This is a genomic window from Streptomyces sp. NPDC043680, from assembly GCF_056436685.1.
In genome coordinates this window covers 230,686-287,441 of the sequence record NZ_JBWKCE010000007.1, presented here as the reverse complement: position 1 = coordinate 287,441, position 56,756 = coordinate 230,686, and the positions used below count along the sequence as shown (strand labels likewise).

Sequence of the window (56,756 nt, the reverse complement as noted above, 5' to 3'; positions counted from 1 at the left end):
GCGGTCGGTGAAGCGCGCGAAGCCCTGGGCGGCGTCCATCTCCTGGGCGCCGTCGCCCTTGTCGGCCTTGGGGACGAAGCGCTTCTGGGCGGCCTGGCGGGTGACGCCCATGCTGCGGCCGATGTCCGTCCAGGAGGCGCCGGAACGGCGGGCCTGGTCGACGAAGTGCCCGATGAGGTGGTCGGCCACGTCGCCGAGGTGCTCGGCGGCGACGACGGCGCTGCTGAGCTGCTCCAGGGCGTCGGTGTGGGCCTTCTTGACGGCCTCGATGAGGTCGTCGAGGCGGACCGGATTGGTCATGCGAACGGGTTCCACGGAAGGGTTCGTCATGGAGGCAACCCTAGGTTGACAGTCGAGGTGCGTCAACCATGGGTTGTCAGTGAGGCGCGCTTGACAGGGAAATCGAACATCCATTCTGATGAGTTATCCACAGCCGAAACGGACGTGGAAGCGCATTGTCAGTGGCAGGCGTTAGCGTCAATGGCGTGAAGCGATCGACTCAAGCAAACCGGGTGGAACCCATGGCAGGCACCGACCGCGAGAAGGCCCTCGACGCCGCGCTCGCACAGATTGAACGGCAATTCGGCAAGGGTGCCGTGATGCGGCTCGGCGACAAGCCGAACGACCCCATCGACGTCATCCCCACCGGGTCGACCGCGCTGGACATCGCCCTCGGCGTCGGCGGGCTGCCGCGCGGCCGTGTCGTGGAGGTGTACGGGCCGGAGTCCTCCGGTAAGACGACCCTGACCCTGCACGCCGTGGCCAATGCGCAGAAGGCCGGCGGGACGGTGGCCTTCGTCGACGCCGAGCACGCCCTCGACCCCGAGTACGCCAAGGCCCTGGGCGTCGACACCGACAACCTCATCCTGTCCCAGCCGGACACCGGCGAGCAGGCGCTGGAGATCGTGGACATGCTGGTCCGCTCGGGTGCGCTCGACCTGATCGTCATCGACTCTGTGGCCGCGCTCGTGCCGCGTGCGGAGATCGAGGGTGAGATGGGCGACTCGCACGTGGGTCTCCAGGCGCGTCTGATGAGCCAGGCGCTGCGCAAGATCACCGGTGCGCTCAACCAGTCGAAGACCACCGCGATCTTCATCAACCAGCTCCGCGAGAAGATCGGTGTGATGTTCGGCTCGCCCGAGACCACCACCGGTGGCCGCGCGCTGAAGTTCTACGCCTCGGTGCGCATCGACATCCGCCGCATCGAAACCCTGAAGGACGGCACGGAGGCGGTCGGCAACCGCACCCGCTGCAAGGTCGTGAAGAACAAGGTCGCGCCGCCCTTCAAGCAGGCCGAGTTCGACATCCTCTACGGCCAGGGCATCAGCCGCGAGGGCGGCCTGATCGACATGGGCGTGGAGCACGGCTTCATCCGCAAGGCCGGCGCCTGGTACACGTACGAGGGCGACCAGCTCGGCCAGGGCAAGGAGAACGCCCGCAACTTCCTGAAGGACAACCCCGACCTCGCCAACGAGATCGAGCGGAAGATCAAGGAGAAGCTGGGCGTGGGCGTGCGCAAGGACGCCGGCGCCGAGGAGGCGGGCGCCGCCGCCCCCGCCGCCGCGGATGCCGCCGCCGTGCCCGTTCCCGCGTCGAAGGCCAAGACGACGGCCAAGGCCGCCGTGGCCAAGAGCTGACCCGTGCGGGAGCAGGAAAGGGGCGGCGCAGGCGGCCGTGAAGGCCGCCAGGACCTGCCGCCCCAGAGTCCCGAGGAGCAGGCGCGGGCGATCTGCCTGCGCCTGCTCACCGGGATGCCGCGGACCCGGCGCCAGCTCGCGGAGGCCCTGGCCAAACGGGGCATCCCCGAGGAGGTGTCGCAGGAGGTCCTCTCCCGGTTCGAGGAGGTGGGCCTGATCGACGACGCCGCCTTCGCCGGGGCCTGGGTCGAGTCCCGGCACCGCGGCCGGGGCCTCGCCCGCCGGGCACTCGCCCAGGAGCTGCGCACCAAGGGCGTGCACGCCACCCTCGTCGAGGAGGCGCTCGGACAGCTGGACTCCGAACAGGAGGAACAGACCGCCCGGGAGCTCGTCGAGCGAAAGCTCCGCACCACCCGGGGCCTGGAGCGGGACAAGCGCATCAGACGCCTCGCCGGGATGCTCGCCCGCAAGGGGTACCCGGAGGGCATGGCCCTGCGGGTGGTCCGGCGGGCGCTGGAAGCGGAAGGCGAGGACACGGAGGACCTCGGGTACCCGGGAGGCTGAGCGCCGACGGGTGACCCGGGGGCGGGGGGAGCCCCCGGGTGCGGAGACCGAGGTCAGACCAGGGTCGGGTGGCGGGGCCGACTCAGGTCGTGGGGAGGCCCGCCGACTTCCAGGCCTGGAATCCGCCGATCAGGTCCGTGGCCCGGTGGAGGCCCAGCGCATGGAGCGAGACCGCCGCCAGCGAGGACGCGTACCCCTCGTTGCAGATCACCACCACCCGCAGGTCGTGCGAGGTGGCCTCGGGGGCGCGGTGGGAGCCCTGGGGATCAAGGCGCCACTCCAGCTCGTTGCGCTCGATCACCAGCGCGCCCGGGATCAGCCCGTCGCGCTCGCGCAGCGCCTGGTAGCGGATGTCCACCAGCAGGGCGTCGTCCGCCAGGAACGCGGCATGGGCCTCGTCCGCGGTGAGGCGGGAGTACGTCGTACGGACCTGCTCCAGCAGGGCGTCGACGCCGGTCGGTGCGGTGCTCACTGCCAGTCCTCCGGGCGCTCGACGTGCTCCAGCGTCAGGACCTGCCCGGTCCGGCTGAAACGGCGGATCAGCGGCAGCGGCGGGTAGTACGCGTGGACCGAGACCGCATGCTCGTCCGGGGACTCGTTCAGCACCTCGTGGACGTGGTGCTCCCCGAACGCCCGGCCCCTGCCCGCGTCCAGGCTCCGGCTGCGGTCCACCTCCGGGGCCAGTTCCAGGCTCCGCCACCCCCCCGAAGGAAGCCGGACCGCGAGCGAGCGCTCGGTGAGGCGCCCCCGCGCGGTGGCGAACGCGCCCTGCGACTCGGCGTGGTCGTGCCAGCCGGTGCCGGTGCCCGGCGGCCAGCCGATCACCCAGGCCTCACTGCCCCCCGGCCCCTCCAGTCGGATCCACGTACGGCCCTGCGGGTCCAGGGGGAGCGAGTCGACGACCGCCGGGTCGGCAGCCGTGCGGAGCGCGAAATCGAGGAGTTCGGCGGCCGTCACGGGGACGGCGCGGGCGGGGGCAGGGATATGGGCCTGGGCGTGCGTGGACAAGGGCGTGGGCATGGAGATGACCGTCCTGGGGGTTCGCGAAGTACGCGCGGGGCGCGGGGGAGAAGGCGAATCAGCAGGAAGGGCGACACACGCAGCCCGCATAGCGGAGCAGGTCCATATGGACCCTCCGCCACAGGCGCACGTCGTTGCCGGTCATGGCCGCGAGTCAAGCACGAGGGCGCAAGGCCGGTCAATCGATCACGGCTGAAGTGTCGTCGAACTCTCCTGGAGCGAGGCGGGCGCGCCCATGCGCACTGCATCGGCCGCCTCGTACAGCTCCGCCGGCCGGACCCCCGCGAAGGTGGCCGCCAGATGGCCGTCGGGCCGGACCAACAGGACGGTGTGGGCCGCCGCCCCCGGGTAGCCGTCCGCGACCAGCAGCTCCGTCCGCACCGGAAGGGCGCTCACCGCCGCCGCCAGCCGGGGCATCAGCCCCGCACCCAGCCAGTGGCGCCGGTCCCAGACCCCGGTGCCGGGAGCGACCAGCACCACCAGCAGCCGGCCCCGCCCCAGCAGGTCCCGCAGCGGCACGGTCGCCCCGTCGGGAGCGGTCACCGCGACGTTCGCCACGGCGCCCCCCGGCTCGGTGGCGGTGGGGACCTCGCGTACGGCGACCGGCGGGGCGTACGTGGGCTCGGCGCCCAGCGGTCCCCGGCCCAGGTGGCCCTCGGTGAGCAGGAGTTCGCCGGCGCGGGCGGTGCCGGGCAGCAGGGTCCGCAGGCCGCCTCCGCCGCGCAGCACCGGCAACGACTGGTCGGCGGCGCGCAGCCGGGCCGCGACCGCCCGCCGCCGCTCGCCCTCGTAGCTGTCGAGCAGCGCCTCGGAGGCCCCCTGGTGCCAGGCCAGGGCGAGCTTCCAGGCCAGGTTCTCGGCGTCGCGGAGCCCCTCCTCGACCCCCTGGGTGCCGAGCGCGCCCAGCAGGTGGGCGGCGTCCCCGGCGAGGAAGGCGCGGCCGTCGCGCCAGCGCCGGGCGAGCCGGTGGTGCAGCGTGTGGACGCCGGTGTCGATGAGGTCGTACGGGGGAGTGGTGCCCCCGCACCAGGAGGCGAGGGTGTCCCGGACGAGGGTGACCAGCGTGTCGGGGGTGACGAGGTCCCCGCGGGCCGGGAGCAGCCAGTCCAGCCGCCACACCCCGTCGGGCAGGGGGCGGGCGATGGTCTCCCGGGGCGGGTCGCGGTGCAGCAGGGCCTCGCCGGGCCACGGGAGTTCGGTGCGCAGCGCGGCCACGGCGTGCCGTTCCACGGCGGTGCGGCCGGGGAAGCGGATGCCGAGCAGTTTGCGCACGGTGGAGCGGGCCCCGTCGCAGCCGACCAGGTGGCTGCCGCGCCACCACGTGGTCTCCGCGCCGCTGGTGTGCGCGGTGACCCCGCGGTCGTCCTGCTCCAGGGAGTCCAGTCGGCTGTCGGGGACCAGCTGGACCAGCGGGTGCGCGGTGGCGGCATGGCGCAGCCCGCGCGTGAGGGCGTGCTGCGGCACGTGCAGGGGGGCGGGGCCGTCCTCGAAGGTGGTGCGCCGGGTGTCCCGGCCGCGTCGCATGCGCCAGGCCGCGTAGTACGCACCCTCGTCGCGCAGGGTCGTACAGCCCAGCCGGTGCACCATCGACGCGGTGTCGCCGTGCAGGACGACCGTACGGGCCGGTCGTGGTTCGTCCTTTCCGGGCCCCTCGTCGAGCAGGACGGCGGGCACGCCCTGGCCGGCCAGGGCGAGGGACAGGGACAGTCCGACCGGGCCCGCGCCGACGACGATCACCGGGTCCATGATGCGGCTCCCGATGTCCGGTATGTGATCACAGAACGTATGCAACCCACTGGAGGTGCCTGCGTCAAGTGACACCGGTCCCGAGCATGCGTGTGGTGCGGCAGATGAGTTCTGCCGCACCACATGTGCCACACCAGTGTACTGACCGGGTGTCAGGGCCCCGCGTGCGGGGAGAGCCGCCTCAGGGGGCCTCGCCCACGCCGGCCGCGCCGCCCGCGTCGACCTCGGCCACGTCCCCGGCGACCACCGCGCCGGAGCCCTTGGTCGACTTCCGCAGCTGCCGCTCCAGCCGGGCGGCGAAGGTGGTGAGCGCGAAGTTCACGAGGATGAACAGCAATGCGATCACGACGAGCGTCGGGATGGTGTTGCTGTAGTTCGCCGAGATCTGCCGGTTCATCGACAGCAGCTCGCCCAGGCCCAGCACCGCACCGCCGATGGCGGTGTCCTTGAGGATCACCACGAGCTGGCTGACCAGGGCCGGCAGCATGGCCGTGACGGCCTGCGGGACCAGGACGTACGTCATGATCTGGCCCTTGCGCATGCCGATCGCCTTGGCCGCGTCGGTCTGGCCCCGCGGCAGCGACCGGATGCCCGCCACGACGATCTCGGCGATGACCGCGGAGTTGTACAGGACCAGGCCGGTGACCACCGAGTACAGCGGCCGCAGTTCGGAGCTGACGGTGCTGAAGCGCACGTACAGCGCGGAGCCGAACAGCATCAGCATCAGCACCGGGATGGCGCGGAAGAACTCGACCCAGGCGCCGACCGGGATCCGGACCCACCGGTGGTCGGAGAGCCGGCCGATGCCGAGGACGGCACCCAGCGGCAGCGCGATGACCATGGCGATGAGGCCGGCCTTCAGCGTCTCGCCGAGTCCCGGCAGCAGGAAGGTCGTCCAGACCTCGCTGTCGGTGACGAACGGGCTCCACTTGTCGGCGTCGAGCTGGTTCTTGTCGGCCATGGTGGCGAGGACCCACCACATGACCAGGCCGAACACGACCAGGAAGGCCGCCGTGTAGATCCAGTTGCGCGCCCTGGCCTTGGGGCCCGGGGTGTCGTACAGCACGGAGCTCATCGCTTCACCGCCACTCGCTTGGCCACCCAGCCCAGGAGCAGGCCGGTGGGCAGGGTCAGCACGACGAAGCCGAAGGCGAAGATGCCGAAGACCGCGAAGAGCGCCTGCGGCTCGTTCTCGATCATTTCCTTCATCAGCAGGGCCGCTTCGGCCACGCCGATGGCCGCCGCCACCGTGGTGTTCTTGGTGAGGGCGATCAGTACGTTGGTGAGCGGTGCGATGACCGCCCGGAAGGCCTGGGGGAGCACGATCAGCGTGAGCACCTGGAAGAAGCTCAGGCCCAGCGCGCGGGCGGCTTCGGCCTGGCCCACGGGCACCGTGTTGATGCCCGAGCGGATCGCCTCGCAGACGAAGGTGCCGGTGTAGGCGATGAAGCCCAGGACCGCGAGCCGGAAGCCGATCTCCTTGAACGTGCCGCCGCCGAGCGCGATGCCGAGGGTCTGGTTCAGACCCAGCGAGCAGCCGATGATGATGACGGTCAGCGGGGTGTTGCGCACGATGTTGACGTACGCCGCGCCGAAGGCCCGCATCAGCGGGACCGGGCTGACCCGCATTCCGGCCAGGACGGTCCCCCAGATCAGGGATCCGATCGCCGAGTAGAGGGTGAGCTGAACCGTCACCCAGAAGGCTCCGAGCACGTCGTACTGCCCGGAATTAAGAAAGTCGAACACGTTGCCCTGCGCTCTCCCCAGGATGGCCGGTGAGAGGGGCCGCCGCCCGTGGCAGGCGGGCGGCGACACCCCTCACCGAGGAATCAGCTGCCTTCGGTGATCTGCGGGGCCGGCTCGGCCTTGTAGTTGGCGGGGCCGAAGTTCTTCTCGACGGCCTTCTGCCAGGAACCGTCCGCGACCATCTTCTTGAGCGCGGCGTTGACCTTGGTCTGCAGCTCGGTGTCGCCCTTCTTCAGGCCGATGCCGTAGGGCTCGTCGCTCAGCTTCAGGCCGACGAGCTTGAACTTGCCCTTGTTCTTCTCCTGCGCGGCGTAGCCGGCCAGGATCGAGTCGTCCGTGGTCAGCGCGTCGAGGGCCTTGTTCTCCAGGCCGGTCAGGCACTCGGAGTAGCCGGGGTTCTGCTGGAGGTCCGCCTCGGGAGCCAGCTTGGTCTTGATGTTCTGGGCCGACGTGGAGCCGGTGACCGAGCAGAGCTTCTTCTTGTTGAGGTCCTCGGCCTTGGTGATCGAGGTGTCGTCAGCGCGGACCAGCAGGTCCTGGTGGGCCAGGAAGTACGGGCCCGCGAAGTCGACCTTCGCCTTGCGCTTGTCGTTGATCGTGTAGGTCGCGACGACCAGCTTCACGTCGCCGTTGGCGATCAGGTTCTCGCGCTCGGCGCTGACGGCCTGCTTGAACTCGATCTGGTCCGGCTGGTAGCCGAGCTCCTTGGCGACGTAGGTCGCCACGTCGACGTCGAAGCCCGAGAACTTGCCGTCGGGCGTCTTCAGGCCCAGACCCGGCTGGTCGAACTTGATGCCGATGACGATCTTGTCCTTGGCGCCGCCGGACGCACCACCGTCACTGCTCGCCTTGTCGCTGCCGCCGCCGCAGGCGGTCGCGGTCAGGGCGAGGACTGCGGCCACGGCTGCGGCCGCGCCGGCCTTGAAAACCTTCATGGTGAACTTCCCTCGGATGAGACGTTGTTGGACGACGAGCGACACGTAGCTCTGAGCCGCCACCGGATCACTACCAGACAAGAACGTCAGTGGTGCAGGATCTTCGAAAGGAAGTCCTTGGCGCGGTCACTGCGCGGGTTGCTGAAGAACTGCTCGGGCGCGGCCTCTTCGACGATTTTTCCGTCGGCCATGAAGACGACCCGATTGGCCGCAGAGCGGGCGAAGCCCATCTCGTGCGTGACGACGACCATCGTCATCCCCTCCCGGGCGAGCTGCTGCATGACCTCCAGCACCTCGTTGATCATTTCCGGGTCGAGCGCCGACGTCGGCTCGTCGAACAGCATCACCTTCGGGTCCATCGCCAGCGCGCGGGCGATCGCGACGCGCTGCTGCTGGCCGCCGGACAGCTGCGCCGGGTACTTGTCGGCCTGCGAGCCGACACCCACACGGTCCAGCAGGGACTTCGCCTTCTCCAGGGCGGCCGCCTGGTCCGTCTTGCGGACCTTCAGCTGACCCAGCATCACGTTCTGCAGCACGGTCTTGTGCGCGAACAGGTTGAAGGACTGGAAGACCATGCCGACATCGGCCCGAAGCCTCGCCAGCTCCCGCCCCTCCGACGGCAGTTCCTTGCCATCGACCGTGATGGAGCCGGAGTCGATCGTCTCCAGCCGGTTGATGGTCCGGCACAGCGTGGACTTGCCCGATCCCGAAGGACCGATCACCACGACGACCTCACCGCGGGCAATGCTCAGATTGACGTCCTGAAGCACGTGCAGCGCGCCGAAGTGCTTGTTGACGTTGCTCAGTACGACCAGGTCGTCCGCGGTGCCGGCCGCGTCCTGCACGTCCTTGGTCACTGATACTCCGCTCATCGGCCTCTTGCTCCGTCCTCCTCGGTTGGGAGGACAGTAGTGACGAGACGTGCACAGCGTCATCACATCTGAGGGAGAATTGAGCATAACGATAGGACCTCGCACCGATACGCTCCGTACGTGCGGCCGCAACGGCGGCACCGTACGCGTACCGGGTGCATAACGGAAGGCCCGCCGGGCCGGGACCCCTCTTGACGTGGGCCTCTTCTTCGGCGTGGATGCATGGTGGCCATGACCACGGCCACTGGTCAGAAGGAAAGCAGGAAAGGGGGACGCAATGAGACTGCTGCTCGTCGAGGACGACGACCACGTCGCCGCCGCCCTGTCCGCGATCCTCGCCCGGCACGGCTTCCAGGTGACCCACGCCCGCAGCGGCGAGGAGGCCCTGCAGGCGCTGCTGCCCGCCGGCGCCCCGCCCTTCGGTGTCGTCCTGCTCGACCTGGGCCTTCCCGACCAGGACGGATACGAGGTGTGCGGCAAGATCCGCAAGCGGACCTCGACGCCCGTGATCATGGTGACCGCCCGCTCCGACGTGCGCTCCCGCATCCACGGCCTCAACATGGGCGCCGACGACTACGTCGTCAAGCCCTACGACACCGGCGAGCTGCTGGCCCGCATCCACGCCGTCGCCCGGCGCACCGGCGCCTCCGACGACGCCACCACCGGGACCGGTGCACCCGCCGTGGTCCGGCTCGGCCCGGTCAGCATCGAACTGCCCACCCGCCGGGTCAGCGTGGACGGAGCCGACGTACCGCTGACCCGCAAGGAATTCGACCTGCTGGCCCTGCTCGCGCAGCGCCCCGGGGTGGTCTTCCGCCGCGAGCAGATCATCAGCGAGGTGTGGCGCACCAGCTGGGAGGGGACCGGGCGGACCCTGGAGGTCCACGTCGCCTCCCTGCGCTCCAAGCTGCGCATGCCCGCCCTGATCGAGACCGTCCGCGGGGTGGGCTACCGGCTCGTCACCCCCACCGCCCCCTAGCGGACCGCTGCCGTGCGCGCCCGACTGCTCCCGCTGCTCGTCGTCCTGATGGCGGGCGTCCTGCTCGCCCTCGGCTTCCCGCTCGCCGTGAGCCTGGCCGCCGGGCAGCAGCAGCGGGTGGTGGTCGACCGGATCGACGACAGCGCCCGCTTCGCCGCCCTCGCGCAGTTCGTCATCGACGCCCAGGGATCGGGATCCACCGGCGCCGCCGACCGCGTCGACACCCTCAAGCTGGAGCTCGCCCGCTACCAGGAGCTGTACGGGATCCGCGTCGGCATCTTCTACCGCGACGACAACGACATGGCGCGGGCGCCGGGCTGGTGGCAGGTTCCGGAGGCCGGCGAGGGACGGCGGGCCTTCGAGGAGGCGCTCGCCGGGCGGCGCAGCCACGACCCCGCCCAGGTGTGGCCCTGGCAGACCCACGGCAAACTCCTCGTCGCCTCACCGGTCGTCCTCGACGGCGACGTGGTCGCCGTCGTCCTCACGGAGTCGCCCACCGATCAGATGCGGGCCCGGATCCTCCGGGGCTGGCTGCTCATCCTCGGGGGGCTCGCCGCCGCCATGCTCCTCGCGTTCGGAGCCGCCCTGCGGCTCACCAGCTGGGTGCTCAAGCCCGTGCGCACCCTGGACGCCGCCGCCCACGGCATCGCCACCGGGCGGATGAACTCCCGTGTCGCCGCCTCCGGCGGGCCGCCGGAACTCCGACGCCTCGCCCGCTCGTTCAACGAGATGGCCGACAACGTGGAAGACGTGCTGGAGCAGCAGCGGGCGTTCGTCGCCGACGCCTCCCACCAGCTGCGCAATCCGCTCGCGGCGCTGCTCCTGCGGATCGAGCTGCTCGCCCTCGAACTGCCCGAGGGGAACGAGGAGATCGCCTCCGTGCGCATGGAGGGCAAGCGGCTCGCCCAGGTCCTCGACGACCTGCTGGACCTTGCGCTGGCCGAGCACACCTCCGCCGAGCTCAGCCTCACCGACATCGCGGAGCTGACCGCCGAACGGGTCGCCGCCTGGCGCCCCCTGGCGGAGGAGAAGGGGGTCCGGCTCACCGAGACGGGCCGGGCCGCCGTGACGGGCTGGGCCGACCCCATCGCCCTGTCGAGCGCGCTCGACGCCGTCATCGACAACGCCCTGAAGTTCACCCCCGAGGGTGAGGAGGTCGAGGTGTCGGTCGCCCCCGCCGGGTCCTTCGTGCACGTCGTCGTCGCCGACCGCGGTCCGGGCCTCACCGAGGAGGAGCTGCTCCGCGTCGGCGACCGGTTCTGGCGCAGCGGCCGCCACCAGAACGTCAAGGGCTCCGGGCTCGGCCTCTCGATCTCCCGGGCCCTGCTCGCCGCGGGCGGCGGATCCCTCTCCTACGAGAAGAACCCGCCGCACGGGCTCCGGGTGACGGTGGCCGTCCCCCGCAGCCACCCGCACAGCGGATGAGGCTCAGGACGCCCAGGTGAGGGTGGTGCGGGCCGGCCCGGAGACCGCGTAGAGCTCGTCGACGGCCCGCAGCTCGAAGGCCGCGGCCCGCTCCCGGCCGGCGCGTAGGAGGTCCGGCAGGTACAGGGCCGTGCCGCAGGTGCCGCCGAGGAAGCGGCGGGCGCCGTCGGGCAGCAGCCGGTACAGCTCGTAGTGCCGGACCGGGCCGGGGGCGTGGCGCCAGGACAGCCGGAGCGAGGCCCGGCCGGCGTCCTGGGCCGAGGCGTCCACGCTCAGTGCATGCGGGGAGGGCGGGCGGCGGCGGGGCGTGTCGTCGCGTACCGACAGGGCGCCGAGCCGCCAGGCAACCGCCTCCTTCCCGCGGGGCGTGAGCCGTACGGCCAGCCCGTACGCGGTCCGGCCCGCCAGTGCCGCGAGCCCGACTCGCGCCCTGCGCCAGCCCTGCCCGCAGGCCGGGGCCTGAGCCCTGAGCCAGGTGTACGGGACCGGCTCGCCCGCGGCGGCCGGCTCGCGCAGCGCCACACCGACCTCGACGGCGAACGACCCTGCTGCGCAGCCGTGCACCAGCTCCACGACGGTGGAGCGGGTCAGCGGCAGGCGGGTCGCGTGCAGGCCCACGGCGGCGGGGCGGTCCAGCCGGCCCGCGACGAGGAGGCTGGAGCCGCCGCGCCAGGCGTCCGCGAAGTCCAGCGTGACGGACGGGCGTTCGCCCGCGGTGTCCACCACCCAGCGGCGCCCGGGCAGGCGGTCCTGGAGCCCGAGGTGGTTCCACGGGGTCTCGGAGACGACCCGGCCCGCCTCGTACCAGCGCTCTCCGTGGCCGGTGTTGAAGGTGCACGCGAAGGGGAGGGCGGTGACGGTGGAGCGGTCGGCGACGGCGGTGGCGGGCGCACGCCAGCCGTCCTCGGGGCCCGGGCGCGCCGGATCGAGGGAGGCGCCCGTCCAGAACCGGTCGTCGGCGCGGTGGAAGGCGCCGGGGGAGCGGTCGGTGAGGTGGTTCAGGGTCCACTCGGGCCGGTAGAAGCCGTAGCTGACGACGTGGTCGCCGCCGCGCGGGACGATCGCGTCCCAGGGGACGGCGGAATCCCAGCCGTGCGACTCCGTGTCCACGGCAGCCCACAGCTCGTGGCGGGAGCGGCCCAGCCGGTCGGCGAGCGCCCCCGAGTCCGCCAGCGTGCGCGCCGTCCAGCGGAAGTCCACGAAGACCGTGTCCGCGACCCGGCCCGACCGGTCCTCGAAGAACTCCTGGTTGAGCGCGTTGAGCGCGCCCTGCCAGCCGACCCGGCCGGTGCTGTTCATGGCGTCGTACCAGGTGATCCGCAGGCCGTACGGGGCGCCCTCGGCCCGCAGTGCGCGCAGGAACTCCCGCATCCGGGACGCCAGCGCGCCGTCCCCGCCGTCGGTCTCGGCGTTGACGAACCAGCCGTCGAAGCCGTAGGTCCGCGCCACCTCGGCGAGTTTCCCGGCGAGCGGGAACCGGCCGTGGGCGTCGCGCTGCACCAGGTCCCGCGTCCAGCGCAGGTCGCCGCCGTACGGGACGGGCGGGAGGAAGACGTTGCCCAGCACCCGCACGCCGTTGCGGTGGGCGGCGTCGACGACGGGTGCGTTCGGGGCGAGCACGATCCCCTCGCCCGCGGAGCCGCCCCAGAAGACGAGCTCGTCCAGGTACGCCCAGTGCGTCAGCGCGTAGTAGTCGGCGCTCGCGGAGCCCTGGGCGGGATTGCGGGCGGTGGGCCCGAAGGAGACGAGCGAGGCGATCCGGGCCCGGCCCGCCCGGGCGTCCCGGTTCGGCGGCACGGGGGTGAAACGCGGGGCGAGCGGCACGGTTGCGGTGTTGAAGGCCAGGTCCGGATCGGACTGCGGGCTCCAGTCCTTGAGCGAGCGCCACACGATGCCCGGCCCGGGCTCGCCCTGCGGCAGCGAGTCGGGGAACCAGTAGGAGGCGTACGGGGCCAGGTCGGCCGCCGCGCGGGCGGCCGGCGGCGGGGGCGGGAAGGGGCTCCCGGCGGGGGCCGCCGGGGAGGCCGCCGCCCGGGCCGGGCCGCCCGGCAGGGCCGCTGCCCCCGCCCCGGCGGCCGCGGCAGCGAGTACCCGCCGCCGCGTCGGCCGGTGCGCGGGGGACGTACGGGGATCGACGCCGTTGTCGGTCTCGGACATGCAGGGCTCCTCGAATGCGGTGGGGGAGCATCGGTTGACGGCGGGTCAGCGGCGGTCGGCCGCCCCCGGCCTCAGCGCACATCGCGGACGCGCACCACCTCCCTGATCCCGCGGGCCTGCAGGTGCGCGGCGTCCTCGGCGAGTTCCGCCAGTACCACCGCGGGGCGCACCCCCTGGGCCGTCAGGGCGGCCCAGGCCTCGAAGAAGGCCCCGCCGGGCGCACACACGGAGCGTTTCGGCGCGTCCTCGGCCCCGCCGACGTCCACGACGAGCGCGGTGGACCGGACGGCCGGGCGGTGCTCGCGGCCCCGCCACTCCTGCGCGATCCGGGCGAGGGCCGCACCGGCCGGCTTGGTACGGCGGTCGTTGGTGAGCAGGCCGAGCCCGTACTCCAGCTCCGGGAAGTCCGCGAGGTCCCGGGACACGTCGTGGGAGCACCACCAGGTCACCCCCCACAGGTCCGGGCAGTCCAGCACACCCGCGAGCGTGGCCCGCGTGAACTCGGCCGCGTGCTCCGCCGGAACCAGCGGAGCGGGTGCGCCGACCTCCTGGAGCCACACCGGCCGGTGCGGGTCGCGCGCCCACGCCTTCGACAGCTCGACCAGGTACGCGGCGTGGTGCTCGGTCGCGGTCCCGGTCCGGCCGTGGCGCTGCGCGGTGCCGTTGAACACCCAGGAGTGCACGGCGGTCGCCGCACCCAGCCGGGCGGCCTGGGACGCCGTGAACGGATGGCCCTCCTGGTACCAGGCGGCGTCGTACTCGGCGTGCACGTGCAGCCGGCCGGGGGCGCCCTGCTCGCAGGCGGCGAGCATGCGCTCCAGCCAGCGGCCCGCCTGTTCGGGGGTGATCAGGTCGGGGTCGGGGTGGGGCGTGCCGGAGAACTGGTTGACCTCGTTGCCCACGGTCATGCCCAGGAAGTTCGGCCGGTCGGCGAGTGCGGCGGCCAGCGTGCGCAGGTACTCCTCCTGCCCGGCGACCACGTCCGGGTCGGTGAAGAGGTTCCGCCGGTGCCAGGTGCCGGTCCAGGCGGGCAGGAAGTCGAAACTCGACAGGTGCCCCTGCAGTCCGTCGACGGCGACGTCGAGCCCGCGCTCGGCGGCCGCGTCCGCGAGGGCCACGAGCTGTTCGACGGCGCGCGGCCGGATCAGCGACCGGTTCGGCTGGAACAGCGGCCACAGCGGGAAGACCCGTACGTGGTCCAGCCCGAGCGAGGCGATCGAGTCGAGGTCGGCCCTGAGCTCGTCGAGATCGAAGTCGAGCCAGTGGTGGAACCAGCCGCGCGCCGGTGTGTGGTTGACGCCGAAGCGGAGCGTGCGGTGCGGGCGGGGTGGGCGAGGAGCGGCTTCGCGGTCCATGAGGGTCCCGGAGTCTGCGGTCTGAGGTCCTGGAGTAGGTGGGCGTGGAGTCTGAGCTCGCGGGTCAGGGATGGGCGGTCGGGGGCTTGGGGGCTTGGGGGCTTGGGGGCTCTGTGCGGCGTGCGCCGGGCGGCCCAACAAACTGTCGCGCGCCGCGGCGGTACGTCAACAGGGCAGAACCGGGCACGGACCGCCGGGCCGAGCCCCGGGAATCCAAGCCCTCGCCGCCGCACGCATACTGGGTCCCGACCCCTCTCAGGAGCGCCCACGTGACCTCTCGCCCCTCCGCCTCCCCGGCCTCCCGGGCCGCCGATCCGGCCGCAGGCCTGACCGTGGCCATCGACATCGGCGGTACGAAGATCGCCGGGGCGTTGGTGCATCCCGACGGCACGATGACCGCCACCACCCGCCGCCCGACGCCCCGCGGTGTGGACGGGGACGGGGTGTTCGCCGCCGTGGCGGAGGTGGTCGCGGAACTGGCGAGCTCCCCGCTCTGGAATACGGCGGTCCGGTGCGGCATCGGCAGCGCGGGCCCAGTGGACGCCTCGCGCGGCACGGTGTCCCCGGTGAACATCGAGGCGTGGCGGGAGTTCCCGGTCCAAGCCCGCGTGGTGGCCGAACTGGCCCGCCACGGAGCGGAGCTGCCCACCGTGCTGGTCGGCGACGGCGTCGCCATGACCGCGGCCGAACACTGGCTGGGCGCGGCGCGGGGCCATGCCAACGCCCTGTGCATGGTGGTCTCCACCGGCGTCGGCGGCGGCCTCGTCCTGAACAACCGGCTTCACCCGGGGCCCACCGGCAACGCGGGCCACATCGGCCACATCAGCGTGGCCTTCGACGGTGAGCGGTGCGTCTGCGGGGCCCGTGGCTGCGTGGAGTCCATCGCCTCGGGTACGGCCATCGCCCGGTGGGCCCGCGCGCAGGGCTGGACCCCGCCCGCGGGCGGGGACTCCTCCGCGGCGGGTGTGGCACGGGCCGCCGAGGCCGGGGATCCGGTCGCGCTGGCCGCCTTCGACCGGGCCGGACGGGCCCTGGCCGCAGCCGTCGCGGCCACCGCGACCCTCGTCGAAACGGATGTCGCGGTCATCGGCGGGGGAGTCGCCGCCGCCGGTGACACGCTGTTCGCACCGGTCCGCGCCCACTTGGCGGACTACGCCACCTTGTCCTTCGTGGCCGGCCTGCGCGTGGTCCCGGCCGCCCTGGGCACCCACGCGGGCCTGATCGGGGCGGCCGCGGCGGCGCTGATGCTGCTGCCGGCGGCCTGAGGCCCCCGGGCTCAAGGCGTCGAGGCCTCGTCACCGCTTCACGGCTTTACCGCTTCACGGCTTCAGGGCTTCACGGAGCGGTAGTAGCGCTGGGCGCCCTCGTGCAGGTCCAGGGGGTCCGTGTAGATGGCCGTCCGCAGGTCCACCAGCTGCGCCGCGTGCACCTCGTGGCCGATCCGGTCACGGCTGAGGATCACCGTCCGCGTGAACTGCTCGGTCAGCTCCGGATCCGTTTCCTCGGTGGTCACCAGCAGGTTCGGGACTGCCAGCGTCGCCACCGCCGAGGTGTTCCGCGCCCGCGTGTACGCGTCCTGCGGCATCACCGCCGACCGGTAGTAGCGTGCCGGGCTTCCGGTGCCCTGGAGGGGTTCCAACAGGTCACCGAGTTGCACGAGCCGGATTTCGAAGCGCTCCGACAGCTCCCGCACCGCGTTCGTCGGGAGGCCGCCGGACCAGAAGAAGGCGTCGATCCGGCCGGCCTCCAGCTCCGCCGGCATGGTGTCGATGCCGATGGACACCGCGGTGATGTCGCGCGCCGGGTCCAGTTTCGCCGCGGACAGCAGCCGCTCCGAGATCAGCCGGACGCCCGAGCCCTCCTGGCCGATCGCGACCCGCTTGCCCCGCAGGTCGCGCGCCGACTGCACCGGGGAGCCGGCCGGCACGACCAGCTGGACGTAGTCGTCGTAGAGCCGTGCGCATCCGCGCAGGCGTTCCGCCCCCGGCTTGCCGTCGGCCCGGTACTTGGCGACCGCGTCCGCGGTCGCGATCGTGAAGTCCGCCTTGCCGGAGGCCACCCGCTGGAGGTTCTCCTGGGAACCCTGGCTGGTCTCCAGCCGTACCCGCACCCCCGGCATGTCCCGGGCGAGCGCCTGCTCCAGCAGTTGCCCGTAGCGGTGGTAGACGCCCGTACGGACTCCCGTACTGACGGTCAGGTCCCCCTTGAGCTCCGGTTCGCCGAAGGGCCGCAGCCACCACGCCAGGACCCCGAGCACGGCCAGCACGGCCACCAGCCCCCACAGGGCGGTGCGCCTGCGGAAGCGGGGCGGTACGACAGCCATGGCCGCGATCCTGCCACCCGCCCGCCGCCCTGTCACGGGGAGCCTGCCCGCAGGGGCCCCCGGGCCCTCGGCGGCCGGGGGCCGGAGGGCTCCCGGGTACCGCCTACCCTTGTTGCATGACCAGCAGCAGCGACCGGAGCACGGCAGTGGACGTCAAGGGAACTTACGAGGTGCGCACCTACGGGTGCCAGATGAACGTGCACGACTCCGAGCGACTCTCCGGTCTGCTGGAGGACGCGGGCTACACGCGGGCACCCGAGGGCTCCGACGGCGACGCCGACGTCGTCGTGTTCAACACCTGCGCGGTGCGCGAGAACGCCGACAACAAGCTGTACGGCAACCTCGGCCGGCTCGCCCCGATGAAGACCAAGCGCCCCGGCATGCAGATCGCCGTCGGCGGCTGCCTCGCGCAGAAGGACCGCGACACCATCGTCAAGCGGGCCCCCTGGGTCGATGTCGTCTTCGGCACGCACAACATCGGCAAGCTGCCGGTCCTGCTGGAGCGCGCCCGCATCCAGGAGGAGGCGCAGGTCGAGATCGCCGAGTCGCTGGAGGCCTTCCCGTCGACCCTGCCGACCCGCCGCGAGTCCGCGTACGCCGCCTGGGTCTCGATCTCCGTCGGCTGCAACAACACCTGCACCTTCTGCATCGTCCCGGCGCTGCGCGGCAAGGAGGAGGACCGCCGGCCCGGCGACATCCTCGCCGAGGTCGAGGCGCTGGTCGCCGAGGGCGTCTCGGAGATCACCCTGCTCGGCCAGAACGTGAACGCGTACGGCTCCGACCTGGGCGACCGCGAGGCCTTCTCCAAGCTGCTGCGCGCGTGCGGCCAGATCGAGGGCCTGGAGCGGGTCCGGTTCACCTCCCCGCACCCGCGCGACTTCACCGACGACGTGATCGCGGCCATGGCCGAGACGCCGAACGTGATGCCGCAGCTGCACATGCCGCTGCAGTCCGGCTCGGACACGATCCTGAAGGCGATGCGCCGCTCGTACCGCCAGGAGCGCTTCCTCGGCATCATCGAGAAGGTGCGGGCCGCCATCCCGCACGCCGCGATCTCCACCGACATCATCGTGGGCTTCCCCGGCGAGACCGAGGAGGACTTCGAGCAGACGATGCACACGGTGCGGCAGGCGCGCTTCGCGAACGCGTTCACCTTCCAGTACTCCAAGCGGCCCGGCACCCCGGCCGCCGACATGGACGGCCAGATCCCGAAGGAGGTCGTGCAGGCGCGCTACGAGCGGCTGGTCGCCCTCCAGGAGGAGATCTCCTGGGAGGAGAACAAGAAGCAGGTCGGCCGGACCCTGGAGGTCATGGTCGCCGAGGGCGAGGGCCGCAAGGACGGGACGACGCACCGCCTGTCGGGGCGTGCTCCCGACAACCGCCTCGTGCACTTCACCAAGCCGGAGGCGGAGGTCCGCCCCGGTGACGTGGTGACCGTGGAGATCACCTACGCCGCCCCGCACCACCTCCTCGCCGAAGGCCCGACCCGGTCGGTGCGCCGCACCCGTGCGGGCGACGCCTGGGAGCGGCGCAATGCCGCCCCCGCGCAGCCGAAGGGGGTCATGCTGGGCATCCCCACGCTGGGCGTCCCGGCCCCGCTCCCGGAGGCCACCACGGGCTGCGCCCTCCCTTCGTGACGCGGGCCGCCCGGCGCTAGGCTGCGGATCATGCTCGTAGCCGCAGCCGTCTGCCCCGCCCCGCCGCTCCTCGTGCCCGAGGTCGCCGCGGGGGCCGCCGCCGAACTCGGCGACGCCCGTACCGCCTGCTCCGACGCACTCGCCGTCCTGGCCGCCTCCCGACCCGACCGGCTCGTCGTCGTCGGAGCCTCGGACGCGGACCGCCAGGGTCCCTACCCCCAGGGCTCGCGCGGCAGCTTCCGCGGGTTCGGCGTCGCCGAAGCCGACGTACGACTGGGGGCGGGGGACGGGGGCGCCCGCCCGCTGCCGACCGCCCTGTCCGTCGGGGCGTGGCTGCTGGAGCACGCCCGCTGGGGCGCCTCCCCGGTCGAGGGCCTCGCGGTGGACGAGCGGCTGGCCGCCGAGCGGTGCCTGGAGACCGGCCGGGACCTCGCGGCCCGTGACGGCCGTGTCGCCCTGCTGGTCATGGGCGACGGCAGCGCCTGCCGCAGCCTGAAGGCCCCCGGCTACCTCGACGAGCGGGCCGAGGCCTTCGACGCCGCCACCGCCCGGGCCCTGGCCGCAGCCGACGTCCACGCGCTCGCCGCCCTGGATGCCGGCCTCGCGCAGGAGCTGCAGGCGGCCGGCCGGGCCCCCTGGCAGGTCCTGGCCGGCGCCGCGGAGGGCGCGGGCCTCGAAGGGCGGCTGCTGTACGAGGACGCCCCGTACGGGGTGGGCTACTTCGTCGCCGCCTGGTCCTGAGGGCCCAACTGCCCGGGCGCCGGGCCCGGCGCCCGGACGGACGCGGGGCGGGGAGCGAGCAGGGGACGCGTAGAAGTCGCGTGGCAGCGGGTAAGGCGAAGGTACGGCGAAGGGGCACGGGTTCGGTGGGAACGCCGCGCCCCTTACGGAATCGACCGGTCAGAATGTGGGTCAGGAAGCCGCTGTCGGCGGAATCGGCCCGCCGGATGCCGGCGGGGTCGGTCCGCCGTGCTCGTCCTTGTGCGCCATCCTGCCCAGGGCGTCCTTCGCCTTGCCCGTACCGGTGGTGATCCGGTCGCTGTACTTGCCATGGGTCTTGGAGTCCACGACCTTGGCAACCTTGTCCAGACCCTCGCCGATCCTGCCCTCGTGCTTCTGCGCGAGGCCACCGACCTTCTCCTTCGCCGGAGCGAGCTTGGCCTTCAGATTGTCGAGCAGGCCCATGGGTCACCTTCCTGCTGGGGGCCCCGGGACGGAATCCGGGGGAGGTAGCTACGTACGGGCGCCCTCACCGGTCTCGCTGTCCGCGGCTGCCTCCGCCGACTGCTGCTTGGGGATCTCCACGGCTTCCGCCGCGGGAGCCTGCGCATCAGTGGGCTCGGCCTCGGCCTCCTCGGACTCCGTCGTCACGTTCACGGATGCTGCCTCCGCGGTCGCAACCTCGTCCTTACGACGGAAAAACCGGTCAAAAACGCCCATATCTACTCCCATAACGTTACTCGTGCGGGTGAAGTTCCGCTGGGTCCGGCCCGGCCTCCGCCGGGCGTGCGCCGGGCGGAACCTCGTCAGGGCAACGACCCCGCCGCCACCCCGTCACGTAACCCGATCGGGTATATGCCGCGGGGTTTGCGAGACTGGGGCCGTGAGGAAAGCAGCCCCCGCCCCGCGGGTCATCGCCGTCGTCGGTCCCACCGCCGCCGGAAAGTCCGACCTGGGCGTCGCCCTGGCCCGCCATTTCGGCGGCGAAGTCGTCAACGCCGACTCCATGCAGCTGTACCGGGGGATGGACATCGGCACCGCCAAACTGACGACCGAGGAACGCGGCGGCGTGCCGCACCACCTCCTCGACATCTGGGACGTCACCGAGACGGCCAGCGTCGCCGAGTACCAGCGCCTGGCCCGCGCCGAGATCGACAAGCTGCTCGCCCAGGGCCGTACGCCCGTCCTCGTCGGCGGATCCGGGCTCTACGTACGCGGCGCCCTCGACGCCATGGAGTTCCCCGGCACCGACCCCGAGGTCCGGGCCCGGCTGGAGGAGGAGGCCACCCTCCGCGGACCCGGCGCCCTGCACGCCCGGCTCGCCGCGGCCGACCCGGACGCCGCCCGCGCGATCCTGCCCAGCAACGGCCGGCGCATCGTCCGCGCCCTGGAGGTCATCGAGATCACCGGGAAGCCGTTCACGGCCAACCTGCCCGGCCACGAGTCGGTCTACGACACCGTGCAGATCGGGGTCGACGTGGCCCGGCCCGAGCTCGACGAACGGATCGCGCTGCGCGTGGACCGGATGTGGGAGGCCGGGCTGGTGGACGAGGTCCGCACCCTGGAGGCCCAGGGCCTGCGCGACGGAATCACCGCCTCCAGGGCGCTGGGCTACCAGCAGGTACTGGCCGCGCTCGCCGGGGAGTGCACGGAGGACGAGGCCCGCGCCGAAACGGTCCGGGCCACCAAGCGGTTCGCCCGCCGCCAGGACTCCTGGTTCCGCCGCGACCCGCGGGTGCACTGGCTCAGCGGGGCCGCGGCCGACCGCGGGGAACTCCCCGGACTTGCGCTGTCGTTGGTCGAACGAGCGGTTACAGCCTGATCACGTGATGGCATCGGGACGCCCCGCGCGCCCGTTCGGGGCTCCCGTCCGTGCCATCATCAAACTCCGCAGGTGCGGTCACCGGCGGTGAACGGCGGCGTACGAAGTCCGAGTGGGGAGGGCGCGTGGCGATGGAGGCCGGCCCTCGCGACACCGGTCGGGACGACACCCGGCGGGAAGCGGATCCGACGCTTCTCGACAGGTCGCCCGAGCCCGACGGACTCGGCCTGCCCGCCGACCCCGAGCGGCTCACCCCCGACGGCCCGGACGCCCCGGACCCCGCCGAGGCGGAGGCCGCCTCCGGCCCCGAGTTCGAGGTCGAGCTGCGCCCGCAGCGCCGCCTGCGGCTGTGGCAGATCGCCCCGATCGTGATCCTCGCCGCCTCCGGCTCCCTGATGTTCGCCTTCCCGCTCGCCTTCGAGTTCGGCGACGGCGGAGCGGTCGTCGCCATGCTCGGCTTCCTCATCAGCTCCTGCGCGGGCGGCTGGGCCATGATGGCCGCGCGCCGGGTGGGCTACTCCTGGCCGGGCCTCCCGCCCCGCGGCAGCGGCCGCCGCCCCGACTGGCGCCTCGCCGCGCTCTACGCCCTGATCGCCCTGGCGGTCATCGCCCTCGCGGTCTACCGCGTGGCCCGCCTGCGCTAGACACCTGCAGGGCCGTCCCGCCTGCTCAGGGGCCGCTCGGTACCATGGCCGGGTGACGCACAGCACCCTCTCCTTCCTCAAGGGCCACGGCACCGAGAACGACTTCGTGATCGTTCCGGACCCGGACAACTCCGTCGAGCTGCCCGCGGCGGCCGTCGCCAAGCTGTGCGACCGGCGCGCCGGGATCGGCGCCGACGGCGTGCTGCACGTCGTCCGCTCCGCCGCCCACCCCGAGGCCGCGCACCTGGCCGACGAGGCCGAGTGGTTCATGGACTACCGCAACAGCGACGGCTCCATCGCCGAGATGTGCGGCAACGGCGTCCGCGTCTTCGCCCGCTACCTCCAGTACGCCGGCCACGTCGAGCCCGGCGACCTCGCCGTCGCCACCCGCGGCGGGGTCAAGCAGGTCCACCTCGACAAGAGCGGCGACGTGACCGTCTCCATGGGCCGCGCCGTGTTCCCCGAGGAGCAGGTCACCGTGATGGTCGGCGACCGCGCCTGGCCCGCCCGCAACGTGAACATGGGGAACCCGCACGCCGTCGCCTTCGTCGACAGCCTCGACCACGCCGGCAAGCTGCTCGACCCGCCGCCCTACAGCCCCGCCGAGGTCTACCCGACGGGGGTCAATGTGGAGTTCGTCGTCGACCGCGGCCCCCGCCACGTCGCCATGCGCGTCCACGAGCGAGGATCCGGCGAGACCCGCTCCTGCGGCACCGGCGCCTGCGCCGTCGCCGTGGCCGCCATCCGGCGTGACGGGGCCGACCCCTCGGTCACCGGCGAGCCGGTCACGTACACCGTCGACCTCCCCGGCGGAACCCTCGTGATCACCGAACACCCCGACGGGCGGATCGACATGACCGGACCGGCCGTCATCGTGGCCGCGGGCGAGTTCGACCCGGCCTGGCTCACCGAAACGGCTTTCGGCTGAAGATTCCCTCTCATGGGTGATCCGTTTCACGCTGAGCGAGAGGTGGACTGCGCCACGTGGTGGGGTCGGTAGCATCAGGCACCGGCCCTGAGGGCTCACCCCATGCCCACCGCTGCCGGTCGAAGCCGCCGGAGGTGCCCATGAGTGCAGAGGCCACGAACCCCGAAGCACGTCCCGAAGCGCGCCCCGAACTCCGCAGACGGGGTCGGACCCGCATTGACCTGCGCCGGCTCGGGCGCGCGGCCCTGCTCGGGCCGACGTCCCGGGACCGGCTGCCCGACGCCATCGGACATGTCGCCGAGGCGCACCGCGCCCACCATCCCGACGCGGACCTGTCCATCCTGCGCCGCGCCTACGTGCTCGCGGAGACCTCGCACCGCGGCCAGATGCGCAAGAGCGGTGAGCCGTACATCACACACCCGCTCGCCGTCACCCTGATCCTGGCCGAACTCGGCGCCGAGACCACCACCTTGACGGCCTCTCTGCTGCACGACACCGTCGAGGACACCGACGTGACCCTCGATCAGGTCCGGGCGGAGTTCGGCGACGAGGTCTGCTTCATCGTCGACGGCGTCACCAAGGTCGAGAAGATCGACTACGGGGCGGCCGCCGAACCCGAGACCTTCCGCAAGATGCTCGTCGCCACCGGCAACGACGTCCGCGTGATGTCCATCAAGCTCGCCGACCGGCTGCACAACATGCGCACCCTCGGCGTGATGCGCCCCGAGAAACAGGCCCGCATCGCCAAGGTCACGCGCGACGTGCTCATCCCTCTGGCCGAGCGGCTCGGCGTACAGGCGCTCAAGACCGAGCTGGAAGACCTCGTCTTCGCCATCCTGCACCCCGAGGAGTACGAGGCCACCCGCGCGCTCATCGCCGCCCACGCGGGGGAGCGCGACCCACTGCCTGCCATCGCCGACTCCGTACGCGCCGTCCTGCGCGACGCCGGCATCGCCGCCCAGGTGCAGGTGCGCCCCCGGCACTTCGTCTCCGTGCACCGGATCGCCCTCAAACGCGGCGAGCTGCGCGGCTCCGACTTCGGCCGCATCCTCGTCCTGGTGGGGGAGAACGCCGACTGCTACGCGGTGCTCGGCGAGCTGCACACCTGCTTCACGCCGGTCGTCTCGGAGTTCAAGGACTTCATCGCCGCCCCCAAGTTCAACCTCTACCAGTCGCTGCACACCGCCGTCGCCGTGCCCGAGGGGTACGTAGCCGAGGTCATCGTCCGCACGCACCAGATGCACCGCGTCGCCGAAGCCGGGGTGGTCGCGCTCGGCAACCCCTACGCCACCGCGGCCGCCGACGCCGAGTGCGAGGAGGAGCGGGCCGACCCGACGCGGCCCGGCTGGCTGTCCCGGCTGCTCGACTGGCAGCAGTCCGCGCCCGACCCCGACACCTTCTGGAGCGTGCTGCGGGCCGAGCTCGCCCAGGACCGCGAGATCACCGTGTTCCGCGAGGACGGCAGCGCCTCCGGCACGATCAGCCTCCCCGCCGGAGCCAGCTGTATCGACGCCGCCTACGCCCAGTACGGCGAGGCGGCCCACGGCTGTATCGGCGCCCGGGTCAACGGGCGCCTCACCTCCCTCGCCTCCCCGCTGTCCGACGGGGACACCGTCCAGCTGCTGCTCGCCCAGGACACCTCCTCCGGGCCTTCCCCCGACTGGCTGGAGCACGCGAGGACCCCGGCCGCGCGGATCGCCATCAGCAGCTGGCTCGAAGCCCATCCCGACGGGGCGACACCCACCGCCACGCCCGCGCGGGCCCCGCTCTCGGTGGTCGGGGCCCGCGGAGGCGGCGGCAACGCGGTCGTCGACCTCCCCCACGCCACCGTACGGCTGGCCGGCTGCTGCACCCCGGTGCCGCCGGACGCGGTCGCGGGGTTCGTCGTACGGGGCGGCGCCGTCACCGTCCACCGCATCCACTGCGCGGCGGTCGCCCAGATGCGCTCCCTGGGCCGGACCTCCGTCGCCGTGCACTGGCGGGCCACCGCGGACTGCCGGGTCACCCTGGTCGCCGAATCGTTCGGCCGCCCCCACCTGCTGGCCGACCTGACGGAGGCCATCGCCCGCGAAGGCGTCGAGGTCGTCTCCGCGACCGTGGAACCCCCCGTCGAACAGCGGGTCCGCCACACCTACACCCTCCAGCTCCCCGACGCCGCCGGCCTGCCGGCCCTGATGCGGGCCATGCGGGACGTGCCCGGCGTCTACGACGTCAGCCGCGCCTAGGGCCCGTCTTCCGGGTCAGGCTCGCCCGGCCGCCCCGGGAGCGGCCCCGGGCCGATCCGAAGGACGGGCCCTGCCGCGGCGTCCCCCGGCCCTGCCGGAGGATCCCGTTCGGGTGGACTCGTCGCGCGCCGTGCACGGGGGCGCGGCGGGCGCTGATATGCGGTGGGGGATGCAGCTGACCTCCCCCCGCAAGCGCGCCGCCCTGCTCGCCGCGGCCTCCCTCGCTCTCGTCGCCGCCGTGCTGCCCCCGCCGAAGCCGCTGGGCATCGGCGACCCGCTGTTCCCGGAGCTCGGGAACCCCGGGTACGACGTCCTCTCGTACGACCTGTCCTTCACGTACAAGGACAACAAGAGCCCGCTCGACGCGGTCACCGTCATCGACGCCCGCGCCCTCCAGCCGCTTGAGCGGATCAACCTGGACTTCACGCGCGGAACGGTGGCGTCCGCCGAGGTCAACGGGCAGTCGGCGCGCTTCGAGAGCGCCGGGGAGGACCTGGTGCTGACGCCTGCGAGCCCCGTGGTGGCGAACGTGCCGCTGCACATCACCATCCGGCACACCAGCGACCCGCGGGGCCGCAGCGACGGCGGCTGGGTGACCACCGACGACGGCCTGGCCATGGCCAACCAGGCCGACGCCGCCCACCGCGTCTTCCCCTGCAACGACCACCCCGCCGACAAGGCGTACTTCACCTTCCGGATCACCGCCCCGGCCGGTGTCACCGCCGTCGCCAACGGGGTGCCGGGGGCGCTGCCGGCCCGCGCGGCGGCCGACGCGACGACGTGGACGTACCGCACGCTGCACCCCATGGCCACGGAACTGGCGCAGGTCTCCCTCGGCGACTCCGCCGTCGTCCGCGGGACCGGACCGCACGGACTGCCGCTGCGCCACGTGGTGCCGTCCGCGGACCGGCAGCGCCTGGACCCGTGGCTGAAGAAGACCGCGGCGCACATCGAGTGGATGGAGAAGCGGGTCGGCCGCTACCCCTTCGAGAACTACGGCGTGCTGATCGCCCGGGCCAAGACCGGCTTCGAGCTGGAGACCCAGACCCTCTCGCTCTTCGAGAGCGGCCTGTTCTCGGGCGAGGGCTACCCCGAGTGGTACGTCGAGGCCGTGATGGTGCACGAGCTCGCCCACCAGTGGTTCGGTGACAGCGTGACCCCGAAGGCCTGGTCCGACCTGTGGCTGAACGAGGGGCACGCCACCTGGTACGAGGCCCTGTACGCGGACGGCCTCGGGAAGTACTCCATGGAGCGGCGCATGCGCGAGGCGTACCAGCGCTCCAACCAGTGGCGGGCGGCCGGCGGGCCCCCGGCCGCCCCGAAGCCCGCCGCGCCCGGCGAGAAGATCGGGCTGTTCCGGCCGGTGGTGTACGACGGGGCCGCGCTGGTGCTCTACGCGCTGCGGCAGGAGATCGGAGCCGCGGCCTTCGACCGGGTCGAGCGGCGGTGGGTGAGGGAGCACGGGGACTCCACGGCGGGCACGGACGACTTCGTACGCCTCGCCTCGCAGGAGGCCGGACGCGATCTGGAGCCCTTCCTGCGGCCCTGGCTGTACGGGAAGACGACCCCCGCGATGCCCGGCCACCCGGAGTGGGGCGGCCCGAAAAGCGTGTGACCCCCGGGGAACGGGCATGTCACCATCGACGGGACCGCCCGCCGTGGGGAATCTCCCGGCGGTGTGACACGTTGGACGTGGCAGTGTTATGTCACGCGTGGCACCGGCTGTGGACTGCCGACGCGGACCATCCGACAACGACGTAAGGATCCAATGACCTCCTCTTCTTCCCCTTCCCAGGACGCGCGGGACGCACGGGACGTGCCGGACTCGCAGAGCTTCACCGAGAGCCTTCGGGCCGACGCCCTGATGGAAGAGGACGTCGCCTGGAGCCACGAGATCGACGGAGACCGGGACGGCGAGCAGTTCGAGCGCTCCGAGCGCGCGGCGCTGCGTCGTGTCGCGGGCCTCTCCACCGAGCTCGAAGACGTCACCGAGGTCGAGTACCGACAGCTGCGCCTGGAGCGCGTCGTGCTGGTCGGCGTCTGGACCTCCGGCACGGTGCAGGACGCCGAGAACTCCCTCGCGGAGCTCGCCGCCCTCGCCGAGACGGCGGGCGCCCTCGTACTCGACGGCGTGATCCAGCGCCGCGACAAGCCCGACCCGGCCACCTTCATCGGCTCGGGCAAGGCCCGCGAACTGCGCGACATCGTGCTGGAGAGCGGCGCCGACACCGTCGTCTGCGACGGTGAGCTCAGCCCCGGCCAGCTCATCGCCCTCGAAGACGTCGTCAAGGTCAAGGTGGTCGACCGCACCGCCCTGATCCTTGACATCTTCGCCCAGCACGCCAAGTCCCGAGAGGGCAAGGCGCAGGTCGCCCTCGCGCAGATGCAGTACATGCTGCCGCGACTGCGCGGCTGGGGTCAGTCGCTGTCCCGGCAGATGGGTGGCGGCGGCGGTGGCGGCATGGCCACCCGAGGCCCCGGTGAGACCAAGATCGAGACGGACCGGCGCCGGATCCGCGAGAAGATGGCGAAGATGCGCCGGGAGATCGCGGAGATGAAGACCGGCCGCGACATCAAGCGGCAGGAACGGCGCCGCAACAAGGTGCCCTCGGTCGCCATCGCCGGCTACACCAACGCCGGCAAGTCCTCGCTGCTCAACCGGCTCACGGGCGCGGGCGTCCTGGTGGAGAACGCCCTGTTCGCCACCCTCGACCCGACCGTGCGCCGGGCCGAGACGCCCAGCGGCCGCATCTACACCCTGGCCGACACGGTCGGCTTCGTCCGGCACCTGCCCCACCACCTCGTCGAGGCGTTCCGCTCCACGATGGAGGAGGTCGGCGACTCCGACCTCATCCTGCACATCGTGGACGGCTCGCACCCGGCGCCGGAGGAGCAGCTGGCGGCCGTGCGCGAGGTCATCCGCGAGGTCGGCGCTGTCAACGTGCCCGAGATCGTGGTGATCAACAAGGCCGACGCCGCGGACCCGCTCGTCCTGCAGCGGCTGCTGCGGATCGAGCGGCACTCCATCGCCGTCTCGGCGCGGACGGGGCAGGGCATCGCGGAGCTCCTCGGGCTCATCGACGCCGAACTGCCGCGGCCCGAGGTCGAGGTGGAGGCCCTCGTGCCGTACACGCACGGCTCGCTGGTCGCCCGGGCCCACGCCGAGGGCGAGGTGATCTCCGAGGAGCACACCCCGGAGGGCACCCTGCTCAAGGTGCGGGTCCACCAGGAACTGGCGGCGGACCTGTCCCCGTACGTGCCCGCGAAGCGGTAACCCGCGCAGAACGAAGACCGAGGGCCCCCTGCGGTGCAGGGGGCCCTCGGCCGTGTGTGCCGTGTTCCGTGTGTGCGGGGTGCCGTGTGCCGTGTGCGGTCCGACCGGCCCGGGAGGCCGGCCTACTTGAACTTGCGGCTCACCGCGTCGAAGATCCCCTTGGCCTCCGGCCCCAGCCGCGGTCCGGCCAGCCAGCCCGCCTTGGCCGGGCCGATCGAGGTGTTCGACACCAGCGCCGGCTTGCCGTCGCTGCCCGCCGCCACCCAGCCGCCGCCGGAGGAACCGCCGGTCATCGTGCAGCCGATGCGGTACATCACCGGGTCGGCCGCGTTCAGCGACAGCCGGCCCGGCTTGTCCGCGCACTGGTACGCCTTCTGTCCGTCGAAGGGAGCCGCCGCCGGGTAGCCCGTCGCGGTGATGCTCGCGACCTTCGGCACCGCAGGGGCGTTGAACTCCACGGGGAGGGCCGAACCGACGGTCTCCTCCAGGGACTTGCCCGTGCTCTTCTCCGGGGTCACGTGCAGCACCGCGAAGTCGTACGGGGCACCCGCGCCGCCCTTGGGGCCACCGGTCGCGATCCACTGGTCGGAGGTCTGCGCCCAGTCGCTCCACCACACGCCGTACGGGGCCACCTCGTTGCGGGGAGCGCCCTTGAGCTGCGCCGCGGGCTTGCCGGCGTTGTTGTAGGAGGGCACGAAGGCGATGTTGCGGTACCAGCCGCCCGACTTGCCGGCGTGCACGCAGTGGCCCGCCGTCCAGACCATGTTGGACTTGCCCGGATGCGCCGGGTCCTTGACCACGGTCGCCGAGCAGACCATCGAGCCCTCGGGGCCGTCGAAGAAGACCTTGCCCGACACCGGAACGCTCGTGTGGTACGGAGCGTTCGCGGCCTTCGCCGCCACCGGGGCAGGGGCCGGGTCCGTGACGCCCTGGTCCTTGCCTGCATCCGGGTCGACCGCCGGTGTCTGCGGCTGCTCGGCATCACGCATCCGGTCCGAGTCCCACAGACCCTCGATGATCGGGTTGATGTAGTCGCCCGCCTCGCGGAGCCAGTCCTCCTTCTTCCAGTTCTTCCACGCACCGCCCTTCCACTGCTCCAGGTCTATGCCGTGCTGCTTGAGCCTGTCCTTGAGCTGGTCCGGGATCTTGATCCCTTCGGCCCCGGACGGAAGGCTCGCCACCACGGTCGGCTTGGCGTCGCCGCCGGCCTCCCCGTCTCCGGGTCCGCAGGCCGCGGCGGTCATCGTGAGTGCCGCCGCGCACAGGATCGCGGTGACCGGTCGGTTCGGTCGCATGTCGTGAATCCCCCTGGTGATTCTGGGCGTGGGATGCGGTGCAGGGTAGGTGCCGCTCGTTCAGCCCCCCACTATGCCGCTGCCGTTGGGGACGGCACAGTCCGGGCCCGCGGTTCCGGGCCGGGCGGATCCGCCGACGTCCGCTCACGCCCGCCGGGAGCCAAGGATCTTGGGCCCACCCGTGATCCCCCGACGTCATCGTCGTTGGTACGTACGGGGGATGGGCAAGCAGCGTTCATGTTCGAGGCGCAATCCGGTGGAGCATCCGTGCGGGAGGTCCGACACTCGTGGCTTTGACCGAGCAGGACGCGGCGTCCGTGACCCAGGTCCCGCCGCAGGGGAACCGGGGCGCGGGCCCGGACAGCCCGGGAGCGGGCGGACCGGGCCCGGACGGACCGGGATCAGGTGGGCCGGGTGCAGGCGGGCGGGGATCCGGCGGGCCAGGATCCACCGGGTCGGCAACGGCGGAGGGCATCCTGCGCCGGCAGGCGATGCGCGAGTCCGCCGCCCGGACGTACGCGCGCTCGCTGCCCGTGGTCCCCGTGCGCGCCCGCGGCCTGACCGTCGAGGGCGCGGACGGGCGCCGCTACCTCGACTGCCTCTCCGGAGCCGGCACCCTCGCCCTCGGCCACAACCACCCCGTGGTGCTCGAAGCCATCCGGGGCGTGCTCGACTCCGGGGCCCCGCTCCAAACCCTCGACCTGGCGACGCCCGTCAAGGACGCCTTCATCACGGAGCTGTTCGCCTGCCTGCCGCCGGCGCTGGCCGCCGACGCCCGCATCCAGTTCTGCGGGCCGGCCGGGACGGACGCCGTCGAAGCCGCCCTCAAACTGGTCCGCACCGCCACCGGGCGCTCCGGGCTCCTCGCCTTCACCGGGGCCTACCACGGCATGACCGCCGGGGCCCTGGGCGCCTCGGGCGGGGCCCCGGACGTACGGGTGACCCGGCTGCCGTATCCCCAGGACCACCGCTGCCCCTTCGGCGTCGGCGGACCCGAGGGCGCCCGGTTGGGGGCCCGCTGGACCGAAAGCCTGCTGGACGATCCCAAGAGCGGGGTGACGAGGCCCGCCGCGATGATCGTCGAGCCGGTGCAGGGGGAGGGCGGCGTCCACCCGGCCCCGGACGACTGGCTGCGCCGCATGCGGGAGATCACCGAGGCGCGCGGGATCCCGCTGATCGCCGACGAGGTGCAGACCGGGGTGGGCCGCACCGGCGCCTTCTGGGGCGTCGACCACGCCGGGGTGGTGCCCGATGTGATGGTCCTGTCCAAGGCGATCGGCGGCAGCCTCCCGCTCGCGGTGATCGTGTACCGCACCGGGCTGGACGTGTGGGCGCCCGGAGCCCACGCGGGCACCTTCCGCGGCAACCAGCTCGCCATGGCGGCGGGGGCCGCCACCCTTGCCTACGTACGGAAGAACCGTCTCGCCGAGCGTGCCGGGGCCCTCGGCGAGCGGATGCTCACGGCGCTGCGCGACCTCGCCCGCGCCCACTCCTGCATCGGGGACGTCCGGGGCCGCGGCCTGATGATCGGCGTCGAGCTCGTCTCCCCCGACACGGGCGCCGCGGCCCCCGACCTGGCCGCAGCCGTCCGTCAGGAATGCCTGGACCGCGGCCTGATCGTCGAACTCGGCGGCCGCCACAGCAGCGTCGTCCGGCTCCTGCCCCCGCTGACCCTCACCGACGAACAGGCGACGGCCGTCCTCGACCGCCTGGCCGATGCCATCCCCGCGGCCGCAGCCCGCCGGCCCCACTGACCCGCTTCCCCAAGGACCCCGATGCCCGATCCCCAACACCCCACCCGCCCCGCCTCCCCGGCTGACACCGAACCTCCGGCCGCGCCCCTCCCCGGTACCCACCCGACCCCCACCACCGGCACCCCGGACCACCCGCCCACCCCGACCCACCCGACCCCGACCACCCCGGAGCAGGCGAGCGCCCCAACGGCCGTGTTCCCCGGCCCCCCGGAGCACGCCAGCACCCCCGCCGCCCCGTTCCCCGACACCCCGGAGCACGGGAGCGCCCCCGCCCACCCGTCCCCGGCCAGCCCGGAGCACGCCAACACCCCCGCCCGGCCGTTCCGAGCCGGTCCGGAGCAGGCGAGCGCCCCCGCCCAACTGTCCCCGGTCAGCCCGGAGCACGCGAGCACCCCCACTGCCCTGTTCCCCGGCACGCCGGATCACCCGGCCACCCCCGCCCACCCCGCCCACACCGGCACGCCGGAGCTGGCCGGCACTGGGGCGGGAGGGGAGGCAGGCAGCGGTGACCCGGTGCGGGGGCTGCGGTCCGCGGGCCACGTGCGGGCGGACGCGACCGGGGCGGCAGTCCCGGGCCCGGGTGGGAGCGCCCCGGAGCCGGCGCCCTCCGGCCTCGCCCCGGGCGGGAGCGCCCCCGAGCCAGCACCGCCCGGCCCGGCCCTGGGTGCGCAGGAGGCGGCCGGGGCGGGCAGGGCGGGCGGGCAGGCCGCCGCCGACTGGCTGCCCTCCCAGCTCCCGGCCACCGCGTGGCCGGCCGAAACAGGCCCCACCGTGCCCCGGCAGAAAGACGGCACGCTCCGCCCCCGGACCGGCACCGCGGGCCCCGCCGGACCCGAACCCGCGTTGCTGCCCGACCTGTTGGACCACCCGGACCCGGCCGTCGCCGCCGAGGCCGCGACCGTCGAGAACCTGCTGCGGTGCTGGGTCCGCGAGCGGGGTATCGGCCGGCCTGACGGGCCCGTCGGAACCCTTCTGCGCATCCCCCTCCCCGCATCCGGCACCGCCCTGCTCGTCGCCGTCCGGTACTGGTCCCCGACCGGCTGGCACCGCTTCGCGCCCGCCCGCCTCGAAAGCGCGCCCGTCGGCTCCCCCGCCCTGGACGCCGTCACCCTCGCCGCCCTCATCGCCCGCGAGGGCAACAGCGGCGGCCGCGGCGGAACCGACCTCGTCGGCCGGGTCGCCGACTCGGTGCGCCGCACCGCCGAGTTCATCGCCGACCGGCGCGAACGCCCCACCCCGCCCGCTCCCGTCGCCGGTGAACTCTTCCTCACCGCCGAGCAGTCCCTCCTTCTCGGCCACCCCCTCCAGCCGGACCCGAAGAGCCGTGAGGGACTCTCCGAGGCCGAAGTACGCCGCTACTCACCCGAACTCCACGGCTCCTTCCCCCTGCACTGGTTCGCCGTCACCCCCTCCGTCCTCGCCACCGACTCCGCCTGGACCGAACGAGGCCGCCTGGTCTCCACCGCCCGGCTCCTCGGACGCCTTGCCCCCGGACTCCCGCTCCCCGACGGCACCACCCCCCTTCCGCTGCACCCGTGGCAGGCGCGCGACCTGCTCCAGCGCCCCGCCGTCGCCGCCCTTCGCGACGCGGGACTCCTGCACGACCTGGGCCCGTACGGCGAGCCCTGGCACCCCACCTCCTCCGTCCGCACCGTCCACCGCCCCGGCGCCCCCGCGATGCTCAAGCTCTCCCTGGGCCTGCGCATCACCAACTCCCGCCGCGAGAACCTCCGCAAGGAACTCCACCGCGGCGTCGAAGTGCACCGACTGCTCCGCACCGGCCTCGCGGAACAGTGGCAGGCGGCTCACCCCGGCTTCGACATCGTGCGCGACCCCGCCTGGATCGCCGTCGACGACCCCGACGGCAACCCCGTCCCCGGCCTCGACGCCGTACTGCGACACAACCCCTTCCGCCCTCACGACGACGCCGTGTGCATCGCCGCACTCACCGCGCCCCGCCCCTGGCCGGGCCGGGCCACCATGCGCTCCCGGCTCGCCGAGACCGTCACCCGGCTCGCCGCCACCACCGGCCGCCCCGTCTCCGCCGTCGCCGCCGAGTGGTTCCTTCGCTACCTCGACCACGTCGTGCTGCCGGTCCTCGCCTTCGACGCGCTCGCCGGCATCGCCCTCGAAGCGCACCAGCAGAACACCCTGGTCCTCCTCGACCCGGCCGGCTGGCCGGTCGGCGGCCGCTTCCGCGACAACCAGGGCTACTACTTCCGCGCCTCCCGCCGCGCAGAGCTGGAGCGCCGGCTTCCCGGCATCGGAAGCGCCAGCGACACCTTCGTCTCCGACGCCGTCACCGACGAACGCTTCGCCTACTACCTCGGCATCAACAACGTGCTCGGTCTCATCGGAGCCTTCGGATCCCAACGGCTCGCCGACGAACGCGTCCTGCTCGCCGCCTTCCGCCGGTTCCTCGGCAAGGCCTCCGGCCTCGGGCCGGTTCCCGCGCAGCTGCTCGACTCATCCACCCTGCGTTGCAAGGCGAACCTGCTCACCCGGCTCGGCGGCCTCGACGAGCTCGTCGGCCCCGTCGACTCCCAGTCCGTCTATGTCACCGTCACCAACCCCCTCCACGACTGAGCCCCGATGCCCTCCACCGAAACCCCCACCGGCCCCACCACAGCCGCTACGGCCACCGCCATTGCCGACGCCGCGCAACGGCTGACCGCCGGGCTTCTGCCGCTCCTCGCCGAAGCCGATCTGCTCGACTCGCCGGCCGCATGGTCAGCCGCCGACACCCCGGCCGGGCGCTTCCGCCTCGAACCCGTCCACCTCGACCGCGACGTGGACCTGCTCACCGGCTGGATGAACGACCCGGAGGTGGCCGCCTACTGGGAGCTCTCCGGTCCCCCCTCCGTCACCGCAGCCCACCTGCGGACGCAGCTCGACGGGGACGGCCGCAGCATCCCCTGCCTCGGCCTGCTCGACGGCACACCCATGAGCTACTGGGAGATCTACCGGGCCGACCTCGACCCGATCTCCCGCCACTACCCGGCGCGCCCCCACGACACGGGTATCCACCTGCTCATCGGAGACGGGACGAACCGCGGCCGCGGGCTGGGCACCGCTCTGCTGCGCGCCGTCGCCAACCTGGTGCTCGACAACCGTCCCCGCTGCACGCGCGTCATCGCCGAACCGGACATCCGCAACGCCCCCTCCGTATCAGCCTTCCTGAACTCCGGCTTCCGCTGTTCCGCGGAACTCGACCTTCCCGGCAAACGAGCCGCCCTGATGGTCCGGGAGCGGGCGCTGCGCAACCTCATCTGACCGCCGTCCCCGCGCACCCGTCTGCTCACCGCTCCACGCCCCCTCCCCGCCCGCCGTTCCAGCCCCACACTTCGAAAACTCCACGTCGCCCGGCCCAGTTCCCGACCTGAGGAGTGCCGTGCAGAATTTCTCCGCCGCTCCCGACTCCACCGGCTTCGGCTTCGCGGACGGTGCTGTCCCGCCCTCGCCCCAGCACCCCTGCACCCCGCCCGAACTCAACCGCGAGAACTGGACTTCGCCGCCCGCCGCCTCCTCGCCAACGGCGAGGTCGCCTCCGTGACCGTCCGCCACCCCGTGTACGACGCGCTGCCCGAGGCCCCGTACCAGTACAAGGAGCTGCTCGGCGCGATCTGGCGCGAACCCCTCGCCGGCTACCTCGTACCCGGCGAGCGGGCCCGCACCCTCGCCGCGCTCCTCCACGTCGACCCGCGCGGGCGCTCCTTCACCGCCGAGCTCGTCGCCCGGTCCGGCCTCACCCCCGCGGACTGGCTGCAGCAGCTCTTCGCCGCCGTGCTGCCCCGGCTGCTGCACTTCCTCTACCGCTACGGCACCGTCTTCTCCCCGCACGGCGAGAACACCACCGTGATCCACGACGAGCACGACGTCCCGGTGCGGGTCGCCCTCAAGGACTTCGTGGACGACGTCAACATCAGCCGCGAGCCCCTGCCCGAGCTCGCCCCGGTACCGGCGGATGTGGGGGCCGCGCTGCTCACCAAGCCCACGGACTTCCTGCCCCAGTACATCCACTCCGGCCTGTTCGTCGGAGTCTTCCGCTACCTCTCCGCCCTCTGCGAGGACCGCCTCGGCGTCCCCGAGGACGCGTTCTGGTCCCTCGTACGGGCGGAGATCCTGCGCCACCAGGCGCGTTTCCCCGAGCTCAAGGACCGCTTCGAGCTCTTCGACCTGCTCGGTGAGCGCATCGGGCGGCTCTGCCTCAACAGGAACCGACTGTACGCGGACGGCTACCGGGACCTCGGCGACCGCCCGCACGCCGTGCAGCACGGCACCGTCCCCAACCCCTTGTATCGGCCATGAATCTCCGCGGTGGCCGTCGCTGTCGGTGGCGCGCCGTAGGGTTGGCAGTGCTATGACGAAGCCCTCCCTCCCCGACCTGCTGCACGCCGCCGTCACCGCCGTCGGCGGCACGGAGCGGCCCGGCCAGGTGGCCATGGCCGAAGCCGTCGCCGAAGCGATCGACGACAACACGCACCGGCTCATCCAGGCCGGTACCGGTACCGGCAAGTCCCTCGGCTATCTGGTGCCGGCCCTCGCGCACGGCGAGCGCGTGGTCGTGGCCACCGCCACCCTCGCCCTCCAGCGCCAGCTGGTCGAGCGCGACCTGCCCCGGACGGTGGAGGCGCTGCATCCGCAGCTGCGCCGCCGCCCGCAGTTCGCCATGCTCAAGGGCCGCTCGAACTACCTGTGCCTGCACCGGCTGCACGAGGGGGCTCCCCAGGACGAGGAGGAGGGCCTCTTCGACCAGTTCGAGGCGGCCGCTCCCACCAGCAAGCTCGGCCAGGACCTGCTGCGCCTGCGGGACTGGGCCGACGAGACCGAGACCGGCGACCGGGACGACCTGACTCCCGGCGTCTCCGACAAGGCCTGGAGCCAGATCTCCGTCTCCTCGCGGGAGTGTCTGGGCGCGACGAAGTGCGCGTACGGGGCCGAATGCTTCGCCGAGGCCGCCCGCGAGCGGGCCAAGCTCGCCGACGTGGTCGTCACCAACCACGCCCTGCTGGCCATCGACGCCATCGAAGGCGCGCCCGTGCTGCCCCAGCACGAGGTGCTGATTGTGGACGAGGCGCACGAGCTGGTCTCCCGGGTCACCGGGGTCGCCACCGGCGAGCTCACCCCCGGCCAGGTCAACCGGGCCGTGAAGCGCGCCGCCAAGCTGGTTGACGAGAAGACGGCGGACTCCCTGCAGACCGCCGCCGAGTCCTTCGAGCGGGTCATGGAGCTGGCCCTGCCCGGCCGGCTGGAGGAGATCCCCGAGGACCTGGGGTACGCGCTCATGTCACTGCGGGACGCCGCCCGCAATGTCATCTCGGCCATCGGAGCCACCCGCGACAAGTCCGTCCAGGACGAGGACGCGGTCCGCAAGCAGGCCCTTGCCGCGGTGGAGACCGTCCACGCGGTGGCGGAGCGGATCACCAACGGCTCGGAGTTCGACGTCGTCTGGTACGAGCGGCACGACCGCTTCGGCGCGACCCTCCGGGTGGCCCCGCTGTCCGTGTCCGGGCTGCTGCGCGAGAAGCTGTTCGAGGACCGCTCGGTGGTCCTGACCTCGGCGACCCTCAAGCTGGGCGGGGACTTCAACGGGGTCGCGGCCTCACTGGGCCTGTCCCCCGAGGGAGTGGCGGGGGATGATGCGCCGGCCTGGCAGGGCCTGGACGTCGGCTCCCCCTTCGACTACCCCAAGCAGGGCATCCTCTACGTCGCCAAGCACCTGGCCACACCGGGCCGGGAGGGCACCCGCGGCGACATGATGGACGAGCTGGCCGAACTGATCGAGGCGGCCGGCGGGCGCACCCTCGGCCTGTTCTCCTCCATGCGCGGCGCCAAGGCGGCTGCCGAGGAGCTGCGCGGACGGCTCGACCACCCGATCCTCCTCCAGGGCGAGGAGACCCTCGGGGAGCTGATCAAGGCCTTTGCGGCGGACCCGAAGACCTGCCTGTTCGGGACCCTGTCCCTCTGGCAGGGCGTCGATGTCCCTGGCCCCAGCTGCCAGCTCGTGATCATGGACCGGATCCCGTTCCCGCGTCCGGACGACCCGCTGATGAGCGCCCGGCAGAAGTCGGTCGAGGAGCACGGCGGCAACGGTTTCATGGCGGTCGCGGCCACGCATGCGGCGCTCCTGATGGCGCAGGGCGCCGGCCGGCTCGTACGGGCTAGCGGTGACCGCGGAGTCGTCGCGGTGCTGGATCCCCGGCTGGCCACGGCCCGGTACGGAAGCTTCCTGCGGGCCACGCTGCCCGACTTCTGGTACACCACCGACCGCAACCAGGTGCGCCGCTCGCTGGCGGCCATCGACGCCGCCGCCCAGGCGGACGGCGCCTGAGCCGAAGGGCGGGCACAAAGCAGCTCCGGGACCGGCGCAGTGGGTCCCGGAGCTGGATGGGGGCGCGGGGTCAGACCCGGCGCAGTACGGCGACGACCTTGCCGAGGATGGTCGCCTCGTCGCCGGGGATCGGCTGGTACGCGGAGTTGTGGGGGAGCAGCCAGACGTGGCCGTCCTCGCGCTTGAAGCGCTTGACGGTGGCTTCCCCGTCGAGCATCGCGGCGACGATGTCGCCGTTCTCCGCGACCGGCTGGCGACGGACCGTGACCCAGTCACCGTCGCAGATCGCGGCCTCGATCATCGAGTCGCCGACCACCTTGAGGACGAAGAGCTCGCCGTCGCCGACCAGCTGGCGGGGGAGCGGGAACACGTCCTCCACCGACTCCTCGGCGAGGATCGGACCGCCGGCCGCGATCCGGCCGACCAGGGGGACGTACGAGGCGGCGGGCTTGCCGGTGGTGTCCGTGGGCTGCGAGCTCGGCTGGTCGGAGCCGCGCACCTCGTACGCCCGCGGGCGGTGCGGGTCGCGGCGGAGAAAGCCCTTGCGCTCCAGCGCCATCAGCTGGTGGGCGACGGACGAGGTGCTGGACAGGCCCACCGCCTGGCCGATCTCCCGCATCGACGGCGGGTAGCCCCGCCGCTGGACGGAGTCTCGAATGACCTCGATGACCCTCCGCTGCCGGTCCGTGAGCCCGGAGCTGTCGGCGCGGATGCCTGGAGGTCGCCCTGGCAGCGAGCGTGCGGGGCGTACGGGCTCCGCCTCCGGGTTCAGGCTTGCGTCATTCATGGCATGCACCGGCTCAAGTCGGCTCTGGGAGCGGTTCTGGGCAGTGATGGCGGCACTGTCTGCGGTGGTGGTCACGTCGGCCCCTCTCGAAATGTTCTCCCTAGCTGGACAACGGTAGTTGCTTTCGAAAGGTTGCGCCAAACACACGTTCGAGTGAAAAATCGCAGATCACCCAACGTGATCGCATGCTGAGGTGTATGGGCGATCGGTCCGCCGAACGCGGGTTCGGTCCCGCCTCCGCTGCTTACGGTACCCTTCCGGGTCGGATCGCCGCCTTCCGCTCAGCCCAGTGTGGCACCGGAAACCGCCGGGTTCGGGCATCCGCCGCCGCGACACGCGGATCCACGTAAATCCACCACAACCCAAGATCTAGTGGTTGGATGGGCGCGGCCGCCCAGAAGTTGTGGTCCTCGGGTCCGCTGGGGCTCCTGGGATCGCATATGCTGGGGGCTGCTCCACGAGCCCCCGGCAGAGCCCGTCTCCGTCGTTCAGGGGCTCCGAGGAGTGATTCAGTCGTGCCAAGAGGGAGGGTGAGGGAACCATGCACTGCCCCTTCTGCAGGCACCCCGACAGCCGCGTCGTCGACAGCCGCACCACCGACGACGGTACGTCGATCCGCAGACGCCGCCAGTGCCCCGACTGCTCCCGTCGTTTCACGACGGTGGAGACGGCCTCGCTGATGGTGATCAAGCGCAGCGGGGTGACCGAACCCTTCAGTCGTACCAAGGTCATCTCCGGCGTGCGCAAGGCGTGCCAGGGGCGGCCGGTCACCGAGGACGCCCTCGCCCAGCTCGGCCAGCGGGTCGAGGAGGCGGTGCGCGCCACCGGGAGCGCCGAGCTGACCACCCACGATGTGGGTCTGGCCATCCTCGGCCCGTTGCAGGAGCTCGACCTGGTCGCGTACCTGCGGTTCGCGTCCGTGTACAAAGCGTTCGACACCCTTGAAGACTTCGAGACCGCCATCGCGGAACTCCGCGAGCGGCGGCCTCACCCCGAAGAGTGCGAGCCCGCCGGGACTGCTCCGGTCCCCGTGCCCGCCTCCGCCGCCGACTGACCGGGGGGCCGCAGCGCAGCGCGGCCCGTCAGCTCAGCCAGGCGAAGAGACGTAGATACAAGACACAGCACTGTGCCGCGGAATAGCGCTGGCACTTTAGGGCGTTTTTGCCCGCATATGGGAGGCAGGCGGCATGACAGAGACGGCGAGCAGCTCGGCACGTGGTTCCCGCGCCAAGGGGACCAAGGCCGCCAAGGGCGGCCTGCGGATCGAGCGCATCCACACCACCCCCGGCGTGCACCCGTACGACGAGGTGAACTGGGAGCTCCGTGACGTCGTCATGACGAACTGGCGCGACGGCTCGGTCAACTTCGAGCAGCGCGGCGTCGAGTTCCCCGACTTCTGGTCGGTGAACGCGGTCAACATCGTCACCAGCAAGTACTTCCGCGGTGCGGTCGGCACCCCGCAGCGCGAGACGGGTCTCAAGCAGCTCATCGACCGGATCGTGAAGACGTACACCAAGGCCGGCGAGGACTACGACTACTTCGCCTCCCCTGCCGACGCGGAGATCTTCGAGCACGAGCTGACCTACGCGCTCCTGCACCAGGTCTTCAGCTTCAACTCGCCGGTGTGGTTCAACGTCGGAACGCCCCAGCCGCAGCAGGTCTCCGCGTGCTTCATCCTGGCCGTCGACGACTCCATGGAGTCGATCCTCGACTGGTACAAGGAAGAGGGCATGATCTTCAAGGGCGGCTCCGGCGCCGGCCTGAACCTCTCCCGCATCCGCTCCTCCAAGGAGCTGCTCAGCTCCGGCGGCAACGCCTCCGGTCCGGTCTCCTTCATGCGCGGCGCCGACGCGTCCGCCGGAACGATCAAGTCGGGCGGCGCCACCCGCCGCGCGGCCAAGATGGTCGTCCTGGACGTGGACCACCCGGACGTCGAGGACTTCATCCAGACCAAGGTGAAGGAAGAGGAGAAGATCCGCGCCCTGCGCGACGCGGGCTTCGACATGGACCTGGGCGGCGACGACATCACGTCCGTCCAGTACCAGAACGCCAACAACTCCGTCCGCGTGAACGACGAGTTCATGACGGCCGTCGAGAACGGCACCGAGTTCGGCCTGCGCGCCCGGATGACCGGCGAGGTCATCGAGAAGGTCGACGCCAAGGCGCTCTTCCGCAAGATGGCCGAGGCCGCGTGGGCCTGTGCCGACCCGGGCATCCAGTACGACGGTGTGATCAACCACTGGCACACCTGCCCCGAGTCCGGCCGGATCACCGCGTCCAACCCGTGCAGCGAGTACATGCACCTGGACAACACGTCCTGCAACCTCGCCTCGCTGAACCTGATGAAGTTCCTGAACGACGACGGCAAGGGCAACCAGTCCTTCGACGCCGAGCGCTTCTCCAAGGTCGTCGAGCTCGTCATCACGGCGATGGACATCTCGATCTGCTTCGCGGACTTCCCCACGCAGAAGATCGGCGAGAACACCCGCGCCTTCCGTCAGCTGGGCATCGGCTACGCCAACCTCGGCGCCCTGCTGATGGCCACGGGCCACGCGTACGACTCGGACGGCGGCCGCACGCTCGCCGCGTCGATCACCTCGCTGATGACCGGCACCGCGTACAAGCGCTCCGCCGAGCTCGCCGCGATCGTCGGCCCGTACGACGGCTACGCCCGCAACGCCGTGGCCCACAAGCGCGTCATGAAGCAGCACTCCGACGCAAACGCCGTGGCTCCGCGCACCGACGACCTGGACACCCCGATCTGGGCCGCGGCCACCGAGGCCTGGCAGGACGTCCTGCGCCTCGGCGAGAAGAACGGCTTCCGCAACTCCCAGGCCTCCGTCCTCGCGCCGACCGGCACCATCGGTCTCGCGATGTCCTGCGACACCACCGGTGTCGAGCCGGACCTGGCCCTGGTCAAGTTCAAGAAGCTCGTCGGCGGCGGCTCGATGCAGATCGTCAATGGCACCGTCCCGCAGGCCCTGCGCCGCCTGGGCTACCAGGAGGAGCAGATCGAGGCGATCGTCGCCCACATCGCCGAGCACGGCAACGTGATCGACGCCCCCGGCCTGAAGACCGAGCACTACGAGGTCTTCGACTGTGCCATGGGCGAGCGCTCCATCTCCCCGATGGGCCACGTCCGGATGATGGCCGCGATCCAGCCCTGGATCTCCGGCGCGATCTCGAAGACGGTCAACATGCCGGAGACGGCGACCGTCGAGGAGATCGAGGAGATCTACTTCGAGGCGTGGAAGCTGGGCGTCAAGGCGCTCGCGATCTACCGTGACAACTGCAAGGTCGGCCAGCCCCTCTCCGCGAAGAAGAAGGAGGAGGAGAAGGTCGAGGTCACCGAGAAGACCGAGGAGACCATCCGCGCGGCGGTCGAGAAGGTCATCGAGTACCGCCCCGTCCGCAAGCGCCTCCCCAAGGGCCGCCCCGGCATCACCACCTCCTTCACCGTCGGTGGCGCCGAGGGGTACATGACCGCGAACTCCTACCCGGACGACGGTCTGGGCGAGGTCTTCCTGAAGATGTCGAAGCAGGGTTCGACCCTCGCCGGCATGATGGACGCCTTCTCGATCGCGGTTTCGGTCGGTCTGCAGTACGGGGTCCCGCTGGAGACCTACGTCTCGAAGTTCACCAACATGCGCTTCGAGCCGGCCGGTATGACGGACGACCCGGACGTGCGGATGGCGCAGTCGATCGTCGACTACATCTTCCGCCGCCTGGCGCTGGACTTCCTGCCGTTCGAGACCCGCTCGGCGCTCGGCATCCACACCGCCGAGGAGCGTCAGCGCCACCTGGAGACCGGCTCGTACGAGCCCCTTGAGGAGGAGCTCGACACCGAGTCCCTGGCCCAGTCGGCCCCGCTGGCCGCGGTCCCGGCTCCGAAGCCGGTCGAGGCCGCTCCGGTCCCGGCCCCGAAGACGGCGCACTCCAACGCCGAACTGGTCGAGATGCAGCTCGGCGTCTCCGCGGACGCCCCGCTCTGCTTCTCGTGCGGTACCAAGATGCAGCGTGCCGGCTCCTGCTACATCTGCGAGGGCTGCGGCTCGACCAGCGGCTGCAGCTGACGCAGGCGGCTCCGGCGGCTCCGGCTGCTGAGCAGCTGACATACTGACGAAGCGGGGACCGGCCATGTGCCGGTCCCCGCTTCGGCGTCGGGTGGTCCGACGGTGTGTGCAGGGGAGCGGGGGAGAACATGTGGAGCGGTGACGAGCTGGACCTCGACGCCTATCTGGCGCGGATCGGGTACGAGGGGCCCGTCGGCGGCGACGGGGAACTCCGCCCGGACCTCGCGACGTTGTACGCAGTGCACCGGGCCCACACCGGTGCCATCACCTTCGAGAACCTGGACGTCCTGCTGGGCCGCCCCGTCGAGCTGGACGTCAAGGCCATCGAGGGCAAGCTCGTGCACGGCCGCCGCGGCGGCTACTGCTACGAGCAGAACTCGCTGCTCGCCGCTGCCCTGGAGCGGATCGGCTTCGAGGTGTCCGGGCGCGGCGCCCGCAACCGCACCCGGGGTGACTCCCTGCTCGCGGTGACGCACGCCGTCCTCGTCGTCACCGTCGAGGGTGAACCGTGGCTCTGCGACGCCGGCTTCGGCCACCAGGGCCCGGTCGAGCCGGTCCCGCTGGCGCGGCCCGGAGCCGAGGTGGTGCAGGGCGAGTGGACGTACGCCGTCCGCGCGGAGGAGCACGGCATCCTCGCGCTGTCCCTGCTCCGCGAGGGCACTTGGCGGGACTTGTACGCGTTCTCCCCGCAGCGCTACCACCCCGTCGACTACGTCGTGCTGAACCACTACAGCTCCTCCCACCCCCGTTCCGCCTTCCTCGGCAAGGTCGTTGTCCAACTCCCGGGCGGCACCGTCCGCCGGGCGCTCGTCGGACGAGAGCTCACCCGCCTGTATCCCGACGGGCGGACCGAGCGGCAGTCCGTCGAGCCGGCAGAGCTGCTCGCCCTGCTCGACCGGGAGTTCGGGCTTCGGCTGTCCGGGCGGGATGCGGAGGAACTGGAGCGGATCAACCGCGCTGGGGACTGACCGGGGCCGCGCCGGGCCCGTACCATGGCGCAGTGCTGGTCAAGTGGATTCGCTGCACGGTGACGGACCGACGCGGGTTCGAGCGTGGGCAGCGCAAATGGGCGGGGCTGCCCGGCGAGCCCGGATTCCGGGGTCAGGGCGGCGGTTGGAGCCGGGGACGGCAGGGGGTCGCGCATGTTTTCGCGTTCTGGGAGAGCCGGTCCTTCTACGACTCCTTCATGGCCCGCTCCCACGACCGGCTGGCTGCCGCCCAGAGCGGCACGTACACCGATGCGCGGGTCACGCTCTTCGACCACCGCTTCGATGTGAAGACCGGCTTCGAACCGCGCTTCACCGATGCGGACGTCGTCCGCGTGGCGCACACCCGGGTGCGTGAGGGCCGGGTGGACCACTTCGCCCTGATGCAGGAGAAGGTGTGGAACCCGGCCATGGCCGGCTCTCCCGGAATGATCCGCGGCCTCTTCGGCGAGGCCCCGGGCCGGGAGTTCCTCGTCCTGTCCATGTGGCACGCGGCCGGCGAGCACGGCAAGTACCGCCAGGAGCGGGTCGAGCGGCTCTCGCTGCGCGCCCAGACGGAGGCCGACGTCGAGGCCCTCACCGGGGACGTCGTCGACCTCGAACCCTCCTGGACGGTATGACCGTACGACGATCGCAGGGCCGACCGGCGTGCCCGGGCGCCCGGGCCGACGATGGCCGAATAGGGTCGTGGAATGGTACGACCACGGCGCATCGTCCTTGTCCGGCACGGGGAATCGGAGGGAAATGCCGATGACACGGTGTACGAGCGGGAGCCCGACCACGCCCTGCGGCTGACCCGGCTCGGGCACGAGCAGGCCGCCGAGGCCGGCGTGCGCCTGCGCGAGCTCTTCGGCGACGAGCGCATCAGCGCGTACGTCTCCCCGTACCGCCGCACCCTGCAGACCTTCCGCGACCTGCGCCTCGACCCCACCCGCGTGCGGATGCGCGAGGAGCCGAGGCTGCGCGAGCAGGACTGGGGGAACTGGCAGGACCACGAGGACGTACGCCTGCAGAAGGCGTACCGGGACCGGTACGGCCACTTCTTCTACCGCTTCGCGCAGGGCGAGTCGGGCGCCGACGTCTACGACCGGGTCGGCTCGTTCCTCGAAAGCCTCTACCGCAGCTTCGAGGCCCCCGACCATCCGCCGAACGTGCTGCTGGTCACGCACGGCTTGACGATGCGGCTGTTCTGCATGCGCTGGTTCCACTGGTCGGTGGCAGAATTCGAATGCCTGTCCAATCCTGGAAACGGAGAATTCCGGGTGCTCCAGCTCGGCCCGGACGGCCGCTACCGGCTCGACCGCCCGTTTGAGCGCTGGACCACACCGGAGCCTTACGACCTGGACGGCTAAAGTGACGCGGGATGACCGCTGACTCCTCCTCCGAAAGGCGCTACGCACGCGCCGTGGCCAGCCTGCGCGGGCTGGCCCTGGGTGACGCCCTGGGCTCCCAGTACTTCGTCCCCGTGAACTACCCCCTGCTCAAGCGGCGTGAGCTGCCCGTCGGCTCCGACCCGTGGCAGTGGACCGACGACACCGAGATGGCCTGCTCGGTGGTGGCCGTCCTCGCCGAGCACGGACGCATCGACCAGGACGCACTGGCGAGCTCCTTCGCCCACCACCACGACTTCGACCGCGGGTACGGGCCCGCCGTGAACCGGATGCTGCGCCTCATCCGGGAGGGCCAGGACTGGCGCACGCTGGCCGCCGAGCTGTTCAACGGGCAGGGATCCTGGGGCAACGGGGCGGCCATGCGCATCGCCCCGCTCGGCGCCTGGTACGCAGACGACCCGGAGCAGGCCACCCACCAGGCGGAGATCTCCGCCTACACCACGCACCAGCACCGCGAGGCGGTCTGCGGCGCCATGGCCGTCGCCGCGGCGGCCGCGCTGGCGGCGGCCCCGGACGGCCCGCCGAAGGCCGAGGACCTCCTGGACGGGGTGATCGCGCTGGTGCCGCGCAGCGCAGTGGGCGCAGGGCTGCGCCGCGCGCGGGACATGCTGGACTACGGCGACGCGACCACCGTCGCGGCGGTGCTGGGCTGCGGCCGGCGCACGAGTGCCCACGACACGGTGCCGTTCGCGCTGTGGTCGGCGGCACGCTCGCTGGACGACTACGAGCGGGCGTTTTGGACCACCGCGCAGGTCGGCGGGGACGTGGACACGACCTGCGCGATCGTCGGCGGGGTACTCGGAGCGCGCGGGGACGAGGTGCTGCCGGCCGCCTGGCTGGCCCGCACGGAGGCCCTTCCGGCCTGGCTCCCGGAGGCACCCGCGCGCTAGCGCGCCCGGGTGTCGCAGGCCCGCGGGACCGGGCTGGTGATTGTCACGGTCCTGCCACAGGGCCCCTGCCTCCCGGTCGAAGCCGCACGTCACGGGCCTACTCTGTCCGCTTCGCCGCCCCCACCGGATGCCGGGGGCGGCCGACAGGGGAGGGGGAGCCGATGACGGAGTCCGAGAGAGCGGGCGACGGAACGGCCGAGGAGGCGACGGCAGCAGGGGTGTCCGGCGCGGCCGAGGAGGAGGTGACGGCAGCAGGGGTGTCGCCCGCGGCCCACCCGGAGCCCGGCGACGGGCGGGACAAGGCGGTGGCCCCGGCCGGGCCGCCCCCGGGGTGGGACGCCCGCGCATGGCAGGCCCACCAGGCCCGCCAGCAGCGCGCCCGGAGCGGAGCCTGGTCCGCCGCCCCGCTGGGCTGGGCGGTGGCCGCCCGCCCCGCCGACGCCGCTCCCATCGGAACCGCCGTCCTCGTCTCGGCCGTCGCCACGGGAGTCGCAGCGGCGCTCCTCCTCGGCGAGGGCCTGGGCTCCGGCCTGCTGCTCGCGGCGGTGCCGGCCGTCGTCGCCGCGTACGCCGCCGCGCGCCCGGCCCGGCGCACCGCCCGGCCGTGGACCCTTGCGTGGGCGGTCGGCTGTCTTCTGCTCCTCGCCGTGCCCGCGTTGCGCGACGCCGGCTGGCCCTCCACCCTGGCGCTGCTCGAGGCCGTCCTGCTGGGCGCCCTCGCCCTGCACGGCAGCCGCACCTGGCCCGGTGTGCTGCTCAGCCCGCTCGGCCTCGTCGACGCCACCGTGCTCGGCGCCCGCTGGGCCTGGGCCGGGCTGCGCGCGCGGGGCAGCGGGGTCAACCGGGAGCGGTGGGTGCCGGTGGCCAAGGCGGCCGCGGTGGCCGCGGTCCTGCTGGTGCTGTTCGGCGCCCTGTTCGCCTCCGCCGACGCCGCCTTCGCCGATCTGCTGGGAGGGTTGACGCCCGAGGTGTCCGTCGGCGACGGTCCGGTGCGTTTCCTGCTGTTCCTGCTCGGGACCCTGCTCGCGCTGGCCGCCGCGCGCACCGCTGCCGCGCCCTCGCGCTGGGACCGTATCCGGGTGGCCCCCGGAAAGCCCCGGTCGCGCATCGAATGGGCGCTTCCGCTCGTCCTGCTCAACCTGCTCTTCGCCGGCTTCAACGCGGTCCAGCTGGCCGTCCTGTTCGGCGGCTACGACAAGGTCCTGGAGAGTACCGGCCTCACCTACGCCGAGTACGCGCGCCAGGGCTTCTGGCAGCTGCTCTGGGCCACCCTGCTGACCCTCGCCGTGATCGCCCTCGCCCTGCGCTGGGCGCCGCGCGGGGGAGCCGGCGACCGGCGGTTCGTACGGGTCGTCCTCGGCACGCTGTGCGCGCTCACCCTGGTGGTGGTCGCTTCCGCGCTGCGCCGCATGGACCTGTACGTGGACGCGTACGGCCTGACCCGGCTGCGGGTGTCCGTGGCCGCCATGGAGCTGTGGCTCGGTCTGGTGATCGTACTGATCATGGCCGCGGGGATGTTCGGTGCGCGCTGGCTGCCGCGGGCGGTGGCCGCGAGCGCGGCGGGCGCAGTGCTGGTCTTCGGCCTGATGTCGCCGGACGGGCTGGTCGCCGAGAAGAACGTGGCCCGCTACCAGAGGGCCGGCAAGATCGACCTGGCCTATTTCCAGTCCCTGTCCGCGGACGCGGTGCCCGCCCTGGACCGGCTGCCGGAGCCGCACCGGTCCTGCGCCCTGCGCGGGATCAACGACGAGATGGCGAAGGACCGTCGCCTGCCCTGGTACGCCATGAGCCTCGGCGAGTACCGGGCCAGGAAGATCCTGCGGGAGCGCCCGGTGACGGCCTCGTACGAGGTCTGCTCGCGGCTCGGGACCTTCGCCCGCCCGGTGGAGTAGACGCGGGAGGCGTACGCGTACGGCAGGCCCGGCCGCGGGAGGGGATCCCGCGGCCGGGCCTGCCGTACGGGGCGCCCGGTTCAGGCCGGCGGACCGGCCTCGGCGGCGGCTCCGTTGAGCGCGGCCAGGTCGCTCTTGCGCACCCGGATGACGATCAGCGCGGTGGCCAGGGCGAGCCCGGCCATGGCCACGGCCGCCGTGAAGGCGGTGGAAATGCCCTGGGTCAGGACGAGGTCGCCCCAGGGGTCGGGCAGCCGTCCGGTCTGCTTGAAGGCCGCCAGCTGATCCGGATCCGCGTGCTCCAGGAAGGCCGGTACCTGCTGGTGCGCCTCGTTGCGGCTCGACGTGCCGAAGACGGTGACCAGGATCGACAGCCCGAGCGAGCCGCCCACCTGCTGGCTGGCGTTGAGCAGCCCGGAGGCCGCGCCGGCTTCCCGCTGGGCCACGCCGGAGACGGCGGTGAGGGTGAGGGTCACGAAGTTCAGACCCATGCCGAAGCCGAACAGCAGCATCGGCCCGAGGACTCCGGAGACGTAGGAGCTGTCGGTCCGGATGAGGGTCAGCCACGCGAGGCCGACGCCGGTGAGCGCGGATCCGGCCACCATGAAGGGCTTGGGGCCGAGCCGCGGCAGGAAGCGCTGCGAGAGGCCGGCGGCGGTGATGATCGCCGCGGTTACCGGCAGGAAGCCGAGTCCCGACTGGATCGGCGAGAAGCCGAGCACGTTCTGCACGAACTGGACGATGAAGAAGAACATGCCGAACATCGCGGCGGCCAGGCCGAGCATGATCAGGTACGTTCCGGCCCGGTTGCGGTCGGCGAACATCCGCAGCGGGACGATCGGCTCGTGGGCGCGTGCCTCGATGGACACGAACAGCGCGAGCAGGACGACGGCCGCGGTGAACGAGACGAGGGTGAGCCCGTCGCGCCAGCCGTCCTCCGAGGCGCGGATGAACCCGTAGACCAGGGAGGCCATGCCTCCGGTGGAGGTGAGGGCGCCGGCGATGTCGAACCGGCCCGGGTGGCGCTCGGACTCCGTGATGTACAGCGGGGTGAGCACGGCGATCAGCAGGCCGATCGGCACGTTGACGAAGAGCACCCAGCGCCAGTCGAGCCATTCGGTCAGCATGCCGCCGGCCAGCAGGCCGATCGCGCCGCCGCCCGCGGAGACCGCGGCGAACACCCCGAAGGCACGGTTGCGGGCGGGCCCTTCGGCGAAGGTCGTGGTGATCAGGGCCAGCGAGGTCGGTGAGGCGATCGCGCCGCCGACCCCCTGGAGGGCGCGGGCGGCCAGCAGCTGCCAGGGCTCCTGGGCGAAGCCGCCGAGCAGGGAGGCCAGGGTGAAGAGCAGGATGCCGGTCAGGAAGACCCGGCGGCGCCCGAGGATGTCGCCGGCCCGGCCCCCGAGCAGGAGCAGGCCTCCGAAGGCGAGCGTGTACGCGCTGATCACCCAGGAGAGGTCGGTGGTCGAGAAGGACAGCGCGGTCTGGATGTGCGGGAGTGCGATGTTCACGATGGTCGCGTCGAGGACGACCATGAGCTGACATGCGGCGATGACGGCGAGCGCCACGCCGGGCCGCCCTTCCCGGCTGGCGGCGCCCGGTATTCGGGACGGGGCGAGTGGAGAGCTTTTCACCGTGGTACCCCCCATAGTGAAATAGTGAACGCATCCGTTCACTGGGGGACCACGGTAGGAGACCGCGGTTAGTGAACGCAACCGTTCACTAAGGCTGAAAATGCGTGCGAGCGGCGCCGGGGCCGGTCGGAGGTAGGGGTGATGGTGGGTTCGCGCTGGTCGGTCGCGCCAACGGGGCGCAGACGGGGTCCGGAACTCGAACGGGCCATCCTCGACGCCGCCTTGGAGCAGTTGAGCACCGTCGGCTGGAACGCGCTCACCATGGAGGGGGTCGCGGCGGCCGCCCACACCGGCAAGGCCGCCCTCTACCGGCGCTGGCCCTCGAAGGCGGACCTCGTGGCCGAGGTGCTGCGGACCGGGCTGCCGCCGGTCGGGGCGGTACCCGACCTCGGATCGATCCGGGACGACCTCTTCCGGTTGTGTGTGCGGATGCGTGATGTGATGGAGTCCCGGGCAGGTCAGGCCCTGCGGGCAGTCCTTCACGAATGCGATCACGCCCATGCGGACCGCTTCCATGACGTGATCCGGGCAGGCCTTCACGAGCCCGCCCACAGGCTGATCGGCGAGCTCGTCCGGCGCGGCATCGCGCGGGGGGACGTCCGCCTGGATGCGACGGGTCCGCTTGTGGTCGACGTGATTCCGGCGATGCTGATGTACCGCGCGAAGGTGTGCGGGAGCGAATGGGCCGATCCGGACATCGCGGAATTGATCGACCAGGTGATGGTCCCGCTGCTCAGGGCGTGACGCGTCGGGCGGACTGCGCCCGGGCCGGGGTGTGCAGGCGGCGCGGGGCGGCGTAACCTTGCTGGCGCCATGCCGTACGAAGCACCCACCCACACCGTCGAGCGCTCGATCCGCGCAACCACCGGCGCCAAGATCATCGCCGGGGTCGACGAAGTCGGACGCGGGGCCTGGGCCGGTCCGGTCACCGTGTGTGCGGCGATCACCGGTCTGCGCCGGCCGCCCGAAGGGCTGACCGACTCCAAGCTCCTCACCCACAAGCGACGCGACGCGCTCCTCGACGTCCTGGAGAAGTGGGTCACCGCCTATGCCCTGGGCCACGCCTCCCCGGAGGAGATCGACCAACTCGGGATGACCGCCGCACTGAGGCTCGCCGCGGAGCGCGCCCTGGGGGCGCTGCCGGTACGGCCCGACGCGGTGATACTCGACGGCAAGCACGACTACCTCGGCCGGCCCTGGCAGGTCCGTACGGTGATCAAGGGCGACCAGTCCTGCGTCGCGGTCGCGGCGGCCTCGGTGATCGCGAAGGTCAGGCGCGACCGGATGATGGCCCGACTCGGTGAACTCGGCGGCGGCTTCGAGGACTTCGCCTTCGCCGACAACGCCGGCTATCCCTCGCCGGTGCACCGGGCGGCGCTGGAGGAGCGGGGGCCCACGCCCTACCACCGGCTCTCCTGGGCCTACCTCGACGCGCTGCCCCGCTGGCGCCACTTGAAGAAGGTGCGCCGCAGCGAGGAAGCGTTGGAGCTGGAAAACGGAGGCCAACTCGGCTTCGATTTCTGATCGCACCCACGTGCCACCCGCCGGTACGTTTCGTACCGGTGTTTGATAGACATCAACTCATGCCTCTCACCCCCGAGGAGCCTCAGATTCACGAGAGTGCCCAGGGTCCCCGCGTCACCCCGGCCGCGAGCCGCACCGCGCAGACCCCCCGCCCCGTACCTGGTCCGCGTCCCGCCGCAGTTCCGCGGCCCGGGCGCCCCGGTCCCGCCCGGCCCGCACCGCCCGCGCAGCGCGCGCCGCAGGCCGCCGCCCCGGGACCCGCTTCCGCAGCCACGACCGCACCGTCCGTCTCGGCGGCGGTGCCGCAGATCCAGCTGATCCCGGCCTCCGCCGAGGGTGCGCTGGACGCGGCCGAAGAGGCCGTCGACCTGCTGCTCGACACCGGGCGCGCGCCCGGTGACATCCTGGTGCTGACCACCGGCGACCCGCACCCGTGGGCCGCTCACGAACTGTCCTTCGGCGAGGCCGCGTACTGGGCCCAGCACGATGCCCGGGACGACGTCTTCTACGCGGATGCGGCGCAGGTCAAGCGCGCCGCCGGCCGTCCGGTCGTGGTCTTCGCGGCGAACGGCGGACCGGTCGAGGCGGCCGCCACCGCACTGCCGGTCGCACTCGCCCGAGCGGGCGCGCTGCTCATCGTGTGCGGGGATCCCCAGCAGATCAACAGCGTGCTGGGTGCGGGCGTCTGACACCCCGTGACCCGGCGCGAGCACGGGACGGGGCATGGGGTGGGGCCGGCCGGGCGCCGGCCCCGCTGATGTCCCGGGCTGGACCGTCAGCGCGCCCGGGGTCAGCCGTGCGGCAGTGCCGGGTCAGCGTGCGGCGGTATGGCGCAGGGCCTCGCTCGCGCCGCCGCCGGTGCGCAGGGTCAGTGGGGCGAACTCGGCCCCGGCGTCGCCGAGCCGTCCGGGCCGCGAGTCCGAGCTCGGATGCCGGCCGCCCCGGCCTTCGCCGAGCACTTGCCAGCCGCCGCGGGTCAGCGTGATGTACGCGCCGCAGCGCAGCCCGTGCAGGGTGCAGGCGTCCCGCAGCCCCCACATCCAGGCACCGTCCTCCTCGGTCCAGCGTTCATCGCCCTCACGGCAGTACATCAGCACTGCCGTCCGTACCGGGGTGCGGCGCCGCAGGTCGTGCGGGAGGACCCGGCGCAGCCGCGCCAGGAGGGCGTTGCGGTAGTCCCAGCCGTCGGCCGAGGCCGACCGCTGCACGAAGGAGGCGCTGGCGACGAGCCGTTCCTCCGGGCCGAGGACGGCGATCACCGCGGTGGAGGGCTCGGGGCTGTGCCGGGAGTGCAGCCCGCTGACGATCTCGCGCGGACTGCTCAGCAGCGGTATGCCGGCCGCCGTCCACTCGGCGGGTTCCAGCAGTCTGCCGTGCCGGCTTCTGCCACCGGCGGCCATGGTCAGGGACGTCGAGGGCGGGGCGAATCCGAAGGTCACGGTCCTCCCTTCGGGTACACGCCCGCGGACGGGCACAGCTGGAGTGCGGGCACGCCGCGGCAGGGCTCAGAAGAGCACCGTCGAGCCGAGCGGGAGCACCCCAATTCTCGCGTGGCCCGAGAGCATGCGGCAACGAGCAATTGGCGCCGCCGACCGGAATTCGCCGGTATGCCGTTCATATCCTTGCCCCGCCACGCCGCTGACGACTCCTCGGCTACCCCTGGAGTGCCAACACCAGCGGAAACACGCCCTCTGCTCCGGCCTTCCGCAGCAGCCGGGCGGCCACCGCGAGGGTCCATCCGCTCTCCGCGCGGTCGTCCACGAGGAAGACCGGGCCCTGCGCCCGGGCCAGTGCCTCCGCCAGCGCCGGAGGGACGGCCAGTGCCTGGTGGAGTCCGCGCACCCGCTGGGCGCTGTTCGAGGAGGGCAGCCCGAACTCCGGGACCTGGTCCGTGTACGCGACCGAACCGAGCAGCGGGATCCGCCCGACCTCGGCGATCCGCGCCGCGAGCGAGCCGACCAGCTGGGGACGGCTGCGCGAAGGCAGGCAGACCACACCCACCGGCCGGGCCGGTGCGTCCGGTGCCCCCGAGGCCCAACCGCCCGGTCCGCGCGCCCAGTCGGCGAGCACGGCCACGACGGCCTGCGCCACGTCGTCCGGCACCGGCTGATCCGGAGCATGGGGGTCGAGCATCGGCCGCAGCCGATTGCCCCAGCCGATGTCGGAGAGCCGGCCCAGCGCCCGCCCGGTTGCGGCCTGTTCTCCTGCGGGGATACGGCCCTTGAGGTCCACCCCGACGGCGGCGAGGCCGGTCGGCCACATCTTGCGCGGCTCAAGCTCGACGCCCGGCCGGCTCAGCTCGCCGCGGGCGGTGTCCAGCGCCGCGTCCGAGACCCCCGCAGTGAAGCGGGCGCCGGCGCAGTTGTCGCAGCGGCCGCAGGGCGCCGCCTCCTCGTCGTCCAACTGGCGGCGCAGGAACTCCATCCGGCAGCCGGTGGTCGCCGCGTAGTCGCGCATCGCCTGCTGCTCGGCGGCGCGCTGACGGGCCACCCAGGCGTAGCGCTCGGTGTCGTACACCCAGGGCTCGCCCGTCGAGGTCCAGCCGCCCTTGACCCGGTGCACGGCGCCGTCCACGTCGAGGACCTTGAGCATGGTCTCCAGCCTGGTGCGCCGCAGGTCGACCAGCGGCTCCATCGCAGGCAGAGACAGCGGCCGGCCCGCATGCGCCAGGACGTCCAGGGTGCGGCGCACCTGCTCCTCGGGCGGGAAGGCCACCGAGGCGAAGTACTGCCAGATCGCCTCGTCCTCACGGCCCGGCAGCAGCAGGACCTCCGCGTGCTCCACACCGCGGCCGGCGCGGCCGACCTGCTGGTAGTAGGCGATGGGGGAGGAGGGCGAGCCCAGATGCACCACGAAGCCCAGGTCCGGCTTGTCGAAGCCCATCCCGAGGGCCGAGGTCGCCACCAGCGCCTTGACCCGGTTGGCCTGGAGGTCCTCCTCCGCCTGCTGGCGCTCCGCGTTCTCCGTCTTGCCGGTGTACGAGGACACGGTGTGCCCGCGGTGGCGCAGGTAGGCGGTGACCTCCTCGGCGGCGGCCACCGTCAGGGTGTAGATGATCCCGGAACCCGGAAGCTCCCCCAGGTGGTCGGCGAGCCAGGCGAGCCGGTGGGCCGCGTCGGGCAGGGTCAGCACCGCGAGGCTGAGGCTCTCGCGGTCCAGCGGGCCGCGCAGCACCAGCGCGTCCGTGCCGGCTCCGGTGCCCAGCTGCTCGGCGACGTCCGCGGTCACCCGGGCGTTGGCCGTGGCGGTCGTGGCCAGCACCGGAACGCCGGGCGGCAGATCGGCCAGCATCGTGCGCAGCCGCCGGTAGTCGGGGCGGAAGTCGTGGCCCCAGTCGGAGATGCAGTGGGCCTCGTCCACGACGAGCAGGCCGGTCGCCGCGGAGAGCTTGGGCAGTACCTGGTCGCGGAAGTCGGGGTTGTTGAGCCGCTCCGGGCTCACCAGCAGGACGTCGACCTCGCCCGCCGCGACCTCGTCCTGGATGGTCTCCCACTCCTCGGGGTTGGCCGAGTTGATGGTGCGGGCGTGGATGCCGGCGCGGGCGGCCGCCTCCACCTGATTGCGCATCAGCGCGAGCAGCGGCGAGACGATGACCGTGGGGCCGGCGCCGCGCGCACGCAGCAGCGAGGTGGCGACGAAGTACACCGCGGACTTGCCCCAGCCGGTGCGCTGGACCACCAGGGCGCGCCGCTTGTGCGCGACGAGGGCCTCGATCGCCCGCCACTGGTCCTCGCGCAGTCGGGCGGCGCCCGTGGGGTCGCCCACGAGACGGGCCAGTACGGAGTCGGCCGAGGACCTCAGGTCTGCGTTCATGCCCCCATGCAACCCGATGCCTGTGACATCGCGCCAATGGCCGTCCGAACCTGTGGATGTTGAACGATCAACACTTATCCACAGGGGTTTCCGGATCGGATCGTGCACGGGACCGTCGAGCCATGACGAAGAACCACGAACCGCGCACCCCGTCCGACCGGCCCTCCATGGGCCCGTCCGGGCCGTCCGGCCGGGCCGGCTCCACCACCGGTCCGCAGATCACCCTGCGCAGCCCGGCCGAGCTGGCCGACGCGCTGCCCTACATGCTCGGCTTCCATCCCACCGACTCCCTCGTCATGGTCGCCGTGCACGGCGAGGGCGGGCGCTTCGGCGGCCGGCTCCGCGTCGGCATCCCCACCGCCCCCGCGGAGTGGGAGGACACCGCCCGTCAGGCGGCCGAGTGCCTGGTGCGGGGCAGCGAGCGGCGCGCGGGCAAGCCCGACGGAATCGTCGTCTTCCTCTGCCAGGACCCGGCCGCCGGCGAGAGCGGCCAGCGGGTGATGACCAGGCTGAGGCCGCTCGCCCAGCGCATCCGGCTCGCCTGCGGGGCGCTCGACGTGCCCGTACTGGAGGCGCTCTGCCTCTCCGGCGGGCGGTACTGGTCGTACTGCTGCCCCGACGAGCGCTGCTGCCCGGCGGAGGGCAGGCCGCTGGCCGCGACCGGAACCTCCGTCATGGCGGCCACCGCGACCTTCGCGGGGCTGCGGGTCCGCGGCTCGCTGCGCGAGATCGAAGGCCGCCTGGCGCCCCTGCGCGGGCCGGTCGCCGCCGAGATGGAACGGGCCCTGGACCGGGCGGCCGCCGCCCTCGTGCCGAAGATCCTCGACGGGGCGACCCGCCAGGAGGTCGGCGCGGAGACGGTCACGCTGGCCCGCACCCTGATGCAGCGGATGACCCTCGCGCCACCCGTGGAGGCAGGCGCCCGGGCCGACGGGTGGGACGACGCCCTGCTCGGGCACGACGAGGCCGCCTCATTGATCCTCGGACTCCAGGACCGGGAGATCCGGGACATCGCCGCCGAATGGATGGAGGACGAGGAGGCCGCCCCCGCCCTGCGCCTGTGGCGCGCCCTGGCCCGGCGCTGCGTCGGCGCCTACGGGGAGCATGCGGCCGCCCCGCTCACCCTCGCCGGATGGGTCTCCTGGTCCACCGGGGACGAGCCGACCGCCCGGATCGCCCTCGGGATGGCCCTGGAGGCCGACGCCGAATACCGCTTCGCCCAGCTCCTCCACCACGCCTGCAACGAAGGCATCGATCCGGAAGGGCTGCGGGCCTGCCTGCGCGAGGAGCGGCGGCGCAGGGAACCCCGCCGCAAGCGGGCCGCCGCCACCCGGCCGCCGGGCCGCAGGGACCGGCAGGGGCGCCGCGCGTCCCGCCGCGCCGCGGGGAGCGAGCAGTGAGCCGGGACCGGGCCCGGGCGGTGTGCCGGATCCGGAGCCTTGCGGACACCGCCCTGCGAGGGCCACTCCACCGGTGCTCCGCGCTCCGGCTGCGCCCGCGGCTTGCTCCACCGGGGGGCCGGGGGCTCCCCCGCACCGTGACCCGGGCGGGGGCGGGGGCGTTCCCCTGGTGGAGGGCGGTGGGGCCCCGTCCGCTCCGCCGCCCGGCGAAACCCACCGGAGCGAAGACAGCCCGAACGCACACAGCCCAGACAAGGCGACCCATGGCTCACCCCGTACCGCCCGCCCGCAGGCCCGAGTTGCCGCCGGTGCACGGCGCCGTCATCTGCGTCGCCGCGCCCTGCCTTGTCATCTCGCCCGAACACGGCCAGCTCACCGGCCGGGGGATCGACGGGATCTACCGCTCGGGACGCCGGCTGCTGTCGCGCTGCGTGCTGCGCGTCGGCGGGCGGGATCCCGTCGCCGTCCAGGGGCGCAGCCTCGGCGCGGACCGGGCCGCCTTCACCGCAACCGTCCGCACGGGAGCCGAAACGGGCCCCGATCCCGACATCGGGGTGGAGCGGGTCCGGCACGCGGACGGGACCGAGCGGATCACCCTGCGCAGTTTCACCACCCGTCCGGTACGGCTTCCGGTGGAGGTGTCGCTCGGCACCGACCTGGCCGAGCTGGCCGCGGTGGCCGCGGGCCGCGCGGGGCCGGAGCTGCCGGCCGGGGTCCACGCCGCAGGGCTGCGCTGGAGCACCGGGGAGGCCCAGGCCGTTGTCACCGCCGAGCCCGCCCCGGACGACGCGCTCGCCTCGGCGGGGCTGCTGCGCTGGCAGGTGGAGCTCGGGCCCGGCGAGTCCCGCACCATCGAGCTGCGGACCAGCCAGGCCCGCGCCGGGCGCGCTCCGGCCGGCCAGGTGGCGAATCCGCTGGCGGACGCCCGCGCCGAGGGGGACGACCCGCGGGCCGAGGCATGGTTCCGGTCCAGCGTC

The 56,756-nt window shown here is 72.6% G+C and carries 49 protein-coding genes and 1 pseudogene (2 of these 50 only partly in view); 31 read left to right on the top strand and 19 right to left on the bottom strand.

Annotated elements, in window-relative coordinates; genetic code table 11:
* On the bottom strand, positions 1-330 hold the start of the coding sequence (locus AC0666_RS17845) for a Clp protease N-terminal domain-containing protein (RefSeq protein ID WP_468971403.1). Its footprint begins 429 nt before the window's first position; the window shows 330 of its 759 coding nt (coding positions 1-330); it begins with the start codon at positions 328-330; the stop codon falls past the left edge of the window.
* A 191-nt stretch (positions 331-521) separates the two neighbouring features.
* Between AC0666_RS17845 and recA the strand changes: the two genes are divergently transcribed.
* Positions 522-1,637, top strand: a complete 1,116-nt coding sequence (gene recA / locus AC0666_RS17840) for a recombinase RecA (RefSeq protein ID WP_361720023.1) — start codon at positions 522-524, stop codon at positions 1,635-1,637.
* A 3-nt stretch (positions 1,638-1,640) separates the two neighbouring features.
* Positions 1,641-2,201 (top strand): recombination regulator RecX, encoded by a 561-nt coding sequence (recX, locus tag AC0666_RS17835; protein WP_478707901.1) that lies wholly within the window; start codon positions 1,641-1,643, stop codon positions 2,199-2,201.
* Between the two features lie 82 nt (positions 2,202-2,283).
* Here the strand turns inward: recX and AC0666_RS17830 are convergent, their stop codons facing one another.
* The 8 genes from AC0666_RS17830 to AC0666_RS17795 all read right to left on the bottom strand — a co-directional run bounded on the left by AC0666_RS17830 (position 2,284) and on the right by AC0666_RS17795 (position 8,520).
* Positions 2,284-2,673 (bottom strand): rhodanese-like domain-containing protein, encoded by a 390-nt coding sequence (locus AC0666_RS17830; RefSeq protein WP_468585273.1) that lies wholly within the window; start codon positions 2,671-2,673, stop codon positions 2,284-2,286.
* Positions 2,670-3,221: a cupin domain-containing protein gene (locus AC0666_RS17825; RefSeq protein ID WP_478707900.1), complete on the bottom strand. Its 552-nt coding sequence runs from the start codon at positions 3,219-3,221 to the stop codon at positions 2,670-2,672. Before AC0666_RS17825 ends, AC0666_RS17830 begins: the two co-directional genes overlap by 4 nt.
* Positions 3,222-3,279: 58 nt before the next feature.
* Positions 3,280-3,366 (bottom strand): putative leader peptide, encoded by an 87-nt coding sequence (locus AC0666_RS17820; RefSeq protein WP_311318651.1) that lies wholly within the window; start codon positions 3,364-3,366, stop codon positions 3,280-3,282.
* Positions 3,367-3,407: 41 nt separating this feature from the next.
* Entirely contained in the window at positions 3,408-4,967 is a 1,560-nt protein-coding gene (locus AC0666_RS17815; RefSeq protein ID WP_478707899.1) for an FAD-dependent monooxygenase, read from the bottom strand.
* Positions 4,968-5,148: 181 nt separating this feature from the next.
* Positions 5,149-6,042, bottom strand: a complete 894-nt coding sequence (locus AC0666_RS17810) for an amino acid ABC transporter permease (protein WP_468971394.1) — start codon at positions 6,040-6,042, stop codon at positions 5,149-5,151.
* A complete protein-coding gene (locus tag AC0666_RS17805) occupies positions 6,039-6,713 on the bottom strand; it encodes an amino acid ABC transporter permease (RefSeq protein WP_361720039.1) in 675 nt (224 codons plus the stop codon). The genes AC0666_RS17810 and AC0666_RS17805 overlap by 4 nt, the downstream gene beginning before the upstream one ends.
* An 83-nt stretch (positions 6,714-6,796) precedes the next feature.
* Positions 6,797-7,648, bottom strand: a complete 852-nt coding sequence (locus AC0666_RS17800) for a glutamate ABC transporter substrate-binding protein (RefSeq protein WP_468971392.1) — start codon at positions 7,646-7,648, stop codon at positions 6,797-6,799.
* Positions 7,649-7,734: 86 nt separating this feature from the next.
* Complete coding sequence (locus AC0666_RS17795; protein WP_468585268.1) at positions 7,735-8,520, bottom strand: amino acid ABC transporter ATP-binding protein; 786 nt, start codon at positions 8,518-8,520, stop codon at positions 7,735-7,737.
* A gap of 277 nt (positions 8,521-8,797) precedes the next feature.
* Here AC0666_RS17795 and AC0666_RS17790 point away from each other — a divergent pair, with 277 nt between their 5' ends.
* Positions 8,798-9,499, top strand: coding sequence for a response regulator transcription factor (locus tag AC0666_RS17790; RefSeq protein WP_468585267.1), 702 nt, complete (start codon positions 8,798-8,800; stop codon positions 9,497-9,499).
* Between the two features lie 12 nt (positions 9,500-9,511).
* On the top strand, positions 9,512-10,924 hold the full coding sequence (locus tag AC0666_RS17785) for a sensor histidine kinase (protein ID WP_478707898.1): 1,413 nt from the start codon (positions 9,512-9,514) through the stop codon (positions 10,922-10,924).
* A 3-nt stretch (positions 10,925-10,927) separates the two neighbouring features.
* Here AC0666_RS17785 and AC0666_RS17780 read toward each other — a convergent pair whose 3' ends face one another.
* A complete protein-coding gene (locus AC0666_RS17780; RefSeq protein WP_468971387.1) occupies positions 10,928-13,081 on the bottom strand; it encodes an endo-beta-N-acetylglucosaminidase in 2,154 nt (717 codons plus the stop codon).
* 71 nt (positions 13,082-13,152) lie between these two features.
* On the bottom strand, positions 13,153-14,436 hold the full coding sequence (locus AC0666_RS17775) for a glycoside hydrolase 5 family protein (RefSeq protein WP_478707897.1): 1,284 nt from the start codon (positions 14,434-14,436) through the stop codon (positions 13,153-13,155).
* A 269-nt stretch (positions 14,437-14,705) separates the two neighbouring features.
* On the opposite strand from AC0666_RS17775, the gene AC0666_RS17770 reads away from it, so the two are divergent.
* Entirely contained in the window at positions 14,706-15,701 is a 996-nt protein-coding gene (locus AC0666_RS17770; protein WP_468971383.1) for an ROK family protein, read from the top strand.
* A gap of 62 nt (positions 15,702-15,763) precedes the next feature.
* On the opposite strand, the gene AC0666_RS17765 is transcribed toward AC0666_RS17770, so the two are convergent.
* Positions 15,764-16,759 carry a TAXI family TRAP transporter solute-binding subunit gene (locus tag AC0666_RS17765; RefSeq protein WP_468971382.1) on the bottom strand — a complete coding sequence of 332 codons (996 nt, stop codon included), beginning with the start codon at positions 16,757-16,759 and terminating at the stop codon, positions 15,764-15,766.
* 116 nt (positions 16,760-16,875) lie between these two features.
* On the opposite strand from AC0666_RS17765, the gene miaB reads away from it, so the two are divergent.
* Both miaB and AC0666_RS17755 read left to right on the top strand, forming a co-directional pair.
* On the top strand, positions 16,876-18,396 hold the full coding sequence (gene miaB, locus AC0666_RS17760; protein WP_468585261.1) for a tRNA (N6-isopentenyl adenosine(37)-C2)-methylthiotransferase MiaB: 1,521 nt from the start codon (positions 16,876-16,878) through the stop codon (positions 18,394-18,396).
* Between the two features lie 30 nt (positions 18,397-18,426).
* The gene (locus tag AC0666_RS17755; protein ID WP_478707896.1) at positions 18,427-19,137 is read left to right on the top strand and encodes a class III extradiol dioxygenase subunit B-like domain-containing protein; all 711 of its coding nucleotides are present in this window, start codon (positions 18,427-18,429) and stop codon (positions 19,135-19,137) included.
* A gap of 171 nt (positions 19,138-19,308) precedes the next feature.
* Here AC0666_RS17755 and AC0666_RS17750 read toward each other — a convergent pair whose 3' ends face one another.
* Positions 19,309-19,581: an antitoxin gene (locus AC0666_RS17750; protein ID WP_468971377.1), complete on the bottom strand. Its 273-nt coding sequence runs from the start codon at positions 19,579-19,581 to the stop codon at positions 19,309-19,311.
* A gap of 48 nt (positions 19,582-19,629) precedes the next feature.
* Positions 19,630-19,773, bottom strand: a complete 144-nt coding sequence (locus AC0666_RS17745; protein ID WP_478707895.1) for a hypothetical protein — start codon at positions 19,771-19,773, stop codon at positions 19,630-19,632.
* A 226-nt stretch (positions 19,774-19,999) separates the two neighbouring features.
* On the opposite strand from AC0666_RS17745, the gene miaA reads away from it, so the two are divergent.
* The 6 genes from miaA (at position 20,000) to hflX (ending at position 28,009) form a co-directional block, all read left to right on the top strand.
* Positions 20,000-20,938, top strand: coding sequence for a tRNA (adenosine(37)-N6)-dimethylallyltransferase MiaA (gene miaA, locus AC0666_RS17740; RefSeq protein ID WP_468971373.1), 939 nt, complete (start codon positions 20,000-20,002; stop codon positions 20,936-20,938).
* 131 nt (positions 20,939-21,069) lie between these two features.
* Entirely contained in the window at positions 21,070-21,582 is a 513-nt protein-coding gene (locus AC0666_RS17735) for a hypothetical protein (RefSeq protein WP_361720129.1), read from the top strand.
* 52 nt (positions 21,583-21,634) lie between these two features.
* Positions 21,635-22,510 carry a diaminopimelate epimerase gene (dapF, locus tag AC0666_RS17730; RefSeq protein WP_361720077.1) on the top strand — a complete coding sequence of 292 codons (876 nt, stop codon included), beginning with the start codon at positions 21,635-21,637 and terminating at the stop codon, positions 22,508-22,510.
* Positions 22,511-22,650: 140 nt separating this feature from the next.
* Positions 22,651-24,735 carry a RelA/SpoT family protein gene (locus AC0666_RS17725; RefSeq protein ID WP_468971371.1) on the top strand — a complete coding sequence of 695 codons (2,085 nt, stop codon included), beginning with the start codon at positions 22,651-22,653 and terminating at the stop codon, positions 24,733-24,735.
* A gap of 169 nt (positions 24,736-24,904) precedes the next feature.
* The gene (locus AC0666_RS17720; RefSeq protein ID WP_468971369.1) at positions 24,905-26,350 is read left to right on the top strand and encodes a M1 family metallopeptidase; all 1,446 of its coding nucleotides are present in this window, start codon (positions 24,905-24,907) and stop codon (positions 26,348-26,350) included.
* Positions 26,351-26,503: 153 nt separating this feature from the next.
* Positions 26,504-28,009, top strand: coding sequence for a GTPase HflX (hflX, locus tag AC0666_RS17715; protein ID WP_361720083.1), 1,506 nt, complete (start codon positions 26,504-26,506; stop codon positions 28,007-28,009).
* A gap of 122 nt (positions 28,010-28,131) precedes the next feature.
* Here the strand turns inward: hflX and AC0666_RS17710 are convergent, their stop codons facing one another.
* Complete coding sequence (locus AC0666_RS17710) at positions 28,132-29,304, bottom strand: trypsin-like serine peptidase (RefSeq protein WP_468971367.1); 1,173 nt, start codon at positions 29,302-29,304, stop codon at positions 28,132-28,134.
* Between the two features lie 491 nt (positions 29,305-29,795).
* Between AC0666_RS17710 and AC0666_RS17705 the strand changes: the two genes are divergently transcribed.
* From AC0666_RS17705 to AC0666_RS17680, 6 genes and pseudogenes are all read left to right on the top strand, one after another.
* On the top strand, positions 29,796-31,058 hold the full coding sequence (locus AC0666_RS17705; RefSeq protein WP_478707894.1) for a diaminobutyrate--2-oxoglutarate transaminase family protein: 1,263 nt from the start codon (positions 29,796-29,798) through the stop codon (positions 31,056-31,058).
* Positions 31,059-31,718: 660 nt separating this feature from the next.
* A complete protein-coding gene (locus tag AC0666_RS17700) occupies positions 31,719-33,644 on the top strand; it encodes an IucA/IucC family protein (protein WP_468971439.1) in 1,926 nt (641 codons plus the stop codon).
* 6 nt (positions 33,645-33,650) lie between these two features.
* Entirely contained in the window at positions 33,651-34,331 is a 681-nt protein-coding gene (locus AC0666_RS17695) for a GNAT family N-acetyltransferase (protein WP_468971363.1), read from the top strand.
* A 118-nt stretch (positions 34,332-34,449) separates the two neighbouring features.
* Complete coding sequence (locus AC0666_RS17690; RefSeq protein WP_468971361.1) at positions 34,450-34,611, top strand: hypothetical protein; 162 nt, start codon at positions 34,450-34,452, stop codon at positions 34,609-34,611.
* Positions 34,578-35,366 (top strand): annotated as a pseudogene (locus tag AC0666_RS17685) (IucA/IucC family protein); the annotation flags it as partial. The gene AC0666_RS17690 and the pseudogene AC0666_RS17685, both read left to right, overlap by 34 nt.
* A 52-nt stretch (positions 35,367-35,418) precedes the next feature.
* The gene (locus AC0666_RS17680) at positions 35,419-37,389 is read left to right on the top strand and encodes an ATP-dependent DNA helicase (RefSeq protein ID WP_468585250.1); all 1,971 of its coding nucleotides are present in this window, start codon (positions 35,419-35,421) and stop codon (positions 37,387-37,389) included.
* 70 nt (positions 37,390-37,459) lie between these two features.
* On the opposite strand, the gene lexA is transcribed toward AC0666_RS17680, so the two are convergent.
* The gene (gene lexA, locus AC0666_RS17675) at positions 37,460-38,251 is read right to left on the bottom strand and encodes a transcriptional repressor LexA (RefSeq protein ID WP_356850284.1); all 792 of its coding nucleotides are present in this window, start codon (positions 38,249-38,251) and stop codon (positions 37,460-37,462) included.
* 466 nt (positions 38,252-38,717) lie between these two features.
* Between lexA and nrdR the strand changes: the two genes are divergently transcribed.
* The 7 genes from nrdR to AC0666_RS17640 all read left to right on the top strand — a co-directional run bounded on the left by nrdR (position 38,718) and on the right by AC0666_RS17640 (position 47,408).
* Positions 38,718-39,230: a transcriptional regulator NrdR gene (gene nrdR / locus AC0666_RS17670; protein WP_468971358.1), complete on the top strand. Its 513-nt coding sequence runs from the start codon at positions 38,718-38,720 to the stop codon at positions 39,228-39,230.
* 133 nt (positions 39,231-39,363) lie between these two features.
* Complete coding sequence (locus AC0666_RS17665; protein ID WP_468971357.1) at positions 39,364-42,249, top strand: vitamin B12-dependent ribonucleotide reductase; 2,886 nt, start codon at positions 39,364-39,366, stop codon at positions 42,247-42,249.
* Positions 42,250-42,377: 128 nt separating this feature from the next.
* Positions 42,378-43,217 (top strand): arylamine N-acetyltransferase family protein, encoded by an 840-nt coding sequence (locus tag AC0666_RS17660; RefSeq protein WP_468971355.1) that lies wholly within the window; start codon positions 42,378-42,380, stop codon positions 43,215-43,217.
* 32 nt (positions 43,218-43,249) lie between these two features.
* Complete coding sequence (locus AC0666_RS17655; protein ID WP_468971353.1) at positions 43,250-43,855, top strand: YdbC family protein; 606 nt, start codon at positions 43,250-43,252, stop codon at positions 43,853-43,855.
* A gap of 72 nt (positions 43,856-43,927) precedes the next feature.
* Positions 43,928-44,587, top strand: coding sequence for a histidine phosphatase family protein (locus AC0666_RS17650; RefSeq protein ID WP_361720109.1), 660 nt, complete (start codon positions 43,928-43,930; stop codon positions 44,585-44,587).
* A gap of 11 nt (positions 44,588-44,598) precedes the next feature.
* Positions 44,599-45,516: an ADP-ribosylglycohydrolase family protein gene (locus AC0666_RS17645; protein ID WP_468971351.1), complete on the top strand. Its 918-nt coding sequence runs from the start codon at positions 44,599-44,601 to the stop codon at positions 45,514-45,516.
* A gap of 161 nt (positions 45,517-45,677) precedes the next feature.
* Positions 45,678-47,408 carry a DUF4153 domain-containing protein gene (locus AC0666_RS17640; protein WP_478707893.1) on the top strand — a complete coding sequence of 577 codons (1,731 nt, stop codon included), beginning with the start codon at positions 45,678-45,680 and terminating at the stop codon, positions 47,406-47,408.
* 80 nt (positions 47,409-47,488) lie between these two features.
* Here AC0666_RS17640 and AC0666_RS17635 read toward each other — a convergent pair whose 3' ends face one another.
* Positions 47,489-49,042, bottom strand: a complete 1,554-nt coding sequence (locus tag AC0666_RS17635; RefSeq protein ID WP_468971347.1) for an MFS transporter — start codon at positions 49,040-49,042, stop codon at positions 47,489-47,491.
* Between the two features lie 141 nt (positions 49,043-49,183).
* Here AC0666_RS17635 and AC0666_RS17630 point away from each other — a divergent pair, with 141 nt between their 5' ends.
* The 3 genes from AC0666_RS17630 to AC0666_RS17620 all read left to right on the top strand — a co-directional run bounded on the left by AC0666_RS17630 (position 49,184) and on the right by AC0666_RS17620 (position 51,255).
* On the top strand, positions 49,184-49,786 hold the full coding sequence (locus tag AC0666_RS17630; protein ID WP_468585243.1) for a TetR/AcrR family transcriptional regulator: 603 nt from the start codon (positions 49,184-49,186) through the stop codon (positions 49,784-49,786).
* 69 nt (positions 49,787-49,855) lie between these two features.
* Positions 49,856-50,566, top strand: coding sequence for a ribonuclease HII (locus tag AC0666_RS17625; protein WP_468971345.1), 711 nt, complete (start codon positions 49,856-49,858; stop codon positions 50,564-50,566).
* Between the two features lie 59 nt (positions 50,567-50,625).
* Positions 50,626-51,255, top strand: coding sequence for a hypothetical protein (locus AC0666_RS17620; protein WP_468971343.1), 630 nt, complete (start codon positions 50,626-50,628; stop codon positions 51,253-51,255).
* A gap of 123 nt (positions 51,256-51,378) precedes the next feature.
* On the opposite strand, the gene AC0666_RS17615 is transcribed toward AC0666_RS17620, so the two are convergent.
* On the bottom strand, positions 51,379-52,005 hold the full coding sequence (locus AC0666_RS17615; RefSeq protein ID WP_468971341.1) for a hypothetical protein: 627 nt from the start codon (positions 52,003-52,005) through the stop codon (positions 51,379-51,381).
* Positions 52,006-52,219: 214 nt separating this feature from the next.
* Positions 52,220-54,379, bottom strand: coding sequence for a RecQ family ATP-dependent DNA helicase (locus AC0666_RS17610; RefSeq protein WP_468971339.1), 2,160 nt, complete (start codon positions 54,377-54,379; stop codon positions 52,220-52,222).
* A 122-nt stretch (positions 54,380-54,501) separates the two neighbouring features.
* Between AC0666_RS17610 and AC0666_RS17605 the strand changes: the two genes are divergently transcribed.
* Both AC0666_RS17605 and AC0666_RS17600 read left to right on the top strand, forming a co-directional pair.
* Positions 54,502-55,779: a DUF4192 domain-containing protein gene (locus tag AC0666_RS17605; RefSeq protein ID WP_468971337.1), complete on the top strand. Its 1,278-nt coding sequence runs from the start codon at positions 54,502-54,504 to the stop codon at positions 55,777-55,779.
* Positions 55,780-56,042: 263 nt separating this feature from the next.
* A protein-coding gene (locus AC0666_RS17600) for an amylo-alpha-1,6-glucosidase (RefSeq protein WP_478707892.1) crosses the window boundary here: on the top strand, positions 56,043-56,756 show its 5' portion. The gene runs 1,254 nt beyond the window's last position; 714 of the gene's 1,968 nt are visible here — the first part of the coding sequence; it begins with the start codon at positions 56,043-56,045; its stop codon lies beyond the right edge, outside the window.

Coding starts and splice junctions, on each gene's coding strand:
- recA (WP_361720023.1), top strand. CDS start 522: ATGGCAGGCACCGACCGCGAGAAGGCCCTCGACGCCGCGCTCGCACAG.
- AC0666_RS17825 (WP_478707900.1), bottom strand. CDS start 3,221: ATGCCCACGCCCTTGTCCACGCACGCCCAGGCCCATATCCCTGCCCCC.
- AC0666_RS17820 (WP_311318651.1), bottom strand. CDS start 3,366: ATGACCGGCAACGACGTGCGCCTGTGGCGGAGGGTCCATATGGACCTG.
- AC0666_RS17815 (WP_478707899.1), bottom strand. CDS start 4,967: ATGGACCCGGTGATCGTCGTCGGCGCGGGCCCGGTCGGACTGTCCCTG.
- AC0666_RS17810 (WP_468971394.1), bottom strand. CDS start 6,042: ATGAGCTCCGTGCTGTACGACACCCCGGGCCCCAAGGCCAGGGCGCGC.
- AC0666_RS17800 (WP_468971392.1), bottom strand. CDS start 7,648: ATGAAGGTTTTCAAGGCCGGCGCGGCCGCAGCCGTGGCCGCAGTCCTC.
- AC0666_RS17795 (WP_468585268.1), bottom strand. CDS start 8,520: ATGAGCGGAGTATCAGTGACCAAGGACGTGCAGGACGCGGCCGGCACC.
- AC0666_RS17790 (WP_468585267.1), top strand. CDS start 8,798: ATGAGACTGCTGCTCGTCGAGGACGACGACCACGTCGCCGCCGCCCTG.
- AC0666_RS17780 (WP_468971387.1), bottom strand. CDS start 13,081: ATGTCCGAGACCGACAACGGCGTCGATCCCCGTACGTCCCCCGCGCAC.
- AC0666_RS17775 (WP_478707897.1), bottom strand. CDS start 14,436: ATGGACCGCGAAGCCGCTCCTCGCCCACCCCGCCCGCACCGCACGCTC.
- AC0666_RS17765 (WP_468971382.1), bottom strand. CDS start 16,759: ATGGCTGTCGTACCGCCCCGCTTCCGCAGGCGCACCGCCCTGTGGGGG.
- miaB (WP_468585261.1), top strand. CDS start 16,876: ATGACCAGCAGCAGCGACCGGAGCACGGCAGTGGACGTCAAGGGAACT.
- AC0666_RS17755 (WP_478707896.1), top strand. CDS start 18,427: ATGCTCGTAGCCGCAGCCGTCTGCCCCGCCCCGCCGCTCCTCGTGCCC.
- AC0666_RS17750 (WP_468971377.1), bottom strand. CDS start 19,581: ATGGGCCTGCTCGACAATCTGAAGGCCAAGCTCGCTCCGGCGAAGGAG.
- AC0666_RS17735 (WP_361720129.1), top strand. CDS start 21,070: ATGGAGGCCGGCCCTCGCGACACCGGTCGGGACGACACCCGGCGGGAA.
- AC0666_RS17725 (WP_468971371.1), top strand. CDS start 22,651: ATGAGTGCAGAGGCCACGAACCCCGAAGCACGTCCCGAAGCGCGCCCC.
- AC0666_RS17720 (WP_468971369.1), top strand. CDS start 24,905: ATGCAGCTGACCTCCCCCCGCAAGCGCGCCGCCCTGCTCGCCGCGGCC.
- hflX (WP_361720083.1), top strand. CDS start 26,504: ATGACCTCCTCTTCTTCCCCTTCCCAGGACGCGCGGGACGCACGGGAC.
- AC0666_RS17710 (WP_468971367.1), bottom strand. CDS start 29,304: ATGCGACCGAACCGACCGGTCACCGCGATCCTGTGCGCGGCGGCACTC.
- AC0666_RS17705 (WP_478707894.1), top strand. CDS start 29,796: ATGCGCGAGTCCGCCGCCCGGACGTACGCGCGCTCGCTGCCCGTGGTC.
- AC0666_RS17695 (WP_468971363.1), top strand. CDS start 33,651: ATGCCCTCCACCGAAACCCCCACCGGCCCCACCACAGCCGCTACGGCC.
- AC0666_RS17680 (WP_468585250.1), top strand. CDS start 35,419: ATGACGAAGCCCTCCCTCCCCGACCTGCTGCACGCCGCCGTCACCGCC.
- nrdR (WP_468971358.1), top strand. CDS start 38,718: ATGCACTGCCCCTTCTGCAGGCACCCCGACAGCCGCGTCGTCGACAGC.
- AC0666_RS17665 (WP_468971357.1), top strand. CDS start 39,364: ATGACAGAGACGGCGAGCAGCTCGGCACGTGGTTCCCGCGCCAAGGGG.
- AC0666_RS17660 (WP_468971355.1), top strand. CDS start 42,378: ATGTGGAGCGGTGACGAGCTGGACCTCGACGCCTATCTGGCGCGGATC.
- AC0666_RS17650 (WP_361720109.1), top strand. CDS start 43,928: ATGGTACGACCACGGCGCATCGTCCTTGTCCGGCACGGGGAATCGGAG.
- AC0666_RS17645 (WP_468971351.1), top strand. CDS start 44,599: ATGACCGCTGACTCCTCCTCCGAAAGGCGCTACGCACGCGCCGTGGCC.
- AC0666_RS17640 (WP_478707893.1), top strand. CDS start 45,678: ATGACGGAGTCCGAGAGAGCGGGCGACGGAACGGCCGAGGAGGCGACG.
- AC0666_RS17630 (WP_468585243.1), top strand. CDS start 49,184: ATGGTGGGTTCGCGCTGGTCGGTCGCGCCAACGGGGCGCAGACGGGGT.
- AC0666_RS17625 (WP_468971345.1), top strand. CDS start 49,856: ATGCCGTACGAAGCACCCACCCACACCGTCGAGCGCTCGATCCGCGCA.
- AC0666_RS17620 (WP_468971343.1), top strand. CDS start 50,626: ATGCCTCTCACCCCCGAGGAGCCTCAGATTCACGAGAGTGCCCAGGGT.
- AC0666_RS17610 (WP_468971339.1), bottom strand. CDS start 54,379: ATGAACGCAGACCTGAGGTCCTCGGCCGACTCCGTACTGGCCCGTCTC.
- AC0666_RS17605 (WP_468971337.1), top strand. CDS start 54,502: ATGACGAAGAACCACGAACCGCGCACCCCGTCCGACCGGCCCTCCATG.